The organism is Actinoplanes aureus, from assembly GCF_015704865.1.
Taxonomy (GTDB): domain Bacteria; phylum Actinomycetota; class Actinomycetes; order Mycobacteriales; family Micromonosporaceae; genus Actinoplanes; species Actinoplanes aureus.
The window spans coordinates 249,180-296,775 of sequence record NZ_JADQTO010000012.1 but is presented as its reverse complement, the minus strand read 5'-3'; the positions used below and the strand labels follow the sequence as shown (position 1 = coordinate 296,775).

40 protein-coding genes, 1 pseudogene and 2 riboswitches (1 of these 43 running past the window's edge) are annotated in these 47,596 nt (G+C 71.0%); of the genes and pseudogenes, 18 read left to right on the top strand and 23 right to left on the bottom strand.

From position 1 onward, the window contains the following. The first annotated feature begins 114 nt into the window (after positions 1-114). Both I4J89_RS25870 and I4J89_RS25865 read left to right on the top strand, forming a co-directional pair. On the top strand, positions 115-1,287 hold the full coding sequence (locus I4J89_RS25870) for a tetratricopeptide repeat protein (protein WP_196416649.1): 1,173 nt from the start codon (positions 115-117) through the stop codon (positions 1,285-1,287). A gap of 4 nt (positions 1,288-1,291) precedes the next feature. After that, positions 1,292-2,182 carry a zinc-binding dehydrogenase gene (locus tag I4J89_RS25865; protein ID WP_196416648.1) on the top strand — a complete coding sequence of 297 codons (891 nt, stop codon included), beginning with the start codon at positions 1,292-1,294 and terminating at the stop codon, positions 2,180-2,182. A gap of 244 nt (positions 2,183-2,426) precedes the next feature. On the opposite strand, the gene I4J89_RS25860 is transcribed toward I4J89_RS25865, so the two are convergent. The 5 genes from I4J89_RS25860 to I4J89_RS25840 form a co-directional block, all read right to left on the bottom strand. After that, entirely contained in the window at positions 2,427-3,047 is a 621-nt protein-coding gene (locus tag I4J89_RS25860) for a response regulator (RefSeq protein ID WP_196416647.1), read from the bottom strand. Beyond that, positions 3,044-4,390, bottom strand: a complete 1,347-nt coding sequence (locus tag I4J89_RS25855) for a sensor histidine kinase (RefSeq protein WP_230859559.1) — start codon at positions 4,388-4,390, stop codon at positions 3,044-3,046. Before I4J89_RS25855 ends, I4J89_RS25860 begins: the two co-directional genes overlap by 4 nt. Before the next feature lie 6 nt (positions 4,391-4,396). Further along, a complete protein-coding gene (locus tag I4J89_RS25850) occupies positions 4,397-5,161 on the bottom strand; it encodes an ABC transporter permease (protein WP_230859558.1) in 765 nt (254 codons plus the stop codon). After that, positions 5,161-6,096, bottom strand: a complete 936-nt coding sequence (locus I4J89_RS25845) for an ABC transporter ATP-binding protein (RefSeq protein ID WP_196416646.1) — start codon at positions 6,094-6,096, stop codon at positions 5,161-5,163. The genes I4J89_RS25850 and I4J89_RS25845 overlap by 1 nt, the downstream gene beginning before the upstream one ends. A 300-nt stretch (positions 6,097-6,396) precedes the next feature. Then, on the bottom strand, positions 6,397-6,885 hold the full coding sequence (locus I4J89_RS25840; RefSeq protein WP_230859611.1) for a hypothetical protein: 489 nt from the start codon (positions 6,883-6,885) through the stop codon (positions 6,397-6,399). Between I4J89_RS25840 and I4J89_RS25835 the strand changes: the two are divergent. Next, positions 6,769-7,278: pseudogene (locus tag I4J89_RS25835) on the top strand (IS6 family transposase); the annotation flags it as partial. The gene I4J89_RS25840 and the pseudogene I4J89_RS25835 overlap by 117 nt on opposite strands. A gap of 753 nt (positions 7,279-8,031) precedes the next feature. On the opposite strand, the gene I4J89_RS25830 reads toward I4J89_RS25835, so the two are convergent. From I4J89_RS25830 to I4J89_RS25805, 6 genes are all read right to left on the bottom strand, one after another. Then, complete coding sequence (locus I4J89_RS25830; RefSeq protein WP_196416643.1) at positions 8,032-8,271, bottom strand: hypothetical protein; 240 nt, start codon at positions 8,269-8,271, stop codon at positions 8,032-8,034. Then, entirely contained in the window at positions 8,258-8,533 is a 276-nt protein-coding gene (locus I4J89_RS25825; RefSeq protein WP_196416642.1) for a hypothetical protein, read from the bottom strand. Before I4J89_RS25825 ends, I4J89_RS25830 begins: the two co-directional genes overlap by 14 nt. A 530-nt stretch (positions 8,534-9,063) precedes the next feature. Next, on the bottom strand, positions 9,064-10,563 hold the full coding sequence (locus I4J89_RS25820; protein WP_196416641.1) for a recombinase family protein: 1,500 nt from the start codon (positions 10,561-10,563) through the stop codon (positions 9,064-9,066). Positions 10,564-10,918: 355 nt separating this feature from the next. After that, the gene (locus tag I4J89_RS25815) at positions 10,919-12,616 is read right to left on the bottom strand and encodes a histidinol-phosphate aminotransferase family protein (RefSeq protein WP_309238482.1); all 1,698 of its coding nucleotides are present in this window, start codon (positions 12,614-12,616) and stop codon (positions 10,919-10,921) included. Positions 12,617-12,731: 115 nt separating this feature from the next. Further along, the gene (locus I4J89_RS25810) at positions 12,732-13,475 is read right to left on the bottom strand and encodes a hypothetical protein (RefSeq protein WP_196416640.1); all 744 of its coding nucleotides are present in this window, start codon (positions 13,473-13,475) and stop codon (positions 12,732-12,734) included. Positions 13,476-14,719: 1,244 nt separating this feature from the next. Beyond that, positions 14,720-15,913: an acyltransferase family protein gene (locus tag I4J89_RS25805; RefSeq protein ID WP_196416639.1), complete on the bottom strand. Its 1,194-nt coding sequence runs from the start codon at positions 15,911-15,913 to the stop codon at positions 14,720-14,722. A gap of 73 nt (positions 15,914-15,986) precedes the next feature. On the opposite strand from I4J89_RS25805, the gene I4J89_RS25800 reads away from it, so the two are divergent. Together I4J89_RS25800 and I4J89_RS25795 are read left to right on the top strand one after the other, a co-directional pair. Continuing rightward, positions 15,987-16,289 (top strand): dihydrofolate reductase family protein, encoded by a 303-nt coding sequence (locus I4J89_RS25800; protein WP_196416638.1) that lies wholly within the window; start codon positions 15,987-15,989, stop codon positions 16,287-16,289. Beyond that, on the top strand, positions 16,280-16,693 hold the full coding sequence (locus I4J89_RS25795; protein WP_196416637.1) for a DoxX family protein: 414 nt from the start codon (positions 16,280-16,282) through the stop codon (positions 16,691-16,693). Before I4J89_RS25800 ends, I4J89_RS25795 begins: the two co-directional genes overlap by 10 nt. A 22-nt stretch (positions 16,694-16,715) precedes the next feature. Here the strand turns inward: I4J89_RS25795 and I4J89_RS25790 are convergent, their stop codons facing one another. From I4J89_RS25790 to I4J89_RS25780, 3 genes are all read right to left on the bottom strand, one after another. Then, positions 16,716-17,246 carry a hypothetical protein gene (locus tag I4J89_RS25790; protein WP_196416636.1) on the bottom strand — a complete coding sequence of 177 codons (531 nt, stop codon included), beginning with the start codon at positions 17,244-17,246 and terminating at the stop codon, positions 16,716-16,718. Next, a complete protein-coding gene (locus I4J89_RS25785) occupies positions 17,237-20,056 on the bottom strand; it encodes a P-loop domain-containing protein (RefSeq protein WP_196416635.1) in 2,820 nt (939 codons plus the stop codon). Before I4J89_RS25785 ends, I4J89_RS25790 begins: the two co-directional genes overlap by 10 nt. A gap of 79 nt (positions 20,057-20,135) precedes the next feature. After that, complete coding sequence (locus tag I4J89_RS25780; protein WP_196416634.1) at positions 20,136-20,786, bottom strand: response regulator transcription factor; 651 nt, start codon at positions 20,784-20,786, stop codon at positions 20,136-20,138. A 183-nt stretch (positions 20,787-20,969) separates the two neighbouring features. Between I4J89_RS25780 and I4J89_RS25775 the strand changes: the two genes are divergently transcribed. From I4J89_RS25775 to I4J89_RS25745, 7 genes are read left to right on the top strand one after another with little or no spacing between them, the layout of a single operon-like run. Next, complete coding sequence (locus I4J89_RS25775; protein WP_196416633.1) at positions 20,970-21,341, top strand: hypothetical protein; 372 nt, start codon at positions 20,970-20,972, stop codon at positions 21,339-21,341. A gap of 12 nt (positions 21,342-21,353) precedes the next feature. After that, entirely contained in the window at positions 21,354-22,091 is a 738-nt protein-coding gene (locus tag I4J89_RS25770; RefSeq protein ID WP_196416632.1) for a hypothetical protein, read from the top strand. 5 nt (positions 22,092-22,096) lie between these two features. Beyond that, on the top strand, positions 22,097-22,627 hold the full coding sequence (locus tag I4J89_RS25765) for a hypothetical protein (RefSeq protein ID WP_196416631.1): 531 nt from the start codon (positions 22,097-22,099) through the stop codon (positions 22,625-22,627). Beyond that, positions 22,624-23,187 (top strand): hypothetical protein, encoded by a 564-nt coding sequence (locus I4J89_RS25760; protein ID WP_196416630.1) that lies wholly within the window; start codon positions 22,624-22,626, stop codon positions 23,185-23,187. Before I4J89_RS25765 ends, I4J89_RS25760 begins: the two co-directional genes overlap by 4 nt. An 8-nt stretch (positions 23,188-23,195) precedes the next feature. Further along, positions 23,196-23,750, top strand: coding sequence for a PASTA domain-containing protein (locus tag I4J89_RS25755; RefSeq protein ID WP_196416629.1), 555 nt, complete (start codon positions 23,196-23,198; stop codon positions 23,748-23,750). Positions 23,751-23,754: 4 nt separating this feature from the next. Next, entirely contained in the window at positions 23,755-29,778 is a 6,024-nt protein-coding gene (locus I4J89_RS25750; protein ID WP_196416628.1) for a protein-arginine deiminase family protein, read from the top strand. Further along, entirely contained in the window at positions 29,775-30,359 is a 585-nt protein-coding gene (locus I4J89_RS25745; protein WP_196416627.1) for a type 2 periplasmic-binding domain-containing protein, read from the top strand. Before I4J89_RS25750 ends, I4J89_RS25745 begins: the two co-directional genes overlap by 4 nt. A gap of 527 nt (positions 30,360-30,886) precedes the next feature. Here the strand turns inward: I4J89_RS25745 and I4J89_RS25740 are convergent. The 6 genes from I4J89_RS25740 to I4J89_RS25715 all read right to left on the bottom strand — a co-directional run bounded on the left by I4J89_RS25740 (position 30,887) and on the right by I4J89_RS25715 (position 38,187). After that, positions 30,887-31,495, bottom strand: coding sequence for an MBL fold metallo-hydrolase (locus I4J89_RS25740; RefSeq protein WP_196416626.1), 609 nt, complete (start codon positions 31,493-31,495; stop codon positions 30,887-30,889). Continuing rightward, a complete protein-coding gene (locus I4J89_RS25735; RefSeq protein ID WP_196416625.1) occupies positions 31,492-32,598 on the bottom strand; it encodes an S-(hydroxymethyl)mycothiol dehydrogenase in 1,107 nt (368 codons plus the stop codon). Before I4J89_RS25735 ends, I4J89_RS25740 begins: the two co-directional genes overlap by 4 nt. 89 nt (positions 32,599-32,687) lie before the next feature. Continuing rightward, entirely contained in the window at positions 32,688-33,305 is a 618-nt protein-coding gene (locus tag I4J89_RS25730; RefSeq protein ID WP_196416624.1) for a hypothetical protein, read from the bottom strand. Between the two features lie 47 nt (positions 33,306-33,352). Then, positions 33,353-34,804: an FAD-binding oxidoreductase gene (locus tag I4J89_RS25725; RefSeq protein WP_196416623.1), complete on the bottom strand. Its 1,452-nt coding sequence runs from the start codon at positions 34,802-34,804 to the stop codon at positions 33,353-33,355. 40 nt (positions 34,805-34,844) lie between these two features. Beyond that, positions 34,845-36,140, bottom strand: a complete 1,296-nt coding sequence (locus I4J89_RS25720; RefSeq protein WP_196416622.1) for an L-serine ammonia-lyase — start codon at positions 36,138-36,140, stop codon at positions 34,845-34,847. 34 nt (positions 36,141-36,174) lie between these two features. Beyond that, positions 36,175-36,259, bottom strand: a riboswitch (glycine riboswitch). A 4-nt stretch (positions 36,260-36,263) separates the two neighbouring features. Continuing rightward, a riboswitch (glycine riboswitch) is annotated at positions 36,264-36,354 on the bottom strand. 54 nt (positions 36,355-36,408) lie between these two features. After that, a complete protein-coding gene (locus tag I4J89_RS25715; protein ID WP_196416621.1) occupies positions 36,409-38,187 on the bottom strand; it encodes an AMP-dependent synthetase/ligase in 1,779 nt (592 codons plus the stop codon). Positions 38,188-38,370: 183 nt separating this feature from the next. On the opposite strand from I4J89_RS25715, the gene I4J89_RS25710 reads away from it, so the two are divergent. From I4J89_RS25710 to I4J89_RS25690, 5 genes are all read left to right on the top strand, one after another. Further along, entirely contained in the window at positions 38,371-38,769 is a 399-nt protein-coding gene (locus tag I4J89_RS25710) for an ATP-binding protein (protein WP_196416620.1), read from the top strand. Continuing rightward, a complete protein-coding gene (locus I4J89_RS50935; RefSeq protein ID WP_196416619.1) occupies positions 38,766-39,083 on the top strand; it encodes an STAS domain-containing protein in 318 nt (105 codons plus the stop codon). The genes I4J89_RS25710 and I4J89_RS50935 overlap by 4 nt, the downstream gene beginning before the upstream one ends. After that, positions 39,080-41,089: a SpoIIE family protein phosphatase gene (locus I4J89_RS25700; RefSeq protein WP_196416618.1), complete on the top strand. Its 2,010-nt coding sequence runs from the start codon at positions 39,080-39,082 to the stop codon at positions 41,087-41,089. The genes I4J89_RS50935 and I4J89_RS25700 overlap by 4 nt, the downstream gene beginning before the upstream one ends. Before the next feature lie 107 nt (positions 41,090-41,196). Then, the gene (locus tag I4J89_RS25695; protein ID WP_196416617.1) at positions 41,197-42,375 is read left to right on the top strand and encodes an FIST signal transduction protein; all 1,179 of its coding nucleotides are present in this window, start codon (positions 41,197-41,199) and stop codon (positions 42,373-42,375) included. Continuing rightward, complete coding sequence (locus tag I4J89_RS25690; protein ID WP_196416616.1) at positions 42,375-43,721, top strand: GGDEF domain-containing protein; 1,347 nt, start codon at positions 42,375-42,377, stop codon at positions 43,719-43,721. The genes I4J89_RS25695 and I4J89_RS25690 overlap by 1 nt, the downstream gene beginning before the upstream one ends. Positions 43,722-43,724: 3 nt before the next feature. Here the strand turns inward: I4J89_RS25690 and I4J89_RS25685 are convergent, their stop codons facing one another. Further along, positions 43,725-44,219, bottom strand: coding sequence for a hypothetical protein (locus I4J89_RS25685; protein WP_196416615.1), 495 nt, complete (start codon positions 44,217-44,219; stop codon positions 43,725-43,727). Between the two features lie 75 nt (positions 44,220-44,294). On the opposite strand from I4J89_RS25685, the gene I4J89_RS25680 reads away from it, so the two are divergent. Then, positions 44,295-44,726: a cupin domain-containing protein gene (locus I4J89_RS25680; RefSeq protein WP_196416614.1), complete on the top strand. Its 432-nt coding sequence runs from the start codon at positions 44,295-44,297 to the stop codon at positions 44,724-44,726. Positions 44,727-44,732: 6 nt separating this feature from the next. Here the strand turns inward: I4J89_RS25680 and I4J89_RS25675 are convergent, their stop codons facing one another. Further along, the gene (locus I4J89_RS25675; RefSeq protein ID WP_196416613.1) at positions 44,733-45,689 is read right to left on the bottom strand and encodes a LuxR C-terminal-related transcriptional regulator; all 957 of its coding nucleotides are present in this window, start codon (positions 45,687-45,689) and stop codon (positions 44,733-44,735) included. A 132-nt stretch (positions 45,690-45,821) separates the two neighbouring features. Further along, positions 45,822-47,596: the end of a S8 family peptidase gene (locus I4J89_RS25670; RefSeq protein ID WP_196416612.1), read on the bottom strand. It continues 1,882 nt past the right edge of the window; the window shows 1,775 of its 3,657 coding nt (coding positions 1,883-3,657); its start codon lies beyond the right edge, outside the window; it ends in the stop codon at positions 45,822-45,824.

Below are 47,596 nucleotides of genomic sequence, written 5' to 3'. Positions count from 1 at the left end.
CCAGCCCGACCAGTCCAAGAACCCGTCGGACAACGACTAACGCAAGCGTGCGAACCACCATGACCGACAGCCTGCCGCACCGAGTCTTCGCTGCTCACCGGCTGTAACGCTGAGATGGCACCCTTCAGGCCCAACCTGCGCGCCGTACTCGACCACGCCGGCGATCCGGACCTGACCATCCGGCTGGCCTGGTACTGGTACCTGCGCGGCAAGCACAGCGAAGGGCATCGCCGGCTGTCCGCGGTCCGCGACGATGCCGAAGCCGCGCTGTGGGCACAGGGGTTCGCCCTGCTGACCGGCAGACCGGCGGCCGACCGTCTCCCCGCGACCGGAACCAGCCCTCGGGCGCGCTGGTTCCTGGCCCTGGCGCACCTCCACCTCGGGGAATCAGTGCGCGCCAGGGAACTGATCGACGGGGCGCTGGCCGACTTCCGAGCGGCGGGCGACCAGTGGGGTACGGCGGCGGCGCTTGCCAGCCGTACAAAACAGGCTCTTTTCGAGGGCGATCTCGCCCTCGCCGAACGCAGCGGCACCGAGAGCCTCGCGTTGTTCACCGCCCTCGGTGATCGGTGGGGCCGGCTGCAGGCCGCCGACATGCTCGGCTACCTGGCCGAGATCACCGGCGACTACGAGCGTGCCGCCCGGCTGCACCGCGACGGGCTGCGCCACGCGGAGGAACTGCACCTCTGGGTGGACGCGTCCTACCGGCTCGCCAGCCTGGGCAGGATCGCGCTGCTGACCGGTGACTTCGACCGCGCCGAGGAGTTCCACGAGCGGGGCCTGCGGCTGGCGGCCGAGCAGTCCAGCCCGTTCGCCGTCGCGTTCGCGCGGACGGGGCTCGCGCTCGGCGGCCGACGCTCCGGCGACCTCGACGGCGCCGAACGGCACCTGCGGGACGCGTTGGCCTGGCACCGGCGCATGGCGGACGAGCACGGCACACCGCACTACGGCATGACCCTGGTGCTGGCCGAGCTCGGCTTCCTCGCCGAACAGCGCGGCGACGCGGTCCACGCCCGCACCTGGCACCTCGAGGGTCTGACGGTGGCCACCGCGCTCGGCGACCCGCGCGCCATCGCGCTGGCCCGCGAGGGACTGGCCGGAGCGGCGGCGCTGGCGGGCTCGGCCGAGGAGGCCGAAGCTCTGCTGACCCAAGCGGCCGCGCTCCGCGAATCGGCGGGAGCGCCGCTGCCAGCCGCCGAACGCGGCGACGTCACGCGGATCGAGGCCCGCATCCGGGCCGCCGTGCGCCGGCCGTCAGCCGGTCATGCGCGGCCCGGATCAGGCTGACCCCATGAAAGCGCTGATCTACCACCCCGGCCTGACCCTCGCGAGTGTCCCCGACCCGGTGCCCGGCCCCGGCCAGGCTCTGATCAAGGTCGCCGCGACAGCCCTCAACTTCGGCGAGATCGCCTACCGTTCCCCGCGCCCGCGACCCGGCCACATCCCGGGCTGGGACGCCGCCGGCATCGTCGTCCAGCCCGCCGCCGACGGCTCCGGACCCGCGGCCGGAACGCGCGTGGTCACCTTCGGCTGGGCCGAGCTACGCGCCGTGGACACCGGCGAGCTTGCCATCGTGCCGGACCACGTCGACCTCGGGCTGACCAGCGCGCTCCCGGTCGCCGCCGGAACGGCTCTGCAGGCCGTACGCCGACTCGGATCGATCGCCGGCCGCCGCATCCTGATCACCGGCGCGTCCGGCGGCGTCGGCCGCTACGCGGTCCAGCTCGCCGCCCGCGCCGGTGCACACGTCATCGCCTCGGTCGGCAGCCCCGACCGCGCCGCGGGCCTGCCCGCCCTCGGCGCCGCCGAGATCGTCATCGGACCCGCCGGCCTGCGCGAACGGGTGTACGGCGTCCTGGACAACGTCGGCGGGCAGCAACTCGCCGACGCTTTCCTCCGGCTGGAGGACGACGGCGTCGTCCAGGCCGTCGGCAAGGCATCTCGCGAGCCGACCATGATCGACTTTGAGGAGGCCCGCGTCCGCTCGCAACGCGGGCGGATCGAGAACTTCAACATCAGCACCCCGCTCGGCGACGACCTCGCCCACCTGGTCGGGCTGCTCGCCACCGGAGAGCTGGACGCCCAGGTGGGCTGGCGCGGGCCGTGGGTGAAGGCTGCCGAGGCCGCCGCGGCCCTGCTCGACCGGCGCGTCGCCGGCAAGGCCGTCCTCGACGTCCCGTAGCAGGTCGGCTCTCAGCGTTCCGGCGACCGGGCGGTGCGCTGTCGTTGTCGGCGCGACCCGGCGTGATGGCGCGCCGAGTAGGCGGCGCCCAGGGCGCTGCGCCGAGGCGGCGGGTCCGCCGGCAGGCCACGGCCGGGTTGAAGCGCTGATGCAGCAGCCACCGCAGTGGACTCAACCCGCTGTCGCGCCGGCCGTAGCCCGGCCACCGACACTCGCACGCCGCGCGGTGCCCGGCTGCGGGGGGTCACGTGAGCAGGCGACGACGGTAGCCCTCGGCCACCGCCGAGGCTCGATCGCGAACGCCGAGTTTGTCGTAGATGTGTTGCAGGTGGGTTTTGATGCTCGCTTCGCCGATGAACAACGCTGTAGCGGCCTCTCGATTCGAATTGCCGTTCGCGACCAATTGCAGCACCTGCTTCTCTCGGTCGGTCAGTGTGCCGGCGCCGGGCCTGCGAACCTGCCCCATGAGGTGCTGCGTTACCGACGGCGCGAGCACCGACTCTCCCCGCGCGGCTGCACGGACGGCTCGCATCAGTTCGTCGGGCAGCGCGTCCTTCAGGAGATAGCCAATCGCACCCGCCTCGATCGCCGGCAGGACGTCGCTCTCGCTGTCGAAGGTGGTCAGGATCAGCACTCGGGCACTCGGGGCCTGCTCGCGCAGGGCCGCGGTGGCGGCGACGCCGTCCATCCCGGGCATCCGAAGGTCCATGAGCACGACATCCGCTGCCAGCAGCGTCGCACGTTCGATGCCCTCGGCGCCGTCACCGGCCTCACCGACCACGACGATGTCCTCGGCGTCCGCAAAGGTGTCGCGAAGGCCGCCCCTCACGATCGGATGGTCGTCGACGATTACCAGTCGAATCATCGGTCGGTCTCCTCCTGTGCTCTCGTGCTCCCGGGGGCGATCGCCGGAACGCGCGCACTGACGGATGTCCCTTCGCCCGGTGCGCTCTGCACCTCTACGTGACCGCCGACGCCTCGGATGCGCTGGCGCATGCTCGTCAGGCCGAAGCCGGTGCCGACACCTTTCGCGAACCCGCGGCCATCATCCCGCACGTCCAACAGCACCTCGGGGCCCGTGTACGACAGCGTGACACCGACGCGCGAGGCCTCCGCGTGCTTCGCCACGTTGGTCAGCGACTCCTGGGCGACCCGGAAGAGCGACACCTCGATCGCCGGGCTCAGTGGCTCTCGGGCGCCGGTGACCTCCACCCGCGCTCTGATCCCCTGGTCCTGCGACCATCGCTCGGTCAGCGTGCGCAGCGCGTCGGGGAGGTGCGCTCGCCCGAGTTCCTGGGGAGCGAGCGCTTGCACGGACCGTCTGGCCTCGGTCAGACTGCTGCGCGCGAGCCGAAGTGCACGCGCAACGTGTTCTTCCGTCTCGCCGTGCACACTCGCGGAACGCTCCGCTGCCTGGAGTTGTGTGATGATGCCGGCGAGACCCTGGGCCAGCGTGTCGTGGATTTCGCTGGCCAATCGCTGCCGCTCGTCCTGCGCCCCGGATTCACGGGCCTGGGTGACCAGTTGCGCGTGGAGCCCGGCGTTCTCGTGCAGTGCCGCCTCGAGTCGTTCGACGAGTTCCTCCCGCTTGCGTTCCTCTGGCTCGCTGCGCGCTGTCAGCAGGATGCCCACCCCGATCGCCGCAGTCTGCACGGCGACGATCAGGATGAACTCCGCGAGCATCCCTGGGGTGGGGTTGGCCCACACGCGCATCGCCGAGCCGTTGAGGGCCACGGAGGTGGCCAGGACTCCGAGTACCCCCAACGGCCACGGCGTGAGCAGGTACGCGTGGAAGAAGCCCGCGATGGTGAAGAGAAGGAAGATCTCGGAGTACGTCATGAGGGTGACACACAGTGTCAGCAGCCCGACGAAGTAGATGCCCGCCGACACAGGCCGGAGCGTCCTCCTCTTGATGGGCAGCGTGTGCCCGAACAGCACCCACGGCACCGAGACCGTGACCAGCCCGAGGGCGGATGCGCCCTCGGGCCAGAAGCGTTCTCCGGAGGCCGGAAGCACCCACGAGAAGTAGATCGCCGTCGAGATCGTCAGCAGCAGCCACGGTGTGAACAGCTGCAGAAGGTCCCAGACCCGCAGCTGCTCCTTCTTCCAGGCCAACCGGGAGCGATTCGCGATCTCCGCCTCTTCCGTGATGGCGGATCCGTACGTCCCGAAGCTCGGGCGCTCACCGGTCCCGGCGTCCCGCGTCATCGACACCTACTCCCAGCGGAAGAACTTCGCGGCGACCGCGCTCGCGGTCACCGCGACACCCGCCATTATGGCAATCTGCAGCCAGAAGGGCTGGCCACCGGCGGTGGCGGTGATCTCGCCCGCTTCGGCGGACCACGCCGCGGTGAGAGTCTGCAGCCCGGGCGGTAGAAATTCGCCGGCCTCGCGCAGCACGTCGGGCATGAGGACACGGGGCAGGAATGCCCCGCCGAAGAACATCAGCGCAACGAACAGGAATGTACCGATCTGGTTCGCGGCACTGCTCGTGCGGGCCACGGCCGCGGAGATCATGCCGAGCCCGAGCAGTGCCGCATAGCCGACGACGAAGGCGACGGCGAACTCCAGGGGCCGCTCGGGCGGCGCGATATCCAGCACCGCCCAGGCGAGGAAGATCATGAGTGCCGCGGAGACGACCACGGAGGCGAACGCGACGATCATCTGCGCGAGCAGGACGCTCCGCGGATGCGCAGGAGTGGTCGACAGCCTGCGCAGGATGCCGCGCTCACGATACGTCGCGATCACCGCCGGGACGTGCTGCACGGCGATCATCACCATCCCGAACACCAGTGCGGTCGGCGCCCAGATGTCGATGGACCGGAGCCCGCCGGTTTCCGGCGGCGACTCTCTGAGTGCCGGGATGGCACCCAAGCCGAGCAGGAGTCCCGTCGGGAACAGCACACCGAAGATGACGGTGGCAGAGTCCCGAAGGAAGAGTTTCGTCTCGACCTTGACCATCTTCAGGCGAGCACGCATCAGTCAGCCTTCCTCTCGGAGCGTTCTGGAGATTCCGGGGCGCGTCCTGTAAAGGCCACGAACGCGTCGTCGAGGTTGCGTCGGTCGACGCGGAGATCCTGCGCCACGACCTGCGCCCTGGCGAGAGCCCCCGCGACGATGCTCAGAAGCTGTCCCCTGCCGGTGACCAGCCAGCGGTCCCCGGTGACCTCGACATCGGCCACGTCGGAAAGCTCGGTCAGGACACTGCTGTCCAGCGGCTGACTCACGCGGAACCGGACCCGCTGCATCGCGCTCGCCTGCGCAATCAGCCCTGCCGGTGTATCCACTGCGGCAACCCGGCCTCCATCGATGACGGCGATCCGGTCGCTGAGCCGCTCCGCCTCATCCATAAAGTGCGTGACAAGCAGGATCGTGACACCCGAGTCACGAACCTGCTCTATGAGGCCCCAGGTATCGCGCCTCGCCTGCGGGTCCAATCCCGTCGTCAGCTCGTCGAGAATCGCGACCTTCGGATTGCCGACCAAAGCGAGCGCGATCGAAAGTCGCTGCTTCTGCCCACCTGAGAGAGCCTTGTACCGCGTGTTGCGCTTCTCGGTAAGACCTAGGAGCTCCATGAGCTCGCGCCAATCGACGGGGTCCCGATAGAAGGAGCTGTAGAGCTCGAGCGCTTCGGCAACCTTGATCGCGTCCGGGAGGCTGCTCTCCTGCAGTTGCACGCCGAGTCGCTCACGCACCTCCGCCCGGTCCTTGACCGGGTCGAGTCCCAGCACAGAGATCGAGCCCGAGTCGGGCGTTCGCAGCCCGGCGATGCTCTCGACGGTTGTCGTCTTGCCGGCGCCGTTGGACCCAATGATGCCGAAAATCTCCCCCGCCTCAACGGTGAAAGAGACGTCCTCGACGGCAACATGCTGCCCGTAGCGCTTGTGCAGATTTCGTACTTCCAATGCCGTCACACTGCGAAGTTACGAGCGCACCGCCCTCGCCACGTCCACCGCAGCGTCTGAGCTCGGGTTGATTCGCGCCTCCACCATTTGGTGGATCTACAACACCTTGCGGAGCGCCCGAAGCCCCGTTTGTTGTCGCGCTATCTGGCGAGACAACTTAAGCCGCATAACCTACAAAGTACGTGAATCAGACGCCCTATGAGCTGGCGTCATAACGCTGTCTCGTACCCAGGTGCGGCACGTTGTTCACCGGAGCGCGGGAACGGACGGGTCGGTCGTCACCCGATGGCGTTCTGCGGCTGACCTGGTTCAGTCGGCGTCCCCGGGCTCGGATACCAGGTGGACGATGGCGGCTGGACTGGTGACCCAGAACGCGGTGTCGCTGTCCAACGGCTCGATCTCGTCGCACCGGTCAACTCCCGCGGCAGCTAAGTGATGCGCGGCTGTCGCCGTGTCGGAAGTGGTCACTTGCAGCCACAACTCGGCCTGGCTCACCCCTGGTACGCGGTCGATCCACAGATGGTTGGACCCGAAGGCGAACCCCGTTGACTGCGGACCGGAGGTGAAGGGGTTGTCCAGCTCGCGCAGGGCGAGGGTATCCCGATAGAAGGCCACAGTGGCCTCCCACTGGTGCGGCGGCACCTTCATCGCGATGTTACGTCCGCCCTCGAAGGAGGGACGGCTCTGGCCGTTCGTCCGGTCAGTCGCCGCTCGCCTGGTGACCGGTGGTTCGTCGACGAGACTTACGTCAAGGTCAACGGAATCTGGCGCTATGTGTACCGGGCCGTCGACCAGCACGGTCAGGTCATCGACGTGCTGCTCGCCACCCGTCGAGACGCCGCGGCGGCTCGCCGGTTCTTCACCCGCGTGCTGCGCACGCTCAAGGTGATCCCGAGCGAGGTGGTCACCGACGCCGCACCGGTCTACATCGCCGTGCTGGAAGAACTGGTGCCGGCGGCTTGGCACCACGTCGAGCAGTATGCGAACAACCCGATAGAAGCGGATCATGGTCGGCTCAAGCACCGTCTGAGACCGATGCGCGGACTCCAGACTGATGAGACTGCGCAGGTGGTGATCGCCGGGCACGCCTTCGTGCAGAATCTGCGCCGCGGCCACTACGAACTCGGAACCGAAGCCCTACCCGGCCTGCGGATCGCCGCGGCGTTCACCGAACTCGCCAAAGCCATCTGATGCCTGCTCTCGGCCGACCTCAGCGCGCCCGCTGATCTCGCAACGCAACAGCGCCACTGAATCTTCTCCCAGGTTTCGATGTCTCCATCAAACCCGGGGCGGGACACTTCAAGACGCACTCTGAGTTGGCAGTGCAGAACGCCGAGTCCCCGCGAGCCGCGTCGCTGCGTGGGTTCTTGGAGACGGCACCCGCCGAGGACGGCATCAAGACCAGCTTTTCCCCGTCCGCAAACGTCCCGGCAAGATCGCGAAGCCGGTCTGGCTCGACCTCCAGCAATCGGCGCCACTGATCCGGGACAACCGCAGACAACTTTCGCCACGCCGCGCGAGCACGCAACCATAGTCACGGCACGGGACTTCGTCACCAACCGTAGTCCCTCGGTTGCGCCGAGCTTGGCATGATGGCCGACCACGGTTCGAGCCCGAGGCCCTCAAGCGCCACTACCCAGCCGGCGGGAGGGCTTATCGCGATGGTGAAGAAGACAGCAATCGAATGCTGGCAGGATTTCTGGCGAGTGATCGCCAGAGCCCACGCGGACGCATGTAGGCGGGAAGCCGCCGACCTAAACCAGAAGGAAGCCGATCAGGCGAGTTCACACCGCGATACGACCGGTGACCGATAAATCGCCGCGGATGAAGGCATTACCTCTCGAGCCACGAGCTCGCAGCCGCGATGGCCATCCGGGAATTCATCGCGTCGCCTCAACCACCGCCGTCCACATCAGAAACCGCAGATCTTACGCTCGACACGTGTCATTCCTCGTCGTCATCTATATCCTCGGGCGAGGATGCCTGCTGCGAGCAATCCACCACTACCCCGGTAGCGAGCCGATGCGCGCCTACCGCACTGAGTAGTTGCTCGTAGAGGTCAGGGCGTATGAGAAGGTCCGTGCCGTGAACGGCTGGTTCGAGCGGGCTGTAGCTCCCGTCATGGACGAGGAATCCCCGCCATTGACGGCCGACCATCGCTACGCCGTCGTCATCGATCAGCACGTGGCGAAGCCCCGGATTCTTCCGTCTGCGGAGAAAGTATCTTCGACAGCTCACGGTCCAGACTCGTGTGCTTGATCTGAACGCGAATCCTCCGCCCTGTCCGGTATTTCACGGTCAGATCATCGAACCGATCACCCGGTTCGCCCTTCGTGTCGACGATCACCTGGTCGGCGGTACCAAGCATCAGGTCTACGAGAGCGATGCCAGTGATGAGGTCTTGGTACGCATAGCCGTAGTGAGTCGCTCTCAAATTCATACGCATCCTCGGACTTTGTTCCTGCCCGAGAGCCGACCTCAGATCAACCCTTCGACGGGCAGGGCGCACGAGCTGATCTTCACGTTACCGTGACACAGTCCAACGGCCACATGGTTGCAGCGATCCCCTCCGCGGCGGGTTACAGCAGCCTCGGTGACACAACAAATCGACCTACCGGTCGATGCCATACACCTTCCGGCGACTTCGCCGATCCGTGCCGGCGTCGCTGCACGAGCAGTTGACACCCGGTAGACCACTCCCGGAAGCATCACCGCACCGTAGCCCCCACGGGCCTCGATCCACTCACGCAAAGGCGTTGCGCTAGGTACGCGGCCAACGCATCCTGTAGCGCTGTCGAGTGGAGTACCTGACACTGCCTGAGCTGGGTTCGCCGGCAGTTTCCGAGGTTGCCAAGCTGACCACAGGCTTCATCGCTCTCAGCCTTCCGGTGCCGGCGGACAAGCCAAGACACCGTCAAACGAACAGGTAGACAAGACCACAACTCGATACGGCCAACACGGCGAACGGGTTCGGATTCAATCGACGACTACAGCACACCAACGCTCTCGATCTGCCTGCCAGAGCGGAACCAACTCCAGCTTGTCCGGACCGAACGGGCCCGGATGGACCACCACACGTTTGAACACCGCAGCCAGAGCCTCGCGCTTGTCATGCGGCGTGAACCGATCCCACTCGTCCAGCAGATCACCGAACTGACGAACGTAAGTGATACCGCTTGCCGCGACCCGCTTCTCGGCCAGCCGCTTACCGGCCTCAGCCGCTGCCAGCGCGTCGGCGATCTCGGCGCGCTGGCGCACATAGTCCTCGCGGTCGATCAACTCGTCCGTCCAGGAGTCTGCCAAACGCGCACGCTTACGCATTAACCGAGAGATATCCGCATCAAGTGCCTCAACGTCATTCGTCGCCTGACGCCCAGCCTCAAGACGCCGCGCCTCCTCGGTAACCGATTCGCCCCGCTGCACGTGCCGCTCAACCCAACCGAGAATGAACCCCATCGCCCGCAGGTCAGACACATTGTTCGGTTCATGAGCTTTGGAAACGGCCGCACGATTGCACGTCCAGTTCAGCACACGCCTCCGGCCCGACGTGCTCGAGACCATCGCGCTGCCACAATCCGGATATCCACAGAACATCAGACCAGACAAGGCATGGGATGCCGTTCGCGACCGAGGTGCCATCCTCGCCTGGGCCGCACGCCGCTCGCGATACCGCTCGAACAACTCCAGCGAAATGATCGCCTCGTGGGCACCCCTACGCCAGACGTCGAAGTCGGCGATCTTGTACTTCCCCGCGGCCGCCGTATCCGACCGCTCCCTGATCCAGCCGGCAGCGAAGCCGGTATCGAGCATGTGACCGAGCCGGCCGCCGTTCCACAGGATGCCCGTCGTCGTCCGCAGCCCCGCCGCATTCCATTCCAAGGCCATGCCACGCAGCGACGCTCCACTCACGTACGCCTCGTACGCGGCTTTCAGCGTCTCCCGCAGCGACTCGTCAACCCGATACCGCTTGCCCTCGTAGACGTATCCCCACCGAGGCTTCCCATCCGTCGGAAGACCATCACGGCGACGCTTGTCCTGCGCTTCCTTCCAACTGTCCGAGATCATGTCGGACTGAAGCTGCGCAATCGACAGCAGCTGATCTCGCGTGAACCGGCCGATCGTCGTCTTCGGATCCACGTCCTCGGTCGCGGCCCGCACAATGCCGCCGACCTCCTCGACCGCCGCGAGGTGAATCTGGGACTCCTTGAGGTTGCGGCCCCACCGCGACCACTTCCAGAGGATCACGTAGGACCAGCGGCCCTCCTTGACGCCCTGGATCACCTCTTTCACGCGCCGCTTGGCGAAGTAGCGACCCGACTTGTCGATGTCCTGAATCTCCGCGACGATCCTGATGCCTTCGCGCTCCGCCAGCATGTCGATCGTGTGACGCTGCACCTCGGGCGAGATCAGGTCATCGCCGCGGCCACCCACCTTGGAAACGCGGATGTAGGCGACCCCCGTACGTCCGTCTGCCATGCCCGGCTCCTCCCCCATGATCCAATGTAGCCGGGTTTGGAACGCCTGACGCCGGTCAGCCACACCGGATTCCCGGCCGAGTCGACGATCTGGTTGCCCTGCACGTGGAGCCAGTCGTCGGCCGGTACGGCGGCGGCCGCCGGCGCGGCTGGTGCCATCATGCCGGTCAACGCCAAGGCCAGGCCGGTGGCGGCCGCGGCCAGGCGTCTTCTTGCCCTTCTGTCGAACACGGTTGTACTCCTTGAGGCGGGGAACGGGAGGGAGTGGGAGCGCTCCCAGCAACATCTTGTAACGTCGAAGCCTTTCGATACAAGCTTTTCCCGAGCCGGAACCGGAGCCGGAACCGGGAGCCAGGTCAGGCGACGGCGGCGAAAGCGGCGACGATCCGGGCGTTGGCCGCCGGGTCCTTGACGGCCACCCGCACCGTGCGGCCCTCGAACGCCGGTGACATCGGGGACAGATCACGCAGGTAGACGCCGTGCCGGCGGCACTCCTCGACGAACCGGGGCGCGCTTTTCGCGTACCCCGGCATGGTGACCAGCAGGAAGTTGGCAGCCGCCGGATCCACCTGGAACGCCCGGTCGGTGGCCTGCAAGGCCGCCGCCAGGTCGGCGCGCAGCGACGCCGTCTCCCGCCAGCGCGCGGCGTAATAGGCCGGGTCGCGCAGCGCCGCGACCGCGGCCAGCTGGGCCGGCAGGCTCACGGCCCAGGGTGGCGTCCAGCGACGGAGTCCGGCCGCGGTCGCCGGATCGCTGACCAGGTATGCCACCCGCATGCCGGAGAGCGCGTACATCTTGGACATCGACGTGCAGACCGTGACGTTGGGTGCGGCGCCGGCCAGCGAGTGCTCGAGACCGATGTAGCCCACGTAGGCCTCGTCCACCCAGACCCGGGTCTGCCGCGGCACCTGCGCAATGACCTCGCGGAGGGTCGTCGCGGGCAGCCACCCGCCGGTCGGATTGTTCGGGTTGATCAGAACCGCGAGGTCGTAGGCGCCGCCGGCCAGCGCGGCGGCGAGCCGGTCCGGATCGATCCGCCACCGCTCGGCCCGGGTGAGCGGCAGACGGTCCACCTCGCAGCCGATCACCTCGGCGGTGACGTGCGCGTACTCTCCGTAGCCGGGGTCCAGGAGCAACACCCGGCTGTCCGGGGTGAGCCACTGCCGGAACGCCCGGAAGATCAGATCGGACGAGCCGGCTCCGACCGTCACCGAATCCTCCGGCACACCTCGGGTGGCCGCGATCTCGGCGCGCAGTCCGGCCGCGTCCACCGGCGGGGAGGTCCGGGCCTGCCAGGCCGGGTCGTCGGCGAGCGCGGCGAGCACTCCGGGCGCGGGCGGGAACCACGCGTCGAGCACGTCGGCGGCTACCACCTCGTGCCGGCGGTGCAGGTGGCGGAAGTCGGCGCCGACACCCTCGAACGAGGCACCGCCGTGGAGGCAGCCGTCCGCCCCGGTCCGCATCGGAACGTCGAGGCACCAGTCCACGTCCGGGGCGAGGCGATCGAGCGCGGCGCCGTACCGCTGCCGGATCCGCTCCGCCAGCTCGCCCACCGTCGCCATCATGACCTCGAAGGTCACCGCGCCGGAGACCACGGTCTGCCCGGTCGGCCGCAGCCCGGCGGCCCGGTACATCCCACCCAGATCGGCGCGCCCCATCGCCACCATCCGCCGCCCGCCGCGCGACTGCACCCAGCGCAGCGCCGCGTACATGAGCCACGGCCCGGCCACCGTGCGCCGCCATCGCGGTTCCACAGTGAGAATCCGAACCTCGAACACGTCCGGTTCGTCCAGCACCGGCAGCTCAGCGCGGGACAGATATTTGTCCAGCGACCACCGCCCGGCCCACGGCGGCGTGATGCTCACGAACCCGACCGGGATGTCCGCGCTGGTGACCACCAGGTACACGACGCCGAGACCGTCCATCGCATCGCTGAGCCGCCCCGCCTCGGTGGTGGCGTGCTGGCCGAGCTCCTCCGCGTAAACGGCATGCCGCAGCCGGAAGATCCAATCACGATCGGCAGCCGTCCCCGCCCGCAACCCCCACCGCGCCACACAAACCCCTTTCAAAACCCTTCATCAGTACGCCCGACGCAGCGTCCCGCCCCCACCACGCGATCAAGTGCCCACTCCAGGCCCCAGCGCCGCCGCCGGGCTGATGCGCCGGGTGTCAGACAGCGGGCGGCGAGGCGGCGCCGCAGGTGTGCGCCGGCATGCGGCGCCGCAGGCGCGAGGTCAGATAGCGAGCCGGCGGATGCAGCACCTCGGGATGCAGCATTCCGCCCGGCACCGGAGCCCAGGCGCGCGGATCGAGCCGGTAGCCGGACCCGTCGCAGGCCAGCGCCATCACGGTCAGCGTGTCGGCCACCATCTGCGCGAAGTCGGCGCCGTCGGCCCAGTCCAGGCAACGCCGGTGCACGCTCTCCAGCAGAGCCCGGCCGGCCACGCAGTCCAGCCAGTGAAACTGGGCCACGGCTCGCATCGCGGCAGCACAGTACGCGCGGACCTCGTCATGGACGGCGGCGGCCAGCTTGAAATACTCGGTGCACTCCGCGACCGCCGCCGGATCTCCGGCGCAGCAGGCGATGTCGGCGACCACCGCGCTCGCGGCGAACAACCGCTCGTCAGCCACCCCGGTGACAACCGTGAGTGCCTGCGCGGACTGCGCCGCTCCGAACGCCTCCCGAAGATGAAAACCCTGATCGTCAGCGGTCACGCAGTGCAGGCGCAGATGAGTCTCGGCCAGCAGCAGGGCGCGGACCGGCGGCTCCCAGTCATCACGCCGGTGCAGCGTGCGCAGCGCCTGCTCCGGATTGACGAGAACGGACCGGCGAATCATCGACAGCGTTGCGGGGCCGGCCGGCAGGCTGTTCCGCCGCGACCGCGCGGGAGCCTTGTTCTCTTCGGACAGCACCCCATCCCTTCCGGCGCACCGACCAGCAGATGATCACCGTGGGCACCCGGGCCATCACCAGTCGTGATCAGATCCTCACCCTCGGACCCGGACGCACGGAAGGGCCAACCGTCCACTTTTCCGCACCTTTCTGCCACCCGGCGGCAGGCTGCCGCCGCAGCCTCTCGGTGGCGGCATCGACGCGAATGCAGTGAGCCGAGCTCCCAAAGAGCTCTGATCGAATTTGGTTCTGGGTACATCGCACGTAGCGCAAGATCACGAAACTCACGGCACGCAGCGGCCGGCCGTCGCTAACGAACGCCATGAGACCCGGTGACGTGCGTAGCCGACGGCTGCCAGGCGCCGGCCGTCGCTGGCGCACGCTATAAGGCCCGGTGACGTGCGTGACCGACGGCCGACAGGCGCGAGCCGTCGCTGGCGCACGCTATGAGGCCCGGTCAGGTGCGTGGGCTACGGCTGGCAGGCGCGGGCCGTCGCTGGCGCACGTTGTGGGGCCGGGTGGGGAGCGTTACTGGCTCGCTGGATCTGGCGTGTTCGGGCCGTGATGGGGGTGCACGCGGGCCGGGATGACGCCGTGGAGTGCGGTCGTGGTCGTGGAGGGCGGTTTCGCCGGCCGTAGTTGATCGAGGGCCCGGGAATGTCACCGATCCACCACGCAGCCGTGATCGCCGCGGATCGGCGGGGACGGGTGGGGGTTGCAGCGCTGGTCGGTTCGGCCGTGAGTGGCGGTGCGGCCGGGACCCGGTGCCCAGGGCGCTGGCCAGCAGCCACCACACCGCCGCAACGGGCCGGCACCGGCTGGTTGACAGGATGGCTGCGCGACCGCGGGACCCTGGCAACGGGTGCGCAACGGGTGTGCGCCTCGAGGCGTGCATGCCGCGGCACTGGCCGGGCGCCTGTGGTGAGCAGGCGCGAGACAGCCCGGCGCGGACGACCTTGTGCGGCACGACCTTGTGCGGCACGACCTTGTGCGGCACGACGTGGCGCGGCACGCGACCGGCAGAACGTGCCGGGCGGGCGGAACGGGCCGGGCGGAACATGCCGGGCGGGTCGGGCGGGAGGGATTGGTGTTTCCCGGTGGTCGCGTTGGGGCCGGGAGGGGGCGGCTGGCTCGCGTCGGGAGAGCGGGGACGAGGAAATTCCGGCGGAACGGCCGGTCACGCGTACCGGAAAAGGAGCCGGACCCCCGGATTCTGGCTGGACCCAGCTGCGCGGGACCACCTTCGAAGCGGAAGTGGAGCTGCTCAGCCGGTGCGCATGCCGAACAGGAAGCGGGTTACGCGGGTGCGCCGGACGGCGATGTCGTAGACGGCGAACATGATCGCGAAGGAGGCCGCCACGATGGCGAGGTATTTGATCGGCGCCGGGAGCTGCCAGCGCACCACGAAGTAGGCGACCGCTACGACGATCGGCTGGTGGAGGATGTACAGCGGCAGGGCGGCGGCAGCGAGGTAGGCGTAGGCCTTCGATCGGCGGTCGATGCTTCCTGATTGCTGGCCGGCTGTTGGGCGGCCGGCGTCTCTGGATGGGCGGTCGAGCAGGCCGAGGATGGCCACCACCCAGCACCAGCCGGCTGTTGCGAAGAGCACCCGGGCGACCACCGCATGCGCGGTCATGTCGGTGAACGGGTCTCCGTCGGCGGTGCTCAGTGCCATCCCTGCTGCGCCGAACAGCAGGATTCCGGCGACGGCCGCGATTTTCGCGTCCCGGCGCATCGCCTCCCGGAAGCGGTCGTCGGCGGCCAGCACCAGGCCGTAGACAAAGAACAGCAGGTAGGCCCAGCGGCTCCAGCCGGCGAACGGCTCCTCCATGCCGAGGATGGCTCCGACCAGCGCGATCGGGATCGCCGGGAGCAGGAGCACAAGCCCTCGCCTGGCGGTGACCGCAGCCAGCGCGTCACGGCCGCGCGGCAGCCAGGCCGCGGGGACGGCGACGATCAGGGAAAACGCCAGCAAGAGTACGACGAACCACAGGTGACCGGTCTCGAAGTGCTCGCCCTGCACCAGGAACGGGAAGTCGGACAGGCTTACGTGGACGTCGAAGTATCGCCCGAGGAACCGCCAGTAGGACTCGTCGGTGCCGGCTGATTTCAGGCGCAGCCATTGCGGCAACGGCAGCAGCGTCACGCTTGCGAACAGCAGGGGTACGCCGAGCCGCAGCAACCGTTCGCGGGCGAATCCCGCGGCACCTCGGCGGCGCAGCGAGTGCCATGCCCCGAAGCCGGCGATCAGGAACAGTGCCGGCATCGCCCAGACCACGCCGAGCCCGGCGAGCCAGGTGACGGCCTCGGTGGTCTGCGGGTTCTTGACGTAGAAGTCGTCGCGCGCGTCGAAGACCAGTCCGGCGTGGAAGAACACCAGGCCCAGCACGACGACCAGACGGATCGCGTCGAGCTCGGGCCGCCGGACGGCCGGCGGCGCGACCGAAGATGCCGTCATGTCATCAAGATACGGCGCGGCGCCCATGCCGAACCGACTGCAAATTGCAATCGGTCTGGTGTAGATTCACGACATGGCACACCGCGAGGGCAACTTCGGCTGGGTTACACCGGAGGAGGAGTCCCACCGGTTCATCAACGATCGGATGCGATCGTTCGGCACCTACCTCTACGGCCGCCGGATGTATGAGGTGACGTCCTACTGGGAGACCGCCCACACCGTGCCGGACCAGCCGGACTTCATGGTCGAGTGCGCGCGGATCGCCGGCGGAGGCAAGCGGGTCTTTCCCGACGACGTCCGGGCGGACCTGGAGCTGCTGGAGGAGCGGCGCTTCGCCAACAGCGTGATCTTCCTGCGGTACGGCGTATGCGGATAGCGAGCGCCGCCGGGCAGATCGTTCTCGGCGCGGCGCTGGGCTTCGCCGGGACCGGCCACCTCACCTTCGCCCGGGAGGAGTTCCAGGCTCAGGTGCCGTCCTGGGTGCCGCTGGACGCGGACTTCGTGGTCCTGGCGTCCGGCGTGGTGGAGATCTGCCTCGCCCTCGCCCTGCTCGCCACCTGGAAGCAGCCCGCCCGCGGCATCGTCGGGGCGATCACCGCGGCGTTCTTCATCGCCGTCTTTCCGGGCAACATCGCCCAGTTCGTCGAGCAGAAGGACGGCTTCGGCCTGGACACCGACACCGAGCGGGCGGTGCGGCTGCTCTTCCAGCCGCTGCTCGTCGTGTGGGCGCTGGCTACGACCGGCGCGATCGGAGCTCTGCGCTCGTTGCGGCGGTCGTGAACCGGGGCCGGTGAGCCGCCCGCTACGGCCCAGCCCATGGAGGTTCGTCTGCCTGGTCGGCGGGCTCGGTGCAGCACGGCAGGGCGGTCTCGTAACCCTCGGCGGCCTTCAGCAGAGACCACAACTCCGGCCACGGCCGCCAGTCCAGCCCGATCTCCAAATGCCGCTGGGCGAGCTTCTCCGCGCCCGGTCTCATCGCCTTCAGGGGGTGATGCCACATATCCAGCACCCACTTCCGCGGCACCACCTTGCGCCGCACGTACATCGCCAGCGTGTCGTAGACGCCCAGCGTGCGGTTGAGAAGATAGAAGTCCGGCGTGCCCCGCGCGGGAACCGGCCGATCCCCGTTCCCGATGTCGATCACCATCCAGCGTCCACGCTGGACGGTCTCAGACATCAGCACGTCCTGTACCTGCCGATAGGCCTCGCGCTGCTGCTGACGTCGCTGCACGATCACCGTGATCAGGGACAGCACCACCGCCAGCGCGGCGATGGCGACCGCGATCAGGTCCTTGAACGTGGTGAAGGACTGCATGGCGGCACTCAGCGCCATTGGCCGAACCGCCAGGGACGGCCGGTGGTGAAGCCGGCCTCGACCAGGGCGGCCAGGTCGCGGACCTGGGCGTCGGTCAAGGCCGGCAGCGCGGCGGCGGCCAGGCGGGCGAGCAGGGCGTCCAGGCCGGTGGCGTCGAAGAGAGCGCCGGGCACCAGGGAGCCGACGCGCGCGGCCACACGCCGGTCCGGCGAGGCGCCCCACCGGGCCGCGACATGGTTTCGGTACGCGGCGCGCGTGTCCCGGTCCGGCAGGTGCGCCAGCCGCCCGGCCACGACCTCCTGATCGGGTACGGGTTCGGCCCGCCACTCTGCGTGCTCCCGGACCAGTGCGATGCGCTCCAACCCGAAGAGGCGGTCGTAGACCCGGGTCGCGAAGTCGGCGGCCAGCTCCGGCAGGGTCAGATTGCCCCCGTTGCCCCACTGTGCCGTGTCGGCCAGGTCGGGCCGGCCGATCTCGTCGCAACGGTCGACGAGGGCGAGGGCGGCCGTCACCCCGTACCCCGCATAGGTGATCTCCGTCTGCCTCCCGGCCTCCAGCAGCAGGGCGGCGCGTTTCGCGTCGCCGTGCCGGAAAGCGGCCGCGGCCTGAGCGCTCAGCGCACGCAGCCGCGTGCCCCACACGTCGGCCGTCCCCGCGCCCTGCTCGACGTACTGGTCCAGGCCGGGCGCGGCGATGCCCCGGCGCCGGCAGGCCGCGGCGACCATGGCGGGCAGGTCGAAGGTGAAGGTGACGCCCTCGTCGTCGAGGCCGGCCCGCAGGATCTTCCGCAGGCGGAACGCGGCCCAGCCATGGTCCGGCGAGGCCAGCGCGGCGACGCCGAGCGCCTGGAGGGCGGTGTCGCGATAGCGCGGATACGGGTTGTGGAGCACCGCCGCCAGGGCACGATCGAGCAGGTCACGCCGCCGGCCGGCGGCGATCAGGCGGCGCAGTCCCTGCTCGATGTCGATCACCACGTCCGCCGAGGTCTCCGGATCCATCAGCGGGTCGACCCGCTGCTCGACGAAGGCGAACCCGGACGCCGCCTCGGTCTCACCGTCGGTGGTGGCCCGTTCCAGCCGCTCGACCGCCCGTTCGATGCGCGATTCGGCGCTCGGATCGGCGGCGCCGGCGTCCACCGGCACCCGGGCGACCGCGGCCCGCAGGGCGTCGGCCAGCTCCGACCGGTACGCCACGGACCGCGTCACCAGGTCACCGACCTGGTCGGAGGCGCCCGCCGCGGCCGCCTCCCAGGCCACGTAGAGCTGGAGGACCGTGGTCCACAGACCCGTCTCCGGACCCGTGGTGTAGTGGGACATCTTCTTGACCGCTTGCCGGAAGTCCTTCGCCTCGATCGCCGCGAACACCGCCCGGGACAGGCTCTCCCCGCCGGTGAGCCTCCGGAAGGAGGCCACGCACCGCAACGCCGGCAAAAGCCCGCCCGGCCCTCCGGTGACGGCCACCTCGAGCGCCGACCGCAGGCCGTTCAGCGTGACGTGGATGCCACCGGTCCGGTCCTGCTGCGCCGCCTGGAACCCCGGGTCGAGAGCCACCCGGTACAGGTCCGCGGCGTCGCCGTCCTCGGACAGCTCGCAGGCGGCGCGCAGGTGCCCGACCAGCTGGTTGATCCCGTACGTGTCGCAGCGGCTCCAGTCGCCGGCCCACTCCCCGGCGATCCGTTCCAGGTAGTAGCGGGCGATCCGTTCGTGATGCGCGGCCGGCTCGACGAAGAACTTGTTGTCATGCCAGCCGCCGTTGTCGCGGTACCGGTACGCGGCGAGGAACTCGGTGACCGACCGGTGGTAGAGCCGGTAGCCGCTGTCCGGGACGTACTCGACCAGCTGGGAGACGTCCCGCAGCCGCCGGGACACGTTGCCCCGGGGCCAGCCGAGCCAGCGGGGCAGGTTGGCGTCGGGGGCCGCCGGGTTGGCCACGGTCAGGCAGCCGAACAGCGGCTCGTACCGGTCCAGCCAGATGTCGGTGTCGTCCGGCAGCAGGCGGTCCAGGAAGTCGCGGTACAGGCCGAACAGGCCCCGCGGCAGCGTGGCCAGATCGGTACGCCGGCCCTCGGCCATCTCGTCGAGCACCCACCGGGCGTACAAGAAGTTGCCGTCGGCGGTCTCCACCAGCCGCTCCACGTCGCCGCCGGGGAGCCGCGCGGTCACGTACTCGGTCAGGTCCGCCCGGGTGCGGGCCCGGAACGCGGGCTCGTGCAGATCCACGATCCGGGCGTCGTCGAACAGTTCGAGAACCCGCGGATCGGGCCGGGTGGTCAGCACGAACCGCACACCCTCCGGCAGGTCACCGGACCCGGCGAGCAGCGCCGCGATCGTGGTACGGCCGGAGACGGTGAGCGACTCGTCGAGCGCGTCCACCAGGATCACCCGGTCCGTCTCGTGCGGCGGCAGCCGTCGCAGCGGCGCCCGGACCGCCCGCTGGTACGCCTCCTCCGGGTCCTGCTGCCCCAGCAACAGCTTCTCCACGGCGGCCACGGTCCCCCGGTTGGTGCCGACCTTGATGTCGATGTCGAACCTCGCGGACGCGTTCGCCTCCATCAGCGCGGCCGCGTACGCCGGGTCACGGGCCAGCTGCCCGGCCAGGTCCTCGGTGAACTGTCCCGGCTGCACGGTGCCGCGCTGGCCGCGGGCGACGCAGAAGTAGGTGGCCGCCCAGGCGTCGCGAAGCCGGGTGGCGTCGCCGGTGAGCCACCGGGCGACCGCGGTCTTGCCCCAGCCGGGCCGGGCGACCAGCAGTAGAAAGCGTTCCTCGCCGGTACGCAGCCAGGACCCGACGAGATCGAGAACCCAGGTCCGCCCGACGAACTGCTCCATCCTTGCGACGTTGGCCCCCGCACGGCGGTGCGGTCAAGCGTTACGTCACCCTGCCGACGGACCCGCCCGGTGGGGTGGGTCAGCCGGGCACGCGCAGGTAACGCGGATGCGCCCGGGCCCGCGCCGCCGCCTCCGAGCGGCGCCGTGCCCCCAGCTTGTCCAGGATGTTGTGCACGTGGTTCTTCACCGTGCTGACCTCGATGAAGAGCCGGGACGCGATCTCCTTGTTGGACAGGCCCTCGTCGATCAGCGCGAGGATCTCCCGTTCCCGCGCGGTGAGCCCGGCGCCGGCCCGGACGTCCCGGTTCGCCGGGGTGGCGGCGCTCACCCGGCGCAGCAGGGTGGCGGCCACCCGGGGCGGGCAGGGTGCCTCGCCGCGGACGACCGCGTGCGCGGCCGCGACCACCTCACGCAGCGCGGCCTCGCTCGCCACGAACCCGCCGACACCGGCCCGGGCGCACTCGATGACGCCGGCCTCGTCCTCGGGTGCGGCCAGCGCGACCACCCGCGCCGGCACGCCGGCCCGGAACAACTCCTGGATCAGGTGGACGCCGGCGCCGGTGGAGGCGTCGGCCAGGACCACGGCCGGTGGCCGGCCACGCACCCGGTCGGCGGCTTCGGCGGCTGAGGCGGTCACGCCGATCACCCGTACGCCCTCGTGCCGGTCCAGCGCGTCGGCCAGCACCTCGCGGTAGACCCGAACCGGGCCCAGGACCAGTAAAGAGATCATCGGACGCGGCGCCTCCTCAGGGCTGCGCCGAGGTTAACCCGCTGCCGCCGCCGGTTCTGTCGGCAACGTGTCCGTCCGGTTGATACGGATCCTTCGGTTCATTTTTCCGCTGGTTCCCTTCCGGTCCCCGGGCTGGATCGTCGGCTTCATGCCCGGCGCCGCACGGCTGTCTACGGTCGAGCGGTGTCCCCCATCCGGATCCAGCTCGGCGGCACGTCGCCGGACCTGCGTACGGCGGTTCTGGCGGCGGTGGCCGGGCAGCCGGACCTGCTGCTGGTGGCGGACACCGCGGATGAGATGGACACCCTGCTGGAGGCCGGGAACTGCCACGCCGACGTCGTGGTGGTGGATCTGACCGACGGCACCCTGCCGGCGATGGCGGAACGGCTGGTGGACGAGTACCCGCAGCTCGCGGTGCTCGGCGTCGACCTGGCCGCGGGCACCGGAGCGGTCTATCGGCTACGGCCGTACCTGGACCGGTTCCGGGACGTGGCGGTGATCGGGCTGGCGGCCACCATCCGGCGCGGCGCCGCCGGCACCGAACGCGACGATTGAACGGGAGACGCGATGGCGGACACCTACTACCCGCAGCTGCGGAACGTGCTCGGCGAGCGCTACGCGGACCTGTCCGACTCCGAACTGGAGGCGGCCTTCGAGTCGGCGTTCGGCGAGGGCGTGACCCCGGACGAGTACGAGGAGTTCTTCGGCGGACTCGGCAAGGCCATCGGCCAGTTCGCGAAGCAGGCCGCGCCAGTGGTGGCCAGCGGCGCGCAGGGCGCTCTCAGCGGCGCGCTGGCCGGCAGCAAACTCGGCCTGCCCGGCATCATCGGTGGTGCCGCGGCCGGCGCCGCCGGTGCCGCGCTGCAGAAGCACGGTACGGGCGCGGCGCGCGACGTCGGCGGTGTGCTCAGCGGCGTGGTCGGCACGGCCGGCGGGCTGCTCGGCCCCGGTGCGGCCGGGGCACCTCCGGCGGTGGCGAACCTGTTGGGCCTGCTGCGCCGCCCCGAGATGGCGCAGGCACTGCGCGGCCTGCTCGGCGGCGCCAACACCCCGGTCCCGGTGGGCCAGGCCGGCACCCCGGTCCCGGCGAGCGCCCTGGCCGGTCTGCTCGGGGCGCTGGCCCGCGAGGCGGAGGCCGAGGCCCTGGCGGACAACTCCTGGGAGTTCGCCACGGCCGACCCGGACGCCGCCGCCGGGAGCCTGCTCCAGATGCTGGCCGCCGACGCCGAGTACGACGACGCCGAAGATCTGCTGGATTACGACGAGGCCGACCTCGAGTACGACGAGTTCGTCCGGCTGGGGTGACTCCGGTGGACCAGAACCAGCTCCTGCAGCTGATGACCCAGCAGCTCTCCGGCAGCCCGGGCCTGCCGGAGAGCCTCGCCGAACTGGCCGCCTCCGACCCGCAGCTCAGCCAGCTCTCCGGCCTGCTCGCCGAACGCGAGCGCCAGCTCACCGAACGCCTGGCCCAGGAGGAGGAAGAGGAGCGGCAGGCGCAGGAGGAGTTGCTGGCCCGGGAGGACCAGGAGCGCCGCCGCGACGAGCTGCGCCGGCGCGGCCAGGCGGTACGCCGCTACGTCGAGGAGCTGACCGGCGAACTCGCCGCGGTCCGGGCCACCCTCGACGAACTCGCCGCCGCGCTGGGCGCCTGCCCGGAGTGCTTCGGCGCGGACCCGGACTGCCGGTGGTGCCGGGGCCGGGGCGGTCCCGGTCACGCGATACCGGACCCGGAGAGCTTCCGACGGCTGGTGTTGCCCGCCGTCCGTACCCACGTCCGCCTGCACGGGCGGGTTTCCATCACACCACCCGGTCCGCGGACCGCCGAAGGGAGAGAAACATGAACGGCTACGTCGACGACATCGACACCTTGCTCGACGAGTTCGAGGACTTCGAGGAGCGGACTCCGCGCCGCCGGGCCGCTCCGGTCCGTACGCCGAGCCGGCAGAGCAGCTTCGCACCACGGGCCAACCCGTCGGCCGCCAGCCAGGGCCAGGTGCAGGCCGCCGCCCGCAACCTGGACAGCAAGATCGAGACGTTGAGCAACTCGGTCAAGGCCCTGGAGACCCGGGCCAACAGCCTGGGCGCCGAGCAGGACCGGGTGAGCGCCGCGCTGCGCAAGGAGATGACCGAGCGCAAGAAGGGCACCGACGCGACCCGCGCGGACCTCCAGCAGACCAAGATGCTCGCCATCCTGCTGCCCCTGCTCAGCCAGGAGACCACCGACGCCACCGACGAGCAGGGCAACCCGGTCAAGCTGGTCACCCAGTCGCAGAACCAGCTGAACCTGCTGCTGCCGCTGCTGTTGCTGATGCCGGGTTACTCCGGTTCGGGTTCGGACGGCAAGGGCCCGATGGACACCACCATGTTGCTGCTGCTCTTCCTGCTGCTGGGCCGGAAGTAGGCACGCTCATGGCCATCTCGGGAGTCACCATCGGTTCCGGAGTGGGCGGCGCGGTCGCCGTCGTGGTGCCGGACGTCAGGACCAGGTCCGAGGCCGACGCCAAGACGGCGATCACCGCGGCCGGGTTGCGCCCGGTGGTTCGCCAGATCGAGACCTCCGGTACGGCCGGGACGGTGTTCAATCAGGACCCGGCCGGCGGGACCGTCCGCAACAAGAACTCGACGGTCAGCATCTTCATCATCAAGACACCTACCGCCCCGCCGGTCGACATCGGCCAGCGGCTCGACGAGATCAAGACGGCGGTGGGCGAGGCCAACACGGGCATCGGGCAGACCAAGACCGCAGTCGACGGCGTCGGCACCGCGGTCGGCGAGGTCAAGACCGCGGTTGATCAAGCCAACAACAGCGTCGGGCAGCTCAAGGACGCCGTCGGCCTGGTCGAGACCGACGCCAACGCGGCCCAACGGCAGCAGGAGATCCTCGACAAGCTCAACGAGATCAGCGAACGACTGCCGAAGTACGAGCCGCCGAAGGCGACCGGCACCACGGCACGCCAGAAGTAGCCCGATGGATCCGGCCCTGCGGGACCTGGCGGCCGGCGGCGAGCCCGCCGACGATGTCGCGGTCATCCTCCGGCTGCACGACCCGGCGCAGCCCCCGCCGGGGGTCCGGATCGTGTGCCGGTTCGGCGCCATCGCGACCGCCCGGGTGCGGCGCTCCGCCATCGGCACGGTCTGGTCCGACCCGGCGACGGTCAGCGTGAAGGCGCCCCGCAGGTACACGCCGGACCTGGAGCCGCCCGCCGAGGGGGCCGGTGAAGCCGAGCCGGCCGGGCCGCTGGACGGCAGCCGCCCGGCCGGGCTGACCGCGACCGGCCGCGGCGTCGTGGTCGGTTGCGTCGACTGGGGCTGCGACTTCGCCCATCCGGACCTGCGCCACCCGGACGGCCGTACCCGGCTGCTCGCTCTCTGGGACCACCGGCCGGCGACCGGCGGCCGGGCCGAGCCGTACGGGTACGGGCGGATCCTCGACGCCGCCGCCATCGACGACGCGCTGCGCCGGCCGGACCCGTACCACGCGCTCGGCTACCACCCGGCCGCCTTCGACGCCGGGTTCGGCGCACACGGGACCCACACGGCCGGTATCGCCTGCGGAAACGGCAGCGCGGGCGGGCCGGTGGGCATGGCACCCGAGGCCGAGCTGGTCTTCGTCAGCCTGGGCCGGCAGGCGTCCGCCGGGCCGACGCCGCTGGGCGACTCCGCGGAGCTGCTGGAAGCGCTGGACTTCATCCTGCGGACCGCCGGTGACCGGCCCTGCGTGATCAACCTGAGCCTGGGCCGGCACGCCGGTCCGCACACCGGCGGCACCCTGGTCGAGCAGGCGATGGACTGGCTGCTCACCGCCGCACCCGGCCGGGCGATCGTGCAGAGCTGCGGCAACTACTTCGAGCGCCGCACGCACGCCTCGTGGCTGCTGCGGCCCGGCGCGGTGCAGCGGGTACGCGTAGATGTCGACCTCGCCGACCGTACGCCCAACGAGGTCGACCTCTGGTATCCCGGCCGCGACCGGCTCGGCGTCGAGCTGACCACTCCCGGCGGGCGGCACCGCTGCGTGGTCCCGCTCGGCGGCCGGGGCACGATCGAGGTCGGCGGCCGGGAGGTGGCCCGGGTGCACCACCGCGCCGACGACCCGCTCACCCACGACCACCAGGTCAGCGTGGTGCTCCAGCCGGCGCCGGAGGTCCCGGTGTGGGAGCTGGTGCTCACCGGCGAGGACGTCGTCGACGGGCGGGTGCACGCCTGGATCGAACGCGACAGCGGCTGCCGGTCGTGCCAGTCCCGGTTCCCGCCGGAGGCGGCGGATCCGCGGACCACCGTCGGCACCATCGCGAACGGGTACCGGACGATCACCGTGGGCGCCTACGACTCCGGTCTCCCCGAGCGGCCGCCGGGGCGGTTCAGCAGCTCCGGGCGTACCCGGGACGGCCGGCAGAAGCCGGACCTGGTGGCGCCCGGCGTGCGGGTGCCGGGTCCGCGCTCGCGCCCACGCGGGCCCGATCCGGGGCCGCCCTACATCCGGATGTCCGGCACCAGCATGGCCGCGCCGGCGGTGACCGGCACGGTCGCCCTGCTGTTCGAGGTGGCGGGCCGCAAGTTGTCCATCGAGGAGACCCGGCGGGCGGTGCTGGCCGGATGCGATCCGCCGCCGGCGGGCGCGGACCGGCTGCGGCTGGGCAGCGGATATCTCAATCCGGTACGCGTACTCGCCGCGGTCCGGCCGGCCGGGGTGATGGAGGTGGAGACCGTGGACTCAGCGCTGCGCTGCCCGAGGTTCGCCGGGGACCCGGAGCTCGCCAAGGTGCTCGCCGGGCGGCTGCGGCTCGGCGCGCCCGGCACCGCACCGGTCCCGGCGCCGGTGCTCAGCCGTGGCCCGGCGGTCCGCAAGGTGCAGGAGGCACTGATCGCGGCCGGATACCCGCTGCCCCGCTACGGCGCCGACGGCGGCTTCGGCGCCGAGACCGGCCGAGCGGTGGTGCGGTTCAAGAACGCCCACGGCATCCGGCCGAACGACCCGGTGGTCGGCCCCACCACGCTGCGCGCCCTCGACAGCAGGTGCGCCGGGGCCACCCCGCCCGGATGTTCGCCCGCGAGCTTCCCGGTGGCCGTGGTGGGCGCCGGATTCGCCGGGCTGATGGCCGCCTGGGCCCTGCAGGACGGCGGGTTCCCGGTCACCGTCTTCGAGGCGTCCGGACGCGTCGGTGGCCGGGTCCGCACCGACAGCACCCTGGTGAACGGCAAGGTCGTCGAGGCCGGCGCCGAGCTGATCGGCGAGAACCACCTCACCTGGTGGGTGCTGAAGAAGACGTTCGGGCTCGAACTGGAGGAGCTCAGCAAGGCCCCGGACGCGCGGATACGCCTCGGCGACACCGACCTCACGCCGGACCAGCTCGCCGCCGCCAACCGGGAGATGACCCGCGTGAAGCGGGTCATCGCCGCCGAGGCCGCCACCGTGCCGCCGTCGCAGCCGTGGACCGCCCCCGGCGCCGCCGGGCTGGACGCCAAGTCGCTCGCCGAGCGGCTCAGCGAGCCGGACATGTTCGGCAGGGCGTCCAGCATCGCCCGGCGCCTGTTCGAGTTCATCACCGAGAACGACCAGTGCGCGCCGCTGTCCCGGCAGAGCTACCTGGGCTTCCTCACCGCGGTACGCGCGCACGCGACACCCGGCGACCCGCTCGGCTACTGGAACAAGACCGAGACGCACCGCTGCAAGGGCGGCAACGAGCAGCTCGCCCAGCACCTGGCCAAGAATCTGCGTGCGCTGCGGCTCAACACGCCGGTCACCGCTCTGGAGATCAACGCGAAGGGGGTACGGGTGAGCACCCCCGGCGGCTCGGCGGATTTCGCGTACGTAGTCCTGGCCGCACCGCCGCCGGTGTGGCCGCGCGTCGAAGCGACCCCGGCCTTCCGCCCCGCCGACTACACCGTCAGCCACGGCCCGGCGGTGAAGTTCCTCGGCGCGTTCGACACCCGGTTCTGGGAGAAGGCCGGCCTGGCGCCGAGCGCGCTGTGGGACCAGCTCGGCAGCGTCTGGGAGGGCACCGACAACCAGCCGGTGCCACCCCGCGGCTGGTGCCTGTCGGTGTACTCCGGCGGCGGCTTCGTCCTCGACCCGGCCCGCTACGTCGACCGGATGGACCGGCTCTACCCCGGCTACCGCAAGCAGCTCAACGGGCGGCTCTTCGCGGACTGGCCGAACGAGAAGTGGATCGGCACCGGGTACGCGATCCCGGCGCCCGGCGAGGTGACCACGGTCGTCCGCAACCTGAGCCGGCCGTTCCGCGACCGGTTGTTCTTCGCCGGCGAGCAGACCTCGCCGGGATTCTTCGGATACATGGAGGGCGCGCTGCAGTCCGGTCTGCGGGCCGTCGCCCAGATCGCCGCCGCCGCCCAGTCGGCCTGCCCACCGGGCCGCGGCGAGGCAGAGGAGGACGTCGTGCGCGATCCCACCGGGAAGTTGAGTTCCGCCGCCGGCGAGGATCTGGTGGAACGGCTGGACGCGGAGCTGGCCGAGCGGGCCCGGCCCGGCCGGCGATGGCTGGATCAGGTGCTCGCGGCGGCCGGGTGTGGCCCGCTGCCGGCGGGGACCACGGTCGCCCGGCTGTTCGACATGTTCGCCGGGAGCGGGCCGCCACCACCCGCCGGGATGTTCGTGGTGGTGGGACGTCCGGAGCAGGCCCGGCCGGAACTGCGCGCCGGTGATCTGCTGCTCACCCGGGGGCGCGGCAGCCCGTACGCATCGATCGGGGTTGTCGTCAATGGGCGCTTGCGCGGCCGGCACGAGCTGGCCCGCGTCGGCCTGCGGGCCGACGCCGCCCTGCCCGGCCGCTATGTGCAGGTGATCGATCCGGCGCCGCACCGGCGCGCCGACCGGTACGCCCGCCGCGTCACCGGCCCGGACGGAGCCGTCCTCGGCCACGTCCTGATCCTGCGCCCGCAGCCGCGAACCATCCCGGCCGAGACCGAAGACGCGGATTTCGAAGCGGCCGAGGCCGTCTCCGGCCCGGTCTGCGTCCCGGATCCCGAGCCCGATCCCACCGGCAAGGGCCCGCACCCGCTGATCAAGCGCGGCTCGAAACGCCCGGTCGTCGGCTACGCCCAGCAGTGCCTCAACGAGTTCCTCGCCCAGCAGCAGGCCGGCACCCTCACCTGCGCCGACCCCGGCTTCGCCGGGAAGACCGCGGCCACCCTGCTCAGCCGCAAACAGCTGCCGTTGGTCGTGGACTGCAAGTTCGGCGAGGCCACCGAGCTGGCCACCAAGGCGTTCCAGGCCTGCGCCGGCATCGGCCGGGACGGCAAGATCGGCCCGGTGACCTGGCCGCTGCTCGAGGCCTTCGCACCCGGCAAGGCACCGCCCCCGGCACCGCTCTTCAAACTGCTCATCGACACCGCCCGCTCCGGTGCCCTCACCGAGGCGATACCCGGCTGGAAGTGGGGCGCCGCCGGGCACGGCGCGGTCGTCCTGGTCAACAACGACGACGACGGCACCACCGGCCGGCCCGACAACGAGGACGCCACGGTCGACCCCGGCAACGACGCCGCCGAGCTCACCGCCCTGTCCATCGAGCGCACCGCCGCCGCACCCGCCGGCACCGTCCTCGAACTGCGGGTGGACAACCAGGCGGCGTTGCGGATCTTCGCCGGCACCGCAGCCGGCGCGCCCGAGATCATCGGCCCCGGTACCGCCGCGAGCCACCGGTTCGCCGACCTGACCCCGGCGCGCATCGACCTCGCCATGGAAGGCGTCCGCTACGCCGGTCCCGGCTTCCCCGGCGAGGTGACGCTCACCCTGCGCACCACCGATCCGGCCGGAACCGTCACCGACCAGATCGCCACCGTCCGCGTCGCACCGTGGATCATCCCGAACCACCTCGATCCCGCGGAGAAGGTCTTCGTGGTCGACGCGGGCCCCTTCAACAGCGCGTTCCGGGCCGCACTGGCCACACACGTCACGGCCGCCGGATGCACCCTGGTCGAGCTACCCCTGGTCGCCGGTGACATCTGGATGCAGGACGCGTGTGAGTTCGGGTACGCCAGCGTGCCCGGCGCGACCCTGCGCAGCGTCCTGCGCTCCCCGCAGCCACGGGGCCTGGACACCGCCGCGCGCAACATGCTCGCTCCGGACCTGGGTTTCCTGGTGGAGGGCGACGTGGCCCTGGCGAACACCTTCGACTCCACCGGCAACCTGGAGGCCACTCCCCCGGTGACGGTCGGCGGCAAGCACTACCCGTTCGGCCGCGTCTACTTCGGGCCGGGCCGTGGCGCCGACACGTTCGATCCCAAGGTCCGCGACTTCCTGCGCGCCCAGATCGTGCAGGACCCGATCGAGGTGAACACCGGCTGGCTCTCGGTCGGCCACGTCGACGAGGTGATCTCGTTCGTCCCGGCGCCGTCCGGCAAGGGGTTCAAGCTGGTGCTGCCCAGCCCGCGCCGCGCCTACGAGATCCTCGACAAGCTGAAGGCGACGCACGGCAGCGAGCCGATCCTCAAAGGCCGCAAGCTGCTGGTCCGATTCCCCGCGCCGGGCGACACCCTGGTGGAACGCACGATCAGCGACTTCTTGAAACTGCGCGACGACTTCCACCCCGAACTGCGGGACATGGTGGCCGCCGGCCTGGTCGCGCACACCGCGAGACCGCTGCGCGTGTTCAACCGCAACCGGCAGACCGACATCGACGGCGTCCGCAAGAAACTGATCAAAGAGCTGGGGCTCGCCGCGTCCGACGTCATCGACCTTCCGGTGATCTTCATGCCGAACCCGCCGTTACCCACCCGGGCCGACGCGCTCACCGGCAACGTGGTGAACATCCTGCTACTCAACAAGCACTGCGTGGTGCCGCGGCCGTTCGGGCCGTTGATCGGCGCCGACGACCAATTCGAGAAGGATGTGACGGACAAGCTGGGACCGCTCGGGCTGACCGTCGACTGGATCGACAACTGGGACGATTACCACGTCCGGCAGGGTGAGGTCCACTGCGCGACCAACACCCTGCGCACCGCCAAGCCGGCCAAGTGGTGGGAGTTCGAGAGATGAACGCGGAGACCCTGTTCGCCAAGGCACTGGCCGGCGAGGACGAGGCGTACCTGAGGGCCGAGGCCGGCCTGCGCGAATCGGCCGACGCCGAGGTCCTCGAGTCGAACCTGTCGGCCGACGATCCGATCGCCCGGCTGATGGCACACGTCATGCTGGACTGGGCGGACGCCGACCCCGGCTTCGAGGGGGCGGACCGCTATCTGGACGTCGTCGAGCACTGGTTCGCCGACACGATCGTGCGCACCCCGCCGGTCGACGGCGTGGTGGAGAACCTGACCGCCAAGTTCGGCGGCCGGCTCGGTGAGTTCCTGGCGTTGCGGCTGGTCAAGGTGCCGACCACGCCCGCTTGGCGGGCCCAGGTCGCACTGAGCTATCTGGAGCGGCATCCGACACCGGCGGCCACCGACGCGCTGATCCGCTACGCGTCGCTGACCTCGGTGCCGGCTCTCCAGGGTGCGGTCGCCCGGGTGGTGACCAAGTTCCGGGACCCGGCGCTGGCCCGCAAGGTCAGCGCGGAACGGGACCGCCTGGCCCGCGAGGGCCGCGGCCTGCCGTCCGCGCTGACCAGCCTGATCGCATAGGCCGCTTTCCGGGGTCAGGGTTTGGCCGGGGTGCCCACTCACGGTCCGCAGAGCCACTTGCGCCCGGCCGGTGGTCACCGGCCGCCCGCCCGGGCATGCCGGCCCAACGTGGGTGCTGTCTGGCGGCCGTTGAGACAGCGTTGAGCGTGGGCCAAGCAAGATCACCACTTGGCACCCTGACTACTGGTCGAGGTTTGCTTGCCGGTGGCGCTGCTTCATCGGTACGGGTGACCGGCGTCTTTGCCGAAGCCGACCCGTGCCCGTCCTCCCCGGCGCGAGCCGGGCTGTCCGTTCCGGCCCTACCGCGGCCGCCGGGAAACACCAGTCCGTCGCGCTGCGAGCAGGACCGGCCGCGATGGCTCGCCACGCGACCCGGCCGCGGTGCCGTCGTGGGGCGCTCCACCACGATCCGCGAAACCGGCCGCCACCCGGCCAGTCCCGGCTACCGAACGTCACGTCAGCCGTGCGGCCAACCCGGGTGACGACCCCTGAAGAAGCGGACAGCCACCCTGACCCCGGAGTGATGTCTAACGGTCCCGCTCGGCGGCGATCGTCGTGTCCGGTCCGTGGCCCGTATGCACCACGGTCTGCTCCGGCAGGGCGAACAGCTTCTCCCGGATCGACGCGACGATCAGATCGGCATCCGAGTACGACCGCCCGGTCGCCCCCGGCCCGCCCTGGAACAGCGTGTCGCCGGTGAACACCTGTCCGAGCTCGGCCGCGTACAGGCAGACCGCGCCGGGTGCGTGACCGGGCGTGTGCAGCACCGTCAGCGTCGTGCCGCCGGCCTTGATCTGGTCCCCGTCGGCCAGGTCCTTGTCCCACGCCGTACCGGTGCCGTGGGTCAGCTCCCACAGCGGCCGGTCCGCCGGGTGCAGCAGGATCGGCGCGCCGGTACGCGTCCGCAGCTCCGGCGCCACCCGTACGTGATCGTCGTGCGCGTGCGTGCAGACGATCGCCGTGACCCGCCGGTCACCGACCACCTTGAGGATCGCGTCCACACTGTGCGGCGCGTCGATCACCACGCACTCGGTGTCGTCGCCGACCACCCAGATGTTGTTGTCCACGTCGAACGTCGAACCGTCCAGGCTGAAGGTCCCGGCGACCACCCCGTGACCGACCCGCGCCGCGCTCACAGGATCACCACCGAACGCAGCACCGGCTCGGCGTGCCCGTGCATCTTCGCGAACGCGGCCTCCACGTCCTCGATGCCGATCTCCTCGGTGACGAACGCGTCCAGGTCGAGCCGCCCCTGCCGGTACAGGTCGACGAGCATCGGGAAGTCGCGGCTCGGCAGGCAGTCGCCGTACCAGCTGGACTTCAGCGCGCCGCCGCGGCCGAACACGTCGATCAGCGGCAGGTCCGGCACCTTCATGTCCGGCGTCGGCACACCCACCAGCACCAGCACCCCGGCCAGGTCCCGGGCGTAGAAGGCCTGCTTCCACGTCTCCGGCCGGCCGACCGCCTCGATCACCACATCCGCGCCGTCGGCGCCGTCATAAACCGAGGCGGCGATCCGCTTGATCTCCGCCACCGGGTCGGTCTTCGACGAGTCGACCAGGTGGGTGGCGCCCAGCTTGCGGGCCGCCTCCAGCTTGCGGGCGTCGATGTCCACCGCGATGATCGGGCTCGCGCCCGCCAGCGCCGAGCCGGCCACCGCGGCCACACCCACGCCACCGCAGCCGATCACCGCGACCGACTTGCCGCGGGCCACTCCACCGGTGTTGATCGCCGCACCGATGCCGGCCATCACCCCGCAGCCCAGCAGGCCCACCGCGGCCGCACGCGCCGACGGGTCCACCTTGGTGCACTGTCCGGCCGCGACCAGGGTCTTCTCCGCGAACGCCCCGATGCCCAGCGCCGGCGACAACTCGGTGCCGTCCTTCAGGGTCATCTTCTGCTTCGCGTTGTGCGTGGCGAAGCAGTAGTGCAGGTCGCCGCGCTTGCAGGCCCGGCACTGCCCGCACACCGCACGCCAGTTCAGCACCACGAAGTCACCCGGCGCCACATCGGTGACGCCCGCGCCGACGGCCTCCACCACACCCGCCGCCTCGTGCCCCAGCAGGAACGGGAAGTCGTCGTTGATGCCACCCTCCCGGTAGTGCAGGTCGGTGTGGCACACCCCGCACGACTGGATCTTCACCACGGCCTCACCCGGCCCGGGATCCGGCACGTTGATCGTCACCAGCTCGACCGGTGCGCCTTTCGCCCGCGCGATGACGGCCTTCACCTGCTGCATCTTCGTGCTCCCTCCGGGCGATCAAAAAGCCTCAGGACATTCTTCCGTACGGCGAGCCGACAGTCCCCGCTGTTCCCCGCGATCATCAACTACACCGGGCCGCAGCGCGACCGCCGGGAAACATCCTGTGCCAGACCGGCGACGACCGCGTCGAACAGCGTCGTGTCGTACCGGTCCGCCCGCTCCGCCGGGGGATCGTCCGCCCGCAACTCCCACCGCACCCGGCCCGGATCCGCTCGCTCGACCGCCTGATACCACTCCCGCAACGGCTCGGCCAGCCGTACGTGCAGCTCGAAGTTGCGTCGCCGGCGAGCCGGATCGCCCGTGCGGCGGCGCCACAACTCCTCCGTCGCCGGGATCGACACCAGCATGAGATCCGCGAACCCGAGCCGACCCGCCGCGACCGCCTCCCGGTTGACCTCGACCTCACGCTGCCAGACCGCCGGTTCCACCAGGCCCAGCCGAGCCAGCGACCACGTGTAATGCAGCTTCATCGGGTCGTCGTCGCACACCGCCAGCCCGGTATCGGCCTCCCGCAGCAGCGCCTCCCGCCAGCGCCCGCAGTTCACCTCGCACCAGAACTCCGGCGCGGCGTCCGCCGGCTCCGCCCCGGTCGGCGCGTACTCCTGAACCACGTGGTCCGTGAAATGCTCGCGGCACCAGGTCGTCTTGCCGGCCGCGCTCGGCCCGCTCACCACGACGATCACGCCGCCGACCGTATCGGCTCGGGCCCGCCGCGGCGACGCACGGTTCGTCAGCCGTAGGTGTCGAACAGGGCGTTGCGGAAGACCAGCCGGGGATCCAGCCGGACCTTGGCCGCCATCGCCGCGTCCCAGCCCGGGTACGCGCGGCGCAGCTGGCCGCCGGTGGCGTGCAGCCGGTACGGCAGGTAGAACGTGCCGCCGACCTCGGCAGCCGCGTCGATCAGTGACCGGGTCAGTTTCCGCATGCGCTCGTCCGCCGGCCCGGTGCGCTCCTGCCGGAAGTTCATGACCAGCCCGAACACGTCCTCGCGGGCGTACGCGAGCGCGGTGCGGGTGTCCCGGCGGACGTCGCGCACGGTGACGTTGAGCAGCTCGACGCCGCTGGGCTCGATGACACGCCGGGCGTTCTGGACGAACTCCCACAGCCGCCGCTGCGGGATGAAGTACTCGTGGAGGATGTCGCAGGTCTCCGCCGAGTGGTCGGCGTAGACCGCCGCGGGCTGGTTCTGGATGGTGTTGCGGCTCAGCGGGCGCGCCAGCCAGGGTGCGGCCTCCCGTTCGAGTCCCCAGCGCAGCGCCTTGCCGGGGCCACTGCCGGCGGAGTTGCGGAAGACGGCACGCTGCAGTTCCGGTGCGGCCGGCTCGGTCAGCGGGAGCACCGTGCCGGCGGTGCCGGGTTCGGGTTCGAACCGGACCAGGATCGCCTCTTCCAGGAAGCTGCGCGGATCGACCGAGAGCCGCCCGTACGCCATCTCGGTGGTCGTGCCCGGCGCGTACACCTCGGCGGCGAACGTGGCGGCATATTCGCTGGCCGGCATCGACTGGAAGTGCGGCGTGTAGATCGCGTTCGGCCACACCTCGAGGTCGGCGTCGAGGATCACGCCGAACAGGCCGTAGCCGCCCAGCACCGATCCGAACAGCTCCGGGTTCTCGCTCGGCGAGCAGGTCCGCACGTCGCCGGTGGCGGTGAGCAGGCGCAGTCGGCGCACCGTGCCGGCGATCGGCGGGTGCGCGGCGTGCCAGCCGTGGCAGTTGACGCTGAGCGAGCCGCCGACGGAGAAATCGTGATTCGACTGCATGACCTTCGGCGAGAGCCCGGCGGCGTTCAGCACCGGGATGAGGTCGCGCCACGTCGTGCCGGCGCCGACGCGGACCACCCGGGCCGCACGGTCCAGCGTGATCTGGTTCATCGGCCGGGTGTCGAGCACCCAGCCTCCCGCGAGCATGCTCTGCCCGCCCATCGAGTGCCGTACGCCGGCGACCGCCAGCGCCGGGTCGTCGCCGGCGGCGATACGGCGCAGCAGCGGCGCCACGGTCCGGGCGGTGTCGTCGGCCGACGGCGAGGCGAACAGCACGCCGCGGACCGCCGTCGGGTTGAGCCGGCTCGCGTCGTCGAGGAGCGCGCCCGGTGCCGCGGCCGGCGGGATCTCGCCCCGCTCGGCCCACCGGGTGACGGCGAGAGTTCCCGCGCTGCCCAGTGCGAAGGCGCTCGCGGCGGTCAACCCGTGGGTCAGAACCTGTCGCCGGGTCGGGCGAACCCGGTCAGCATTCGATGACGTTGACGGCGAGTCCACCGCGGGCCGTCTCCTTGTACTTGATCTTCATGTCGGCCCCGGTCTCCTTCATGGTCTTGATGACCTTGTCGAGGGAGACGTGATGCCGGCCGTCGCCACGCAGCGCCATCCGGGCGGCGGTCACCGCCTTCACCGCGGCCATCCCGTTGCGCTCGATGCACGGGATCTGCACCAGACCACCCACCGGGTCGCAGGTCAGCCCCAGGTTGTGCTCCATCCCGATCTCGGCCGCGTTCTCCACCTGCTCCGGCGTGCCGCCCAGCACCTCGGCCAGCCCGGCCGCCGCCATCGCGCACGCCGAACCGACCTCGCCCTGACACCCGACCTCGGCACCGGAGATCGACGCGTTCTCCTTGAACAGCAGGCCGATCGCACCGGCGGTGAGCAGGAACCGGACCACGCCCTCCTCGGAGGCGCCCGGCACGAACTCCAGGTAGTAGCGCAGCACGGCCGGAATGATCCCGGCGGCGCCGTTGGTGGGCGCGGTGACCACCCGGCCGCCAGCCGCGTTCTGCTCGTTGACCGCCATCGCGTACGCCGTGAGCCACTCCATCGCCAGCAGCTCGGGGGTCCCAGCCGCCCGGAGCTGACGGGCGGTCGCCGCGGCCCGCCGGCGCACCTTCAGCCCGCCCGGCAGGATCCCCTCGGCGTCCAGCCCCAGGTCGACGCACTCGCGCATGACCGCCCAGATGCCCAGCAGACCACGGCGCGTCTCGTCGGCCGGACGCCACACCGTCTCGTTGGCCAGCATCAGCCGGGAGATCGACAGGCCGGTGGCCCGGGTCAGCGACAGCAGCTCGCCGCCCGTCGAGAACGGGTAGAGCAGGGGCGTGTCGTCCGCGCGTACCCCGCCGGTTGTCTCATCGACCACGAAGCCGCCGCCGACCGAGAAATAGGTCTTGCGCAGCAGTTCGGCGCCGTCGGCGCCGAAAGCGGTGAAGGTCATCCCGTTGGGATGCCCGGGCAGTGACCGCCGTCGGTGCAGCACGAGGTCCACCTCGAAGCCGAGGCCGTCGGTGGACGGTACGAGAGTGGTGTCGACCGTCTCCGGCTCCTCCCCGGCCAGGCCGAGCAGCACCGCCCGAGGGGTGCCGTGGCCGTGGCCGGTGGCACCGAGCGATCCGAACAGCTCGGCCCGCACGGTCGTCACCGGCAGACCGGTGAGCTGGAGTGTGAAGAGGCGGGCGGCGCGCATCGGCCCGACGGTGTGTGAGCTCGACGGGCCGATGCCGATCGAGAACAGGTCGAAGACGGACACGGCCATGCGGAGGCTCCCTGGTAGCGGTGGGCCTCCCTCGCTCTGTCATGGGGCCTGAGAGCTTCACCGCCTGCGGCGGCTTGCACCTTGGGCGCGCACCGGCGGACCGGCACGGCTTTCCAGAGTCGCCTGACCGCAGCGGTACTTGGGCCTGAGAGATTCTGAGGGAGAAGTTGCTCCTTCGGCGCCCCGGTGAAGGGGACTCTCCCGCAGCGGTTGAGCGGCGAAATATTCGGTTGTCGCTGGTGAAGCTATCCAGGCCAGGGTAGCGCCGTCAACCGGTGTAAAGCTCGTCGAGCAGGTGAGAATTGCGTTGCTCGACAAGGCGCCGGCGCAGCTTCAGAGACGGGGTGAGGTCACCGTTCTCGACGCTCAGGTTGCGTTCCAGGATGGTGAACCGTTTGACCGTCTCCCAGCGGCCGAGGGCGGCGTTGAGCTGAGCCACGTACGCGTCGACGGCGGCACGCAGCTGCGGTGAGCGCACCAGGTCGGCGTGGGTGTCGCCGGTGACGCCGTTCTCGGTGGCCCAGGTGCGCACGGCGACCGGGTCGAGGTCGATGAGCGCGGTGACGTAGTTGCGGCCCTCGCCGTAGACCACCATCTGGGCGGAGAGCGGGCAGATCGCCGCGAACCGGGTCTCGATCGCCTGCGGGGCGACGTACTTGCCGCCGGACGTCTTGAACAGGTCCTTCTTCCGGTCGGTGATCTTCAGGGAGCCGCGGGCGGTGATCTCGCCGATGTCGCCGGTGTGCAGCCACTCGTCGGCCGCGCCGAACCCGTGGTAGCCGTCCATCAGGCCCGGGCCCTTGATCAGGATCTCGCCGTCCTCGGCGATCCGGACCTCGGTGCCGGGCAGCGGGAGGCCGACGGTGCCGTACTCCAGGTGGTCGAACCGGTTGACGAAGGCCCCGGCGGAGGTCTCGGTCAGCCCGTACCCCTCCAGGATGGGCAGTCCGAGGGCGTCGAAGAACTCGCAGATGTCGGCGGACAGCGCGGCGGAGCCGGAGAGGAAGAAGCGCATCCGCCCGCCGAACCGGGCGCGTACCTTGCTCAGGACCAGCTTGTCGGCGATCCGGTGCTGGACGGCCAGCCCGGCCGGAACCTTCTCCCCGGCCCGGCGGGTGCGGGCGGCCCGCCGGCCGACGCCGACGGCCCAGTCGAACAGGCGGGCCTTCACCCCGCCGTCCTTGTGCGCGGCGGCGAGCACGCCGGCGTGCACCTTCTCGAAGACCCGCGGTACGGCGGGCATCACGGTCGGCTTGACCACCGGCAGGTTCTCGATGATCCGGGTCACGTCACCGTCGACCGCGGTCGCGTGGCCGATCGCGATCTGGGCGGCACCCAGAGCCTTGCCGAACACGTGCGCGAGCGGCAGCCACAGATAGCCGAGGTCGTCCGGGCCGACCAGGTCGACCGCCTGCGTCGCGGTGGCCTGGTAGATCCAGCAGCGGTGCGGCAGCCGTACGCCCTTGGGCCGCCCGGTCGTGCCGGACGTGTAGATGAGCGTGGCGAGGTGGTCCGAGGTGACCGCGACCGTCGCCTTGGTGACCGTTTCCGGGGGCAGTGCCCGTCCCCGCTCGCGCAGGTCGGCCAGGGTGAGGGCCCGCGAATCGGTGCCGTCCATCAGGATGACGTGCTCGACCGCCGAGCCGGTGACCTTGTCCAGTTGCTCGGCGCTCTCCACCACGGCGAAGCGGCTGCCCGAGTCGGCGAGGATGTGCGTCACGTCCTCGATCGACGAGGTCGGGTAGATCGTGGTGGTCGCACCGCCGGCACACATGACGCCGAGGTCGACGTGGATCCACTCGATCCGGGTGCCCGACATGATCGCGACCCGGTCCTCCGGCTGGAGGCCGAGGGTGAGCAGCCCGGCGGCGATCTCCTGAGCCACCTGCCCGGCCTCCGCCCAGGTCTGCGACTGCCAGCCGCCGTCCGGCCCCCGCCACCGGTACGCCTCCGCGTCGGGAGTCCGGGCGATCCGGTCGGCAAGCAACGCGCCCACGGATGGCGGGGCGGACTGTTGCGCTTGCTCCCAGGCGGCTTGCTCGTTCATCCGGGCCTCCGTCATAGTGATGGCCGTCACAGCGCCGCCGACAGGGTACGACAACGTACTGATGAGTAGCCACCCCCAGTTCCCGCCCTCACCGCACACGCGAGTGTGTACCTGAATCTATGCAGGCCGGCCATGGAGTACCTTCATGAAGTCCGCGAACCAGCGGCAGGCAGGCAGGATTCCATGAGCCAGCGAAGTGTCCGGATAGACGTTCCCGCCGGTCTGAACGCGCCGGGTGAAGCGCGTCATCAGGTCACGACGTCGCTACACGCCTGGGGCTTCACCGAGCCTCGATGGCTGGACGCCGTCGCCGTCGTGGTCAGTGAGCTCGTCACCAACGCCGTCCAGCACGGCGGTGCCGGGTCGGTACCGATCACGATGATGACCCGCGGCAGCACGGTGTTGCTGTCGGTCGCCGACGACTCCGCCGAACTGCCCCGCCGGCGCCCGCCCGACGACCGGGGCGGCCGGGGCCTGATGCTCATCGACGCCCTCTCCGTCCGCTGGTACGTACAGGACGACGGCCGCGGCAAGTGTGTGCACGTCGAACTCCAGCCCTATCCCGGAGAGGTCGCCTCGTGAGGATCACCCGGCAGCACGACGGGCAGACCGTGCGGGTGGCGCTGGCCGGCGAACTGGATCTGGCCAGCAGCGGCGGCGTACGCGAGCACCTGGAAGAGGTGGTCCGCGAGATACGCCCCCGGCACCTGCTCGTCGACATGGACGAGGTCAGCTTCTGCGACTCCACCGGCCTGGAGGCGCTGATCTGCGTCCGGGCGGTGGCCACCGAGCAGGGCATCGACTACCGGCTGGTCAACGTGCACGGCGTCGCTCTCGTCACGCTCCAGATCACCGGTGTGCTACCCCTGCTGGTGCCGGAGCACGACGCCGGATGACCCGGGCCGGGCCGCGTGATCGCCCGACCTGGCTGGTCGTCGTACTGGTCGCGATCGCGTACACGGTCGGTGCTCAGCTGGCCTTCGTCGTCTTCGACGCCACCTCCATCGTGGTGCTGTTCCTGCCCTCCGGCGTCACCCTGTCCGCGCTGCTGCTCTGCCCGGCCCGGCAGTGGCCCTGGATCCTGCTCACGGTCGCCGTCGCCGAGGTCACCGTGGACGTCTCGCACGGCCTGCACCTCGCGTCGGCGCTGGGCTTCGCGCTCGCCAACACGGCCGAACCGCTGGTGGGTGCGGTGTTGCTGCGCCGGTTCGTACCCGGCCGGCTGGATCTGACCCAGCGCCGGCACCTGCTCGCGTTCCTGGGCTGCTGCGTCGTGGCCGGTCCCCTGGTCGGTGCCCTGGTCGGCGGCACCACCATCGCCATCGGTCAGGACCGGGCCTGGGTGGAGGCCTTCCTGCCGTTCTGGGCCGGCGACGCGACCGGCGCGCTGACCGTCGCCGGCACCGTGCTCGCCTGGCGGCACCGGCCGCCGCCGGGCGCCGCACCGGCCGCCCGGTGGGCCCTGGCCGTGCTGCTCACCGTCGCGGTGACCGCCGTCAGCTTCTGGCCGCAGCACCTGCCGCTGTTCTACCTGCCGATCCCGCTGCTGTTCTGGTTCGGCTTCCAGCAGCGGCTGGCGATCACCATGACGGCCGGCCTGGCCATGACCGTCACCGCGAACATCATGACCAGCGTCGGGTACGGGCCGTGGGCCGCCCTCCAGGGACCGATCGCCTTCAAGACCGCCACCCTGCAGCTGTTCCTGGCCGTCGCCGTGGTCGGCGCGTGCCTGCTGACCGTCGGGGTGGCCGAACGCGACAGCGCCCGCTCGGACACGTACGCCGAACGCGCCGCCCGGCAGCGGGTCGCCGCGGTTCAGTCGCTGACCGCCCAGCTGGCCCGGGCACCCACGTCCGCGGCGATCGCCGCGGCGGTGGCCGAGGGCCGGCTGCTCGGCGAGCTGTGCGTCGTGGCGCTCGCCGACCCCGAGGACGGGCTGGTCCACACCGCCGAGCACCGGGCGCTGGCGCGGGCCGCACGAACCGGGCGCCCGGCCCTCGACGGCGACCCGGCGAACGGCCGGATCGAACTGGGCGTACCCGTCACCGACCACGACGGGCCGGTGCTCGGCGCGCTCGGCTTCGAGTTCGCCGCCGGCAGTGTGGTCGACGACGACACCATCGCCTTCGCGCAGACCCTGGCCGATCTCACCGCGCAGGCCCTGCGCCGGGCCCGGCTGTACGAGCGGGAGGTCAGCGCGGCCCGCCAGCTCCAGCAGGCGCTGCTGCCGGCGTACGCCACCGGCTTGCCCAGCGTCCAGGTCGACGCCGGCTACCGGCCCGCCGACCTCACCCACGACGTCGGCGGCGACTGGTACGACGTCTTCCACCTGCCCGGCGACCGGATCGGCTTCGCCGTCGGTGACGTCGTCGGCCACGACCTGGCCGCGGCGGCCGCGATGGCCCGCCTCCAGGCCATCCTGCGGGTCCTCGCCCAGTCGGCGCCCGGCCCGGCCGAGGTGCTCGCCGGGCTGGACGAGGCCAGCGCTCTCATCCACGGCGCCCGGATGTGCACCGTCGGCTACGCCGACTACCAGCCCCGGACCAGGCAGCTGCGCTACGCCTGTGCCGGGCATCCGCCACCACTGCTGGTCACCGCCGGGCACGGCGAGTACCTGTGGGACGGCCGGTCCATGCCGGTCGCGGTGGAACCCAACTCCCGGCGCGACGCCGAACTGGTGGTCCCGGCCGACTCGCACCTCATCTGGTACACCGACGGCCTGGTGGAACGCCGGTACGAATCGATGTACGCGGGCCTGGACCGCCTGGCCGCGACCGCCGGCGCGGTGGTCCGCGAGGGCGCCGGCGATCCGTGCCGCACGCTGCTCGACCGGATGGCACACACCGGGCCGGCCACCGACGACCGGGTCGTGCTGTGGATCAGCTTCAATCCGGATCGCTGAGGTACGCGCGGCGCCCTCCCACCCGTTCCCCTCATGTCCGCCCGGCCGGCGCCGATGCACAGGGCCGTACGGCTCGCGCCCCCGCGGGCCCGGGGAGGGAGCGCGCATTGAACGGGCCCGAGGAGCGTTGGTTCGGTGTCGGACGCAGCCTGCTGGCGGATCCCGCCGAGGCCGGGGCGCAGGCCTGCCGTGCCGCGCTCGGCGGCCGCCAGGCCACCCTGCTGATCGTCTTCGCCTCGCTGTCGCACGCGACCCCGGAGATGGCGGCCGCGGTGCACGCCGCCGCCGGCGGGGACGTGCTGATGATCGGCTGCTCCACCTCGGGTGAGTTCACCACCGACGGGCGCGGATCCGGTGTCGTCGTCAACGCACTCGGCGGGCCGGGCTTCTCCGCCTCGGTACGCGCCGTACCGCACCGCAGCATGGACCTGTACGACGCCGGCGTGACCGCCGCGTCCAGCCTCGACGACGTCGACGCCGAGCACCGGGTCGTACTCCTGCTCGGTGACGGGCGCAGCGGTGACCAGCAGGAGATGGTGCGTGGCGCGTACTCGGTGGCCGGGGCCCAGGTGCCGCTGGTCGGCGGATGTGCCGGCGACGACGTCACGCAGACCGGCACGTGGCATTTCTTCAGCTCCGGCCGCGACGTGAAGGTGCTGTCGAACGCGGTGCTCGGCGCCACGCTGGGCTCGTCGTCGCCGTTCGGCATCGGCATCGCGCACGGCTGGCACAAGACCGGCGACCCGATGGTCGTCACCCGCAGCGAGGGCGGCAAGATCTACGAGCTGGACGGTGAGCCGGCCCTCGACGTCTATCTGCGCAGTACCGGCGGCACCCCGGAGCTGACCGCCGACCCGGCCGCCTTCCTGAACTTCGCCACCGTGCGCCCGCTGGGCCTGGCCCGCCGCACCGGCGAGGACATCCGGATCATATTCGCGGCCGACCCGGCCGAGCGGTCGATCTCCGGACTGGCCGACACCCCCGAGGGCGCAATGGTCTGGCTCATGGCGGCCGACTCGGAGGCGATCGTCGACGCCGCCGCGCACGCCGCGGTCGCCGCCACCGAGGCGATCGCCGAGGTCGCCCCGATCGGAGTGCTCGTCTTCGACTGCTGCGTACGCCCGATGGCCCTCGGCGACGACCAGACCGAGCTCGCCGCCGAACGGCTGCGCGACGCCATGAAGCCCGTCCCGTACGGCGGCTTCTACTCCAACGGGGAGATCGCCCGGAAGCCGGACGCGAAGGGCATGCACCACTTGACCGTGGTCGCCCTCGCGGTGAGCTGATGGCCGGCTGGTCGACACTTCAGCTCACCGAGTTCTTCAGCGCCATCACCCGGGCCGGTGACGTGACCAGCGCCGCCCGGATCGCCGTGCAACGGGCGGCCGAGTGCACCGACGCGGAGGTGGCGGCCGTCGTCCGTGGCGACGCCGTCACCTCGTCGGTGGGTCTGGGCCGCGACCCGGACCCCGAGGTCTTCACCGGCCTCGCCGCCGGTACGGACGCCGTGCGCCTCCCCGGCCTCGGCCCGGCCCACGTCACCGTGCACCTGCTGGACCGGGACAGCGACGAACGGTTGATCGTCGCGCGTACCGACGCGGCGTTCGCCGCCGAGGAACGGCAGATGCTGCAGGGCATGGCACGGGTCCTCGGGCTGGCGCTGCGCGGCCTGCGCACCCTGGAGAACGAGCGGCACCTCGCCGAGACCCGCCTGGTCCTGCTGCACGCCCTCGAACGCCGGGAACGGCTCCTGGAGACCCTGCTGCGCGTGCAGCGGTCGGCGAACCAGGGCACCCCGATCAAGGAGGTCCTCGACTCGATCACCGAGGGCGCGGCGGCGCTGCTCGGCGACGTGACCGTGGCGCTGGTGCTGCGCGACGTACGAGACCCGGCCGACCTGACCGTCGCCTCGGCCAACCGCAGTCCCGGCCGGTCACCGGAAACGCTCGTCACCGACCCGGATCTGCTCTCCGCACCGGTCCGCATCGGTGACGCGGTGGCCGGCGCCCTCGTCCTCGCCGGCCACGACGGTGACATCGGCGATCAGGAGCGGCGAGACGTGCTGGCCGCCTTCGCCGAGCAGGCCAGCCTCGCCCTCACCGGGGCGCACAACGTCGCCGCCGTGCACGAGGCGCAACACGACCCGCTGACCCGGCTGCCGAACCGCACCCTGTTCCGGCAACGCCTGGAGCGGGCCCTGGCCGGCGACGCCCCAGCCGCCGTGCTCTACCTGGACCTCGACCTGTTCAAGCAGGTCAACGACACGCTGGGCCACGCCGCCGGCGACGAATTGCTGCGTGCGGTGGCGGACCGGCTGCGCGCCGCCGTACGCGACACCGACATGGCCGCCCGCTTCGGCGGCGACGAGTTCGCGGTGCTGCTGGAGCCGCTGACCAGTGACCGGCAGGCCCACGACATCGCCCAGCGGGTGATCGACTCGATCGCGCAGCCGGTCAGCATCGCGGGGCGCACCGTGCACACCAGGGCCAGTGTCGGCATCGCACACCGGCGTCCCGGCCGCGACGCGGACGGCCTGGTCGAGGACGCCGACCTGGCCATGTACCGGGCCAAGCGAACCCGGCCCGGAACCTGGCAGCAGTACGACGCGCCGACCCTGGCCCCGGCGGGCTGACGCTCAGCCCGCCCGCAGGGCCGCGGCGAACCAGGCGAACAGCGGCGCCGCCGGCGGGTAGGCCGGCTGACCGTTGAGCACCATCAGCAACGCCCAATACCGCTCGTACCGGGCGTCCGAGTATTTCTCCACCTGCCCGGCGAGCTCGGTCCAGCGTGACCGCGGCAGGTCACCGGCGATCGTCGCGGCGATCTTCCGGCCCTCCGCCGAGGCCGGATCCACGCCGGCCCGCACCGCGGCCCGCACCCGTTCCAGCACCGGCCCGTGCGTGATCTCGCCCGGCGGCTCCCCCTCGATCGTGCGCAGGCACTGCCGCAACGCCGGGTCGGCCGCCAGCTCGCCCAGCTCCATCCACGCGTCCACCTGGTCGGCGGTCGGCGCGGGCGGCAGCTCCGCGGGCAACCATGCCTTCAGCGCCGCGGCCCGCTCCGGGTCATCGGGGTGGACCGCGGTCACCATCTCCGCAACGAACGCATCGATCACGCGCTGCCGTTCCATCGCCCCAGTCTTCCGCAACCGGCCGCCCGGCGAATCTGCCGAAAGTCGTATGCCGGCGCTATACCATCGACGACCATGACGGAACGGCCGCCGCTGGCGGAGCAGCTCGACATGGCACCGCATCCCGAGGGTGGCTGGTTCCGGGAGACGTGGCGGTCGCCGGTCTCCTTCGAGCCCAGTGGTTATGACGGGCCGCGCAGCGCGGCCACCGCGATCTACTTCCTGCTGCATCCCGGTGAGGTCTCCGCCTGGCACGTGGTCCGCTCCGACGAGCTCTGGTTCTGGCACTCCGGCGGCCCGCTCGAGCTTCGCCTGGGCGGGTCCGGCGAGACACCGGGCGAGGGCCGGATCGCGCTGCTCGGCCCGGATCTGGCGGCCGGGCAGCGCCCGCAGGTGCTGGTGCCGGCCGGCGTGTGGCAGACCGCCGTCCCGGCCGGCGACGAGCCGGTGCTGGTCAGCTGCGTGGTCGCGCCCGGCTTCGACTACGCCGACTTCCGCCTGCTCTGACGACAGTCACGCCCACTGCTTGCGGGCGGCCACCCAGCCCAGCTGGACGCGGGTGTCCACGCCGGCCTTGCCCATCAGCTGGCGGATCCGCCGGTGCAGGGTGCGCGCGGACAGGCCGAGCTGCCCGGCGATCGCCTGGTCGGTCAGCCCGGCCAGCAGCAGGGTGAGCACCTCCCGGTCCAGGTCGTCGAGGTCGCCCGGCTGAGTCTCGACGAGACCGGCCGGGCCGGCGCCGGCCCGCAGCGGGTAGGCACGCTTCCACTCGGCCTCGAAGAACGAGATCAGCACCGACAGCAGGCCGCTGCGGTGGATCAGGACGGACGCCGCCGAGTCGTCGCCGTGCAGCGGGAGCAAAGCGGTCTCACTGTCCACGATCATCATCTTGACCGGCACCGTGTCGGCAATCCGGATCTGCTGGCCGGCGGCGAGGCTCGCGCGTACGTCGGCGGCCATCTCCGGACCGGAGAGCGCGCGCCGGTCGAGCAGCGCGCGATATCGCACGCCGCGGCGCAGTGCCGCGCGTTCCGCCGTGTTCTGGCGATGTGGGACAACCCGCAGATCCGGTACGACCATCGACCGCACCTCCTCCCGCGCGGCCTCCTGGATCTGGAAGAACCGGCGGCGTACGGCGTGCACATCCGTGATGATCTCGATGACGTCGGCCGGCTGCCCCGCCGTGCGGTACTCCTCGGCGAGCGCGACGACCGCGAGTTCCGCCTCGCGCAGGTCGGCCTGGCGTCGGCGCAGCAGCGCCCCGAGCGAGACGGTCGGCGGCGCCGGCACGTAGTCGGAGTCGCCGCCGGTGGCCAGTCCCCGTTCGACCAGGGCGGCCATCACCGCGCCCACCTCGATGACCGACCGGCCGGTGGCTTCGGCGAGGTCCTCGACCCGGGCCGAGCGGCGGCTGATCAGCTGCCGGTAGACGTCCTCCTCGGCGGCGTCGAGACCGATCGGTTCCAGCATGGACGCCTCCCCCGAGCGCGACGATAACGCCGGCCGGGGGCCCGGCCGCCTCATCCCTGAGTGACGAAAACCGATGTCGGAGGGGACGGCCCCGGAGGGGGGTTCTCCAGGGCCGCCCGCCCGCTCCCGCGTCTACGGCCGGAGTCCGTAGGCGCGGGTGATCTCCTGGCGGATCGTGTTGCCGGCCGTGTCCCGGGCGGTCGCCGACAGCGAGACGTACCCGCTGCGGGGGGCCGTGAAGGTGGCGAGCCACCCGGAACCGGATGGGGTCACCGGCACGGTCCGCCAGGAGCCGCCGTCGTCGTACGAAACGGCGAGCTCGATGGTGTTGATCTTTCCGGCGCCGACGGCGCCGGGCAGGTGCGAGGGGGTGAGCCGCAGCTGCTGGCGGCCGCCCCGGGCGTCACCGGCCAGGTCGGTCTCGATGCCGTAGTCCATCTGGAGCACCGGCATCAGTTCGGCGTCACCGGGCCGGGAGACCACCTCCCAGACGGTGTGGGTGGCCGGCGAGAGCCGGTAGCCGTCCCGGCTGGCATGCAGGTCCAGCGTGTAGACGGTGACGCCGGGCGGGCCCTGATCGAGGGTCGCCGACGCCCACTGCGACTCCTTGACGAGCTTGCCGTTCTCGGAGACCGCGAGGTGCAGCTTGTCGCCGGTCTGCATGTATCCGGCGTGCCCGGTCCCGCTGTCCGCCCACGGCTGCACGTTGAACTCGACGTACGTCTCGTGCCGGGTGGACGACCAGAACGAGCTGTTGTTGCGCGGCCGCACCACCGGCCCGAAGAACCGCACGGTGCTCCGGCTGCCGGGCCGGTAGCCGCGGGTCTCACCGACCGACACGAGCTCGGTGTTCAGCCCGCCGACCGCGGCCTCGGCCCATGCCGTGCCCGGCTGCGCCGACAGGTAGTCGACCCGGGTGGACGGGAACCGGACGGCCAGGTCGCTGCCGAGCGAATAGGTCCGATAGGGCCGGTAGTCCCGCCGGAACTCGCCGCCCTCGCGCTCGGTGTCGCCGTGGAAGACCATGTCGACCCGGGCCAGGTCCTTCGGCCGGTAGGCCAGCGACGCGGGGATCCGGCCCGGATGCGGGTCCACCAGGTCGTAGGCGAACGGCGAGTTGATCGAGCCGGTCAGGGTCACCGCCGACGCGCCGGACAGGGCCTTCCCGGTCGCGGCGGTCACACCGAGAACCGGGATCGGCACCCGGGTGCCGTCCTCCGCGCCGACCCATTCGTGCAGCTTGCCGGGACCGTCGTTGACCACGATCAGCAGCGCGGCGCCGGCATCAGCCGCGGCTCGCGCCCGCTGGCTTCCGGAAACATCCGGGGTACGGGTGACGACCACCGCCTTGCCCCGGACGTCCCCGCCGGTGTAGCCGTGTACCAGGTCGAGCCGCGCCCTGCCGTCGTAGAGGGCGGATCCCGGCTGGCCGAGGAAGTCGACCGGCCGGCCACCGGCGGTGACGGTCAGCAGCGGCCGGGTCTTGCGCCACCGGGTCTCGAACTCGAACTCGCCACGGGTCACCTTCGCGGTGGGCAGCGCGTACAGGGTGTCGGTCCAGGGCGGCAGCTGGTACTGGTCGGCGTAGACGCCGCCGGCGCCGTCACTGCGGTACCAGTTCAGGAAGAGCGCCCGGTCCTCGGTCGTCCCGGGCACCGCGGCGGTCGCCTCGGCCGCCTTGCGGGCGTCCAGCACCACCGACCGGTCCCGGTCCAGGACGATCTCCGGGTCGCCGAGCAGGGCGGTACCGACCGAGTCCGGCCCGTGCGAGCCCGCGACCTGGAGGTAGGTGACCACGCTGTAGACGCCGGGACGCAGCCGCATCTCGATCGGCCCGGACGTGCCGTACGGGATCACGTACGGGTCCACCTCACCGAACCGCTGCATGATCAGGTAGCCCTCGGCGT

Coding starts and splice junctions, on each gene's coding strand:
- I4J89_RS25860 (WP_196416647.1), bottom strand. CDS start 3,047: ATGATTCGACTGGTAATCGTCGACGACCATCCGATCGTGAGGGGCGGC.
- I4J89_RS25715 (WP_196416621.1), bottom strand. CDS start 38,187: ATGAACGAGCAAGCCGCCTGGGAGCAAGCGCAACAGTCCGCCCCGCCA.
- I4J89_RS25850 (WP_230859558.1), bottom strand. CDS start 5,161: ATGCGTGCTCGCCTGAAGATGGTCAAGGTCGAGACGAAACTCTTCCTT.
- I4J89_RS25700 (WP_196416618.1), top strand. CDS start 39,080: ATGACCCGGGCCGGGCCGCGTGATCGCCCGACCTGGCTGGTCGTCGTA.
- I4J89_RS25710 (WP_196416620.1), top strand. CDS start 38,371: ATGAGCCAGCGAAGTGTCCGGATAGACGTTCCCGCCGGTCTGAACGCG.
- I4J89_RS25760 (WP_196416630.1), top strand. CDS start 22,624: ATGAACGGCTACGTCGACGACATCGACACCTTGCTCGACGAGTTCGAG.
- I4J89_RS25690 (WP_196416616.1), top strand. CDS start 42,375: ATGGCCGGCTGGTCGACACTTCAGCTCACCGAGTTCTTCAGCGCCATC.
- I4J89_RS25825 (WP_196416642.1), bottom strand. CDS start 8,533: ATGCGTATGAATTTGAGAGCGACTCACTACGGCTATGCGTACCAAGAC.
- I4J89_RS25755 (WP_196416629.1), top strand. CDS start 23,196: ATGGCCATCTCGGGAGTCACCATCGGTTCCGGAGTGGGCGGCGCGGTC.
- I4J89_RS25855 (WP_230859559.1), bottom strand. CDS start 4,390: ATGACGCGGGACGCCGGGACCGGTGAGCGCCCGAGCTTCGGGACGTAC.
- I4J89_RS25800 (WP_196416638.1), top strand. CDS start 15,987: ATGGCACACCGCGAGGGCAACTTCGGCTGGGTTACACCGGAGGAGGAG.
- I4J89_RS25735 (WP_196416625.1), bottom strand. CDS start 32,598: ATGCAGCAGGTGAAGGCCGTCATCGCGCGGGCGAAAGGCGCACCGGTC.
- I4J89_RS25720 (WP_196416622.1), bottom strand. CDS start 36,140: ATGGCCGTGTCCGTCTTCGACCTGTTCTCGATCGGCATCGGCCCGTCG.
- I4J89_RS25675 (WP_196416613.1), bottom strand. CDS start 45,689: ATGCTGGAACCGATCGGTCTCGACGCCGCCGAGGAGGACGTCTACCGG.
- I4J89_RS25865 (WP_196416648.1), top strand. CDS start 1,292: ATGAAAGCGCTGATCTACCACCCCGGCCTGACCCTCGCGAGTGTCCCC.
- I4J89_RS25770 (WP_196416632.1), top strand. CDS start 21,354: ATGGCGGACACCTACTACCCGCAGCTGCGGAACGTGCTCGGCGAGCGC.
- I4J89_RS25685 (WP_196416615.1), bottom strand. CDS start 44,219: ATGGAACGGCAGCGCGTGATCGATGCGTTCGTTGCGGAGATGGTGACC.
- I4J89_RS25750 (WP_196416628.1), top strand. CDS start 23,755: ATGGATCCGGCCCTGCGGGACCTGGCGGCCGGCGGCGAGCCCGCCGAC.
- I4J89_RS25805 (WP_196416639.1), bottom strand. CDS start 15,913: ATGACGGCATCTTCGGTCGCGCCGCCGGCCGTCCGGCGGCCCGAGCTC.
- I4J89_RS25795 (WP_196416637.1), top strand. CDS start 16,280: ATGCGGATAGCGAGCGCCGCCGGGCAGATCGTTCTCGGCGCGGCGCTG.
- I4J89_RS25820 (WP_196416641.1), bottom strand. CDS start 10,563: ATGGCAGACGGACGTACGGGGGTCGCCTACATCCGCGTTTCCAAGGTG.
- I4J89_RS25870 (WP_196416649.1), top strand. CDS start 115: ATGGCACCCTTCAGGCCCAACCTGCGCGCCGTACTCGACCACGCCGGC.
- I4J89_RS25790 (WP_196416636.1), bottom strand. CDS start 17,246: ATGGCGCTGAGTGCCGCCATGCAGTCCTTCACCACGTTCAAGGACCTG.
- I4J89_RS25745 (WP_196416627.1), top strand. CDS start 29,775: ATGAACGCGGAGACCCTGTTCGCCAAGGCACTGGCCGGCGAGGACGAG.
- I4J89_RS25680 (WP_196416614.1), top strand. CDS start 44,295: ATGACGGAACGGCCGCCGCTGGCGGAGCAGCTCGACATGGCACCGCAT.
- I4J89_RS25780 (WP_196416634.1), bottom strand. CDS start 20,786: ATGATCTCTTTACTGGTCCTGGGCCCGGTTCGGGTCTACCGCGAGGTG.
- I4J89_RS25785 (WP_196416635.1), bottom strand. CDS start 20,056: ATGGAGCAGTTCGTCGGGCGGACCTGGGTTCTCGATCTCGTCGGGTCC.